The sequence below is a fragment of the Methylibium sp. genome (assembly GCF_031393925.1).
Taxonomy (GTDB): domain Bacteria; phylum Pseudomonadota; class Gammaproteobacteria; order Burkholderiales; family Burkholderiaceae_C; genus Methylibium.
The window spans coordinates 1-50,377 of sequence record NZ_JANMWL010000038.1; the positions used below are offsets into that span (position 1 = coordinate 1).

61 protein-coding genes, 1 tRNA gene and 3 pseudogenes are annotated in these 50,377 nt (G+C 65.1%); 19 read left to right on the forward strand and 46 right to left on the reverse strand.

All coding sequences use genetic code 11. The annotated features are described in order from the left end of the window. From RMO12_RS02500 to RMO12_RS02560, 13 genes are all read left to right on the forward strand, one after another. The coding region (locus RMO12_RS02500; protein WP_309638090.1) for a Rieske 2Fe-2S domain-containing protein at positions 1-1,194 on the forward strand (1,194 nt) is incomplete at its 5' end. A 38-nt stretch (positions 1,195-1,232) separates the two neighbouring features. Then, positions 1,233-1,694, forward strand: a complete 462-nt coding sequence (locus RMO12_RS02505) for an aromatic-ring-hydroxylating dioxygenase subunit beta (protein ID WP_309638091.1) — start codon at positions 1,233-1,235, stop codon at positions 1,692-1,694. Between the two features lie 19 nt (positions 1,695-1,713). Then, positions 1,714-2,745, forward strand: a complete 1,032-nt coding sequence (locus tag RMO12_RS02510; RefSeq protein ID WP_309638092.1) for a 2Fe-2S iron-sulfur cluster-binding protein — start codon at positions 1,714-1,716, stop codon at positions 2,743-2,745. 11 nt (positions 2,746-2,756) lie between these two features. Beyond that, complete coding sequence (locus tag RMO12_RS02515; RefSeq protein WP_309624401.1) at positions 2,757-3,485, forward strand: cyclic nucleotide-binding domain-containing protein; 729 nt, start codon at positions 2,757-2,759, stop codon at positions 3,483-3,485. 31 nt (positions 3,486-3,516) lie between these two features. Continuing rightward, on the forward strand, positions 3,517-4,677 hold the full coding sequence (locus RMO12_RS02520) for an ABC transporter substrate-binding protein (protein ID WP_309638093.1): 1,161 nt from the start codon (positions 3,517-3,519) through the stop codon (positions 4,675-4,677). A 64-nt stretch (positions 4,678-4,741) separates the two neighbouring features. Next, entirely contained in the window at positions 4,742-6,079 is a 1,338-nt protein-coding gene (locus RMO12_RS02525; RefSeq protein WP_309624403.1) for an ABC transporter permease subunit, read from the forward strand. After that, entirely contained in the window at positions 6,079-6,942 is an 864-nt protein-coding gene (locus tag RMO12_RS02530; RefSeq protein ID WP_309624404.1) for an ABC transporter ATP-binding protein, read from the forward strand. Before RMO12_RS02525 ends, RMO12_RS02530 begins: the two co-directional genes overlap by 1 nt. A 2-nt stretch (positions 6,943-6,944) precedes the next feature. Beyond that, complete coding sequence (locus RMO12_RS02535) at positions 6,945-7,769, forward strand: ABC transporter permease (RefSeq protein ID WP_309638094.1); 825 nt, start codon at positions 6,945-6,947, stop codon at positions 7,767-7,769. Between the two features lie 16 nt (positions 7,770-7,785). Next, positions 7,786-8,724 (forward strand): ABC transporter ATP-binding protein, encoded by a 939-nt coding sequence (locus RMO12_RS02540; RefSeq protein WP_309638095.1) that lies wholly within the window; start codon positions 7,786-7,788, stop codon positions 8,722-8,724. 66 nt (positions 8,725-8,790) lie between these two features. After that, positions 8,791-9,645: an amidohydrolase family protein gene (locus RMO12_RS02545; protein WP_309638096.1), complete on the forward strand. Its 855-nt coding sequence runs from the start codon at positions 8,791-8,793 to the stop codon at positions 9,643-9,645. Between the two features lie 16 nt (positions 9,646-9,661). After that, positions 9,662-10,105 carry a GNAT family N-acetyltransferase gene (locus tag RMO12_RS02550; protein WP_309638097.1) on the forward strand — a complete coding sequence of 148 codons (444 nt, stop codon included), beginning with the start codon at positions 9,662-9,664 and terminating at the stop codon, positions 10,103-10,105. Between the two features lie 99 nt (positions 10,106-10,204). After that, entirely contained in the window at positions 10,205-11,521 is a 1,317-nt protein-coding gene (soxC, locus tag RMO12_RS02555) for a sulfite dehydrogenase (protein WP_309638098.1), read from the forward strand. After that, positions 11,508-12,125, forward strand: coding sequence for a cytochrome c (locus tag RMO12_RS02560; RefSeq protein WP_309624896.1), 618 nt, complete (start codon positions 11,508-11,510; stop codon positions 12,123-12,125). Before soxC ends, RMO12_RS02560 begins: the two co-directional genes overlap by 14 nt. A gap of 93 nt (positions 12,126-12,218) precedes the next feature. Here RMO12_RS02560 and RMO12_RS02565 read toward each other — a convergent pair whose 3' ends face one another. Next, a complete protein-coding gene (locus RMO12_RS02565) occupies positions 12,219-12,779 on the reverse strand; it encodes a YaeQ family protein (RefSeq protein WP_309624897.1) in 561 nt (186 codons plus the stop codon). Positions 12,780-12,791: 12 nt separating this feature from the next. Between RMO12_RS02565 and RMO12_RS02570 the strand changes: the two genes are divergently transcribed. Continuing rightward, on the forward strand, positions 12,792-13,088 hold the full coding sequence (locus tag RMO12_RS02570; RefSeq protein WP_309624898.1) for a hypothetical protein: 297 nt from the start codon (positions 12,792-12,794) through the stop codon (positions 13,086-13,088). Then, positions 13,089-13,280 carry a hypothetical protein gene (locus RMO12_RS02575; protein ID WP_309624899.1) on the forward strand — a complete coding sequence of 64 codons (192 nt, stop codon included), beginning with the start codon at positions 13,089-13,091 and terminating at the stop codon, positions 13,278-13,280. A gap of 129 nt (positions 13,281-13,409) precedes the next feature. Here RMO12_RS02575 and RMO12_RS02580 read toward each other — a convergent pair whose 3' ends face one another. Further along, positions 13,410-15,248: an ABC transporter ATP-binding protein/permease gene (locus RMO12_RS02580; protein WP_309624900.1), complete on the reverse strand. Its 1,839-nt coding sequence runs from the start codon at positions 15,246-15,248 to the stop codon at positions 13,410-13,412. 16 nt (positions 15,249-15,264) lie between these two features. Here RMO12_RS02580 and RMO12_RS02585 point away from each other — a divergent pair. After that, a pseudogene (locus RMO12_RS02585) lies at positions 15,265-15,688 on the forward strand (acyl-CoA thioesterase). A 23-nt stretch (positions 15,689-15,711) separates the two neighbouring features. Here the strand turns inward: RMO12_RS02585 and RMO12_RS02590 are convergent. The 5 genes from RMO12_RS02590 to RMO12_RS02610 all read right to left on the reverse strand — a co-directional run bounded on the left by RMO12_RS02590 (position 15,712) and on the right by RMO12_RS02610 (position 21,861). After that, positions 15,712-16,389: a protein-methionine-sulfoxide reductase heme-binding subunit MsrQ gene (locus RMO12_RS02590; RefSeq protein WP_309638099.1), complete on the reverse strand. Its 678-nt coding sequence runs from the start codon at positions 16,387-16,389 to the stop codon at positions 15,712-15,714. Between the two features lie 10 nt (positions 16,390-16,399). Then, positions 16,400-17,398: a protein-methionine-sulfoxide reductase catalytic subunit MsrP gene (msrP, locus tag RMO12_RS02595; protein WP_309624903.1), complete on the reverse strand. Its 999-nt coding sequence runs from the start codon at positions 17,396-17,398 to the stop codon at positions 16,400-16,402. Between the two features lie 94 nt (positions 17,399-17,492). After that, on the reverse strand, positions 17,493-18,926 hold the full coding sequence (ccsB, locus tag RMO12_RS02600) for a c-type cytochrome biogenesis protein CcsB (protein WP_309638100.1): 1,434 nt from the start codon (positions 18,924-18,926) through the stop codon (positions 17,493-17,495). Continuing rightward, complete coding sequence (locus tag RMO12_RS02605) at positions 18,923-21,058, reverse strand: cytochrome c biogenesis protein ResB (RefSeq protein ID WP_309638101.1); 2,136 nt, start codon at positions 21,056-21,058, stop codon at positions 18,923-18,925. Before RMO12_RS02605 ends, ccsB begins: the two co-directional genes overlap by 4 nt. A gap of 173 nt (positions 21,059-21,231) precedes the next feature. Further along, the gene (locus RMO12_RS02610; RefSeq protein ID WP_309638102.1) at positions 21,232-21,861 is read right to left on the reverse strand and encodes a c-type cytochrome; all 630 of its coding nucleotides are present in this window, start codon (positions 21,859-21,861) and stop codon (positions 21,232-21,234) included. 87 nt (positions 21,862-21,948) lie between these two features. Between RMO12_RS02610 and yihA the strand changes: the two genes are divergently transcribed. Both yihA and RMO12_RS02620 read left to right on the forward strand, forming a co-directional pair. Beyond that, positions 21,949-22,671, forward strand: coding sequence for a ribosome biogenesis GTP-binding protein YihA/YsxC (yihA, locus tag RMO12_RS02615; RefSeq protein ID WP_309638103.1), 723 nt, complete (start codon positions 21,949-21,951; stop codon positions 22,669-22,671). A 70-nt stretch (positions 22,672-22,741) separates the two neighbouring features. Beyond that, positions 22,742-23,629, forward strand: coding sequence for an alpha/beta hydrolase (locus tag RMO12_RS02620; RefSeq protein ID WP_309638104.1), 888 nt, complete (start codon positions 22,742-22,744; stop codon positions 23,627-23,629). Between the two features lie 36 nt (positions 23,630-23,665). On the opposite strand, the pseudogene RMO12_RS02625 reads toward RMO12_RS02620, so the two are convergent. The 6 genes and pseudogenes from RMO12_RS02625 to scpA form a co-directional block, all read right to left on the reverse strand. Further along, positions 23,666-24,502 (reverse strand): annotated as a pseudogene (locus RMO12_RS02625) (capsule assembly Wzi family protein); the annotation flags it as partial. Between the two features lie 69 nt (positions 24,503-24,571). Beyond that, the gene (locus RMO12_RS02630; RefSeq protein WP_309638105.1) at positions 24,572-25,054 is read right to left on the reverse strand and encodes a VOC family protein; all 483 of its coding nucleotides are present in this window, start codon (positions 25,052-25,054) and stop codon (positions 24,572-24,574) included. A gap of 11 nt (positions 25,055-25,065) precedes the next feature. Continuing rightward, complete coding sequence (locus RMO12_RS02635; protein ID WP_309638106.1) at positions 25,066-27,096, reverse strand: acetyl/propionyl/methylcrotonyl-CoA carboxylase subunit alpha; 2,031 nt, start codon at positions 27,094-27,096, stop codon at positions 25,066-25,068. A 20-nt stretch (positions 27,097-27,116) separates the two neighbouring features. Beyond that, on the reverse strand, positions 27,117-28,649 hold the full coding sequence (locus tag RMO12_RS02640; RefSeq protein ID WP_309638107.1) for an acyl-CoA carboxylase subunit beta: 1,533 nt from the start codon (positions 28,647-28,649) through the stop codon (positions 27,117-27,119). 6 nt (positions 28,650-28,655) lie between these two features. Continuing rightward, entirely contained in the window at positions 28,656-29,666 is a 1,011-nt protein-coding gene (gene meaB / locus RMO12_RS02645; RefSeq protein ID WP_309638108.1) for a methylmalonyl Co-A mutase-associated GTPase MeaB, read from the reverse strand. A gap of 6 nt (positions 29,667-29,672) precedes the next feature. Continuing rightward, on the reverse strand, positions 29,673-31,826 hold the full coding sequence (gene scpA / locus RMO12_RS02650; protein WP_309638109.1) for a methylmalonyl-CoA mutase: 2,154 nt from the start codon (positions 31,824-31,826) through the stop codon (positions 29,673-29,675). 104 nt (positions 31,827-31,930) lie between these two features. On the opposite strand from scpA, the gene RMO12_RS02655 reads away from it, so the two are divergent. Continuing rightward, entirely contained in the window at positions 31,931-32,626 is a 696-nt protein-coding gene (locus tag RMO12_RS02655) for a GntR family transcriptional regulator (protein WP_405029603.1), read from the forward strand. Between the two features lie 57 nt (positions 32,627-32,683). Here the strand turns inward: RMO12_RS02655 and RMO12_RS02660 are convergent. The 33 genes and pseudogenes from RMO12_RS02660 to tuf all read right to left on the reverse strand — a co-directional run. Next, positions 32,684-32,760: transfer RNA gene (locus tag RMO12_RS02660), tRNA-Met, on the reverse strand. A gap of 44 nt (positions 32,761-32,804) precedes the next feature. Beyond that, the gene (dsbD, locus tag RMO12_RS02665) at positions 32,805-34,799 is read right to left on the reverse strand and encodes a protein-disulfide reductase DsbD (RefSeq protein WP_309638119.1); all 1,995 of its coding nucleotides are present in this window, start codon (positions 34,797-34,799) and stop codon (positions 32,805-32,807) included. 6 nt (positions 34,800-34,805) lie between these two features. Next, entirely contained in the window at positions 34,806-35,204 is a 399-nt protein-coding gene (gene rplQ / locus RMO12_RS02670) for a 50S ribosomal protein L17 (RefSeq protein ID WP_309625361.1), read from the reverse strand. Positions 35,205-35,316: 112 nt separating this feature from the next. Further along, positions 35,317-36,318, reverse strand: a complete 1,002-nt coding sequence (locus tag RMO12_RS02675) for a DNA-directed RNA polymerase subunit alpha (protein ID WP_309625360.1) — start codon at positions 36,316-36,318, stop codon at positions 35,317-35,319. 154 nt (positions 36,319-36,472) lie between these two features. Beyond that, the gene (gene rpsD, locus RMO12_RS02680) at positions 36,473-37,096 is read right to left on the reverse strand and encodes a 30S ribosomal protein S4 (protein ID WP_309625359.1); all 624 of its coding nucleotides are present in this window, start codon (positions 37,094-37,096) and stop codon (positions 36,473-36,475) included. A gap of 208 nt (positions 37,097-37,304) precedes the next feature. Next, entirely contained in the window at positions 37,305-37,709 is a 405-nt protein-coding gene (rpsK, locus tag RMO12_RS02685) for a 30S ribosomal protein S11 (protein WP_309625358.1), read from the reverse strand. A 51-nt stretch (positions 37,710-37,760) separates the two neighbouring features. Next, positions 37,761-38,126, reverse strand: a complete 366-nt coding sequence (rpsM, locus tag RMO12_RS02690) for a 30S ribosomal protein S13 (RefSeq protein ID WP_309625357.1) — start codon at positions 38,124-38,126, stop codon at positions 37,761-37,763. Positions 38,127-38,157: 31 nt separating this feature from the next. Next, complete coding sequence (gene rpmJ, locus RMO12_RS02695; RefSeq protein WP_309625356.1) at positions 38,158-38,271, reverse strand: 50S ribosomal protein L36; 114 nt, start codon at positions 38,269-38,271, stop codon at positions 38,158-38,160. A 52-nt stretch (positions 38,272-38,323) separates the two neighbouring features. Then, positions 38,324-38,542, reverse strand: coding sequence for a translation initiation factor IF-1 (infA, locus tag RMO12_RS02700; protein WP_011830996.1), 219 nt, complete (start codon positions 38,540-38,542; stop codon positions 38,324-38,326). Between the two features lie 22 nt (positions 38,543-38,564). After that, entirely contained in the window at positions 38,565-39,875 is a 1,311-nt protein-coding gene (gene secY, locus RMO12_RS02705) for a preprotein translocase subunit SecY (protein ID WP_309638110.1), read from the reverse strand. A gap of 37 nt (positions 39,876-39,912) precedes the next feature. Continuing rightward, positions 39,913-40,344 carry a 50S ribosomal protein L15 gene (rplO, locus tag RMO12_RS02710; RefSeq protein WP_309638111.1) on the reverse strand — a complete coding sequence of 144 codons (432 nt, stop codon included), beginning with the start codon at positions 40,342-40,344 and terminating at the stop codon, positions 39,913-39,915. Between the two features lie 21 nt (positions 40,345-40,365). Continuing rightward, a complete protein-coding gene (rpmD, locus tag RMO12_RS02715) occupies positions 40,366-40,548 on the reverse strand; it encodes a 50S ribosomal protein L30 (protein ID WP_309625353.1) in 183 nt (60 codons plus the stop codon). Positions 40,549-40,568: 20 nt separating this feature from the next. Next, entirely contained in the window at positions 40,569-41,087 is a 519-nt protein-coding gene (gene rpsE / locus RMO12_RS02720; protein WP_309625352.1) for a 30S ribosomal protein S5, read from the reverse strand. 33 nt (positions 41,088-41,120) lie between these two features. After that, on the reverse strand, positions 41,121-41,486 hold the full coding sequence (gene rplR, locus RMO12_RS02725) for a 50S ribosomal protein L18 (RefSeq protein WP_309625351.1): 366 nt from the start codon (positions 41,484-41,486) through the stop codon (positions 41,121-41,123). Between the two features lie 11 nt (positions 41,487-41,497). Further along, a complete protein-coding gene (rplF, locus tag RMO12_RS02730; protein ID WP_309625350.1) occupies positions 41,498-42,031 on the reverse strand; it encodes a 50S ribosomal protein L6 in 534 nt (177 codons plus the stop codon). Between the two features lie 16 nt (positions 42,032-42,047). Further along, positions 42,048-42,443, reverse strand: a complete 396-nt coding sequence (gene rpsH, locus RMO12_RS02735; RefSeq protein WP_309625349.1) for a 30S ribosomal protein S8 — start codon at positions 42,441-42,443, stop codon at positions 42,048-42,050. A gap of 30 nt (positions 42,444-42,473) precedes the next feature. After that, positions 42,474-42,779: a 30S ribosomal protein S14 gene (gene rpsN, locus RMO12_RS02740; protein WP_309625348.1), complete on the reverse strand. Its 306-nt coding sequence runs from the start codon at positions 42,777-42,779 to the stop codon at positions 42,474-42,476. An 8-nt stretch (positions 42,780-42,787) separates the two neighbouring features. Then, positions 42,788-43,363: a 50S ribosomal protein L5 gene (rplE, locus tag RMO12_RS02745; RefSeq protein ID WP_309625347.1), complete on the reverse strand. Its 576-nt coding sequence runs from the start codon at positions 43,361-43,363 to the stop codon at positions 42,788-42,790. A 14-nt stretch (positions 43,364-43,377) separates the two neighbouring features. After that, positions 43,378-43,695, reverse strand: coding sequence for a 50S ribosomal protein L24 (rplX, locus tag RMO12_RS02750; protein WP_309638112.1), 318 nt, complete (start codon positions 43,693-43,695; stop codon positions 43,378-43,380). 19 nt (positions 43,696-43,714) lie between these two features. Continuing rightward, entirely contained in the window at positions 43,715-44,083 is a 369-nt protein-coding gene (gene rplN / locus RMO12_RS02755; RefSeq protein ID WP_309625345.1) for a 50S ribosomal protein L14, read from the reverse strand. Between the two features lie 223 nt (positions 44,084-44,306). Next, positions 44,307-44,816: a peroxiredoxin gene (locus RMO12_RS02760; RefSeq protein ID WP_309625344.1), complete on the reverse strand. Its 510-nt coding sequence runs from the start codon at positions 44,814-44,816 to the stop codon at positions 44,307-44,309. Between the two features lie 107 nt (positions 44,817-44,923). Continuing rightward, positions 44,924-45,214, reverse strand: a complete 291-nt coding sequence (gene rpsQ, locus RMO12_RS02765; RefSeq protein ID WP_309625343.1) for a 30S ribosomal protein S17 — start codon at positions 45,212-45,214, stop codon at positions 44,924-44,926. Then, positions 45,211-45,411 carry a 50S ribosomal protein L29 gene (gene rpmC, locus RMO12_RS02770; RefSeq protein WP_309625342.1) on the reverse strand — a complete coding sequence of 67 codons (201 nt, stop codon included), beginning with the start codon at positions 45,409-45,411 and terminating at the stop codon, positions 45,211-45,213. Before rpmC ends, rpsQ begins: the two co-directional genes overlap by 4 nt. Before the next feature lie 20 nt (positions 45,412-45,431). Beyond that, complete coding sequence (rplP, locus tag RMO12_RS02775) at positions 45,432-45,848, reverse strand: 50S ribosomal protein L16 (RefSeq protein ID WP_309625341.1); 417 nt, start codon at positions 45,846-45,848, stop codon at positions 45,432-45,434. A 2-nt stretch (positions 45,849-45,850) separates the two neighbouring features. Beyond that, the gene (gene rpsC, locus RMO12_RS02780; RefSeq protein WP_309638113.1) at positions 45,851-46,750 is read right to left on the reverse strand and encodes a 30S ribosomal protein S3; all 900 of its coding nucleotides are present in this window, start codon (positions 46,748-46,750) and stop codon (positions 45,851-45,853) included. 13 nt (positions 46,751-46,763) lie between these two features. Continuing rightward, the gene (rplV, locus tag RMO12_RS02785) at positions 46,764-47,093 is read right to left on the reverse strand and encodes a 50S ribosomal protein L22 (RefSeq protein ID WP_309638114.1); all 330 of its coding nucleotides are present in this window, start codon (positions 47,091-47,093) and stop codon (positions 46,764-46,766) included. A 13-nt stretch (positions 47,094-47,106) separates the two neighbouring features. Then, positions 47,107-47,382, reverse strand: coding sequence for a 30S ribosomal protein S19 (gene rpsS, locus RMO12_RS02790; protein ID WP_309638115.1), 276 nt, complete (start codon positions 47,380-47,382; stop codon positions 47,107-47,109). A gap of 12 nt (positions 47,383-47,394) precedes the next feature. Beyond that, complete coding sequence (rplB, locus tag RMO12_RS02795) at positions 47,395-48,219, reverse strand: 50S ribosomal protein L2 (RefSeq protein WP_309626011.1); 825 nt, start codon at positions 48,217-48,219, stop codon at positions 47,395-47,397. Next, on the reverse strand, positions 48,219-48,542 hold the full coding sequence (rplW, locus tag RMO12_RS02800; protein WP_309626010.1) for a 50S ribosomal protein L23: 324 nt from the start codon (positions 48,540-48,542) through the stop codon (positions 48,219-48,221). Before rplW ends, rplB begins: the two co-directional genes overlap by 1 nt. After that, the gene (rplD, locus tag RMO12_RS02805) at positions 48,539-49,159 is read right to left on the reverse strand and encodes a 50S ribosomal protein L4 (RefSeq protein ID WP_309626009.1); all 621 of its coding nucleotides are present in this window, start codon (positions 49,157-49,159) and stop codon (positions 48,539-48,541) included. Before rplD ends, rplW begins: the two co-directional genes overlap by 4 nt. Beyond that, the gene (gene rplC, locus RMO12_RS02810) at positions 49,159-49,830 is read right to left on the reverse strand and encodes a 50S ribosomal protein L3 (RefSeq protein ID WP_309638116.1); all 672 of its coding nucleotides are present in this window, start codon (positions 49,828-49,830) and stop codon (positions 49,159-49,161) included. Before rplC ends, rplD begins: the two co-directional genes overlap by 1 nt. Before the next feature lie 80 nt (positions 49,831-49,910). After that, positions 49,911-50,225, reverse strand: coding sequence for a 30S ribosomal protein S10 (gene rpsJ, locus RMO12_RS02815; RefSeq protein WP_309638117.1), 315 nt, complete (start codon positions 50,223-50,225; stop codon positions 49,911-49,913). Between the two features lie 9 nt (positions 50,226-50,234). Further along, positions 50,235-50,377: pseudogene (tuf, locus tag RMO12_RS02820) on the reverse strand (elongation factor Tu); the annotation flags it as partial.

Here is a 50,377-nt window from a genome sequence, read left to right on the forward strand (position 1 = left end):
CGCCCCGAGTTTCCTGAAACGCACTTCGTCAGCACCGACATCTACACCGACGAGCAGATCTTCCGCGACGAGCAGGCCAACAACTTCAACAAGTGCTGGATCATCGCCTGCCACGAGTCGGAGCTGCAAAACGCCTACGACTACCGGACCTTCAACCACCCCGCCGGGGCACCGCTGATCGTGATCCGCGGCGAGGACAAGACGGTCCGCAGCTTCTACAACATCTGCCCACACCGCGGCAACACGCTGCTGTACGAACCGGTGGGCAATGCCAAGCGCATCACTTGCATCTTCCATGCATGGTCGTTCAACGCCAAGGGCGACTGCATCGACATCTCGCGCGCCAAGCAGGGCTACCAGGAGCGCTTCGGCTGCGAGGACGCGGGGCTGCGTGAAGTCAAGACCTCGATCGGCTACGGCGGCTTCGTGTGGGTCAACGTCGACGACGAGAGCGGCTCGCTGGCGGACTACATCGGTGACGCGATGGGCATGCTCGACGAAAACCTCAGCATGCCGCTCGAGGTCTTCCACTATCACAAGGCCATCGTCGACACCAATTACAAGCTGTGGCACGACACGAACAGCGAGTTCTATCACGACTACATGCACTACTTCAACCGGATCACCGGGATGATCCAGCCCGGCTACTTCGAGCGCAAGTACACCGGCTATCCGAACGGCCACGCCTCGGTCGGCTCGATGTCGATCAAGTACGACGCCTACGAAGGCGGCAAGCAGCGCGGTGTCGGCTGGCCCGGCCTGACTCCCGGCGGCTGGATCCTGATCGACGTGTTCCCCGGCATGACCTACAACCTGCGCACCTCGGTGTTGCGCATGGACACCGCCATCCCGATCGGCCCCAACAAGCTGCTGATCGAGTTCCGCGGCCTGGGCCTCAAGAGCGACACGCCCGAGCAGCGCGCCGAGCGCATCCGCGACCACAACCAGATCTGGGGACCGTTCGGACGCAACCTGCACGAAGACCTGCTCGGCGTGCATGGCCAGGGCCGCGCCATGCGCGAGCGCACCGACAGCAAATGGGTGCTGCACGGCCGCGAAGAAAACATGACGATCCATGACGAAGGCGGCATGCGCCACTTCTACGCCGAATGGAGCCGGCGCATGGGCCGCATGGCACACGACCCGCACACGCCCGTCACCGCGCCGCCCGTGAACGCGCCGGTCACGGCCTGAGCCGCCCTGTCGTCAACCCGCTGCCTGCGAGGACTTCCGTGGATTCAAGAAACGCCATCTCCGAACTGATCTGCCGCTCGTGCATGGCACTCGACGCGAAGGATTTCAACGCCTATCTCGCGCTGTGCGATGCGAACTATCACTACGCCATCACCGCCTACAGCCCCGAGATCCGCAAGGACATGACCTGGCTGGAGCACGACAAGGCGGGCATGCAGTTGCTGTTCGGCAACCTGCCCAAGCACAACAGCGACCAGTCGCCGCTCAGCCGCCACGTCACCGTCTACACGATCACGCCGGTCGATGACGCGAAAGAGGCGCGTGTGGTGAGCGCGCTGCAGGTGTTTCGGACCTCGCTGGACGGTGGCGCGACCGAGCTGTTCGCGGTCGGCACGCTGCACGACACGGTGAGCCTCGCCGATGGCGAGCCCAAGCTGCTCGACCGCAACGTCAAGCTCCAGACGCGCATGCTGGGGTTCGGCTATCACATCCCGCTCTGACCAGACGCATCCGATTGCCATGAAGATCCAGGTCAATGCCAGGAATCGCGCGCATCAATTCGATGCGGCGCCTTCGGACAGGATTCTCTACGCCGGCCTGAGTGCGGCGGTCGCGCTGCCTTACGAATGCGGCAGCGGCACCTGCGGCACCTGCAAGGCGCGCCTGCTCAGCGGCGAGATCGACGACGCCTGGCCCGAAGCGCCGGGTCGCAAGTTCCTCAAGGGACCCGATGAGTTCCTGATGTGCCAGTGCAGCGCGCGCGGCGATGTGACGGTGGAGGTCGCCGCCTTCGTACAGGAGTTCGACGCCGGCGCCCTCGTTCCCAAGGCCCTCGAGGGCACGATCCGCTCGTCCACCTTGCTGACCCATGACGTGGTCGAGCTGCAGATCGACATCGACGCGCCGATGGCGTTCGATGCCGGCCAGTTCGTGCTCGTGCGGGCCCCGGGCATTGCCGGTCACCGCGGCTGGTCGATGGTCAACTACGACCACAACGCGAAGTCGCTGCGCTTCATCGTCAAGAAGAAGCCCGGCGGCGCGCTCTCGGACTGGCTGTTCGACGCACCCCGCACCGGCACGCAGGTCGATGTCTTCGGCCCGCTCGGCAGCGCCACCTTCTACCCTTCGCTGGCCCAGAACATCCTGTGCATCGCCGGGGGCAGCGGCATCGCGGGGATGATGTCGATCCTCTCGCGCGCGGCGCAAGAGCACTACTTCGCCGAGCACTCGGGCGATGTTTTCTTCGGTGTCAGGACGATGAAGGACGCGTTCTTCCTGGATGAGTTCGCGAGCCTGCGCCGCACCTGCGGCGAGCGGCTGAAGGTGACGATCGCGCTCTCTGAAGACAGCGTCCCCGCCCCCGAGGACCACCCGCTGCTCGCGTTCGACACCGGCTTCGTCCACGAGGTGGCCGGGCGTCACATGCAAGGACGCCTCGAGGGCGTGCGCGCCTACCTGGCCGGCCCGCCGCCCGCGGTGGATGCGAGCGTGCGCATGCTGCTGATGGCGCGCATGTCCACGGCCAACATCCGCTACGACAAATTCAGCTAGGACGCCGCCGCATGAAACGCATCCGCATCTGCAGCGCCAGCGAGATTCCGTCCAACGGCATGAAGAGCTATGACTCGGCGCTCGGCGTCAAGGTGTTGATCGCCAACGCGGGCGAGGCCTTCTATGCCTACCAGGGCCTGTGCCCGCACCAGGACGTGTGCCTGGACGAAGGCTTCTTCGACGGCGCCACGCTCACCTGCCACCAGCACCTGTGGCAGTGGGACATCACCACCGGCGCGGCGGTCGGCCTGGCCGAGGCGCCGCTGGAGCGGTATGAACTGCAGCACGAAGGCGGCGAGATCTTCGTGCTGCAGTCCAGCGCACTGAAGGTCTCCGAGTTGTTCAAGGGCGTGTCGGACGCTGCGATCGCGCGGCTCGACGCGTTGGCGCGCCGCGAAGAGCACGCGGGCCAGACCACGCTGTACGAGCTGGGCGATCCGGCCGACGACCTCTACATCCTGGAGTCGGGCCGCGTCGAGTTCGTGATCGGTCGCGAGGACCGCACCAGCATGGCCGGCTTCATGTTGCGCAAGGGTGAGGTGTTCGGTTGGGCGGCCTTGCTCGAAGACCACCCGCGGCGCATCGCCAGGGCGGCGTGCATGGAGAAGTCCTCGCTGCTGCGGCTCAATGGAGAAGAAGTTCTGAAGGTGCTGGCCGACGACCCGATGTCGGGCTTCCTGGTGATGAGGCAGCTTTCGACGCTGATCACCAAGCACCTGAGGTCGTCGGGTGGCAAGTGACAAGTTGGTAATCAAGCAACAGGAGACAAGCATGACGTTCCGGATCAATCAACGCTTCCTTACGGTCGCGGCACATCTCGCCATTCAAGTCGCTGCGGTGTTCGGCCTCGCGATGGTTTCTTCCACGGCCGCACTGGCCGGCGACAAGGACTATGGCAAGCCGGGCGAGCCGATCAACCTGGTGATCGGCTACCAGCCTTACTACACCGAGTCATGGTCGGGCATCGTCATGCGCGGCAAGAAGATGTACGAGAAGTATTTGCCCAAGGGCTCGACGGTGGAGTTCTCGGTCGGTTTGCAGGGCGCCGTGATCGTCAACGCCATGCTGGCCGGCAAGCAGGATATCGGTTACGTCGGCGACATGCCGGGCATCGTGTCCACCACCAAGCAGGACGTGGCCGACATCCGCATCGTCGCGGCGGTCGGGGTGGGCACCGACATGTGCAACATCGTTCTTGCACGCACGGACGCTCCGGCCTTCCCGAATTCGAAGGAAGCCTTGAAGTGGCTGGGCGGCAAGCGGCTTTCCATTCCGTTGGGCAGCTGTGCGGACCGGTTTGCCCAGGCGGCATTGAAGAAGGAAGGCGTGACGCCCGCGGCCGTCCTCAACCAGAACATCGAGGTCATCACCAGCGGCTTTCGCGCCGGCAAGGTCGACGCCGCAGTCTTGTGGGAGCCCACCGCGTCACGACTGGTGCAGGAGGGCTTGGCCAAGCGGGTGGCTTCGGGCGAATCGGTTGGGGAATTCGACGCCGCCTTCCTCACCATGCGTGCGGACCTGATCAAGCAGCGCCCGGACATCGTCAAGGCCTGGCTGAACGCCGAGCTGGATGCGCAGCTGTTCCTGGCCGACGGCAAGAACGCGATGGAAGTCGCGGGCATGGCGGGCCAGCAGTCCACCGGTTTTACCGACAAGATGCTCTGGGCCTCGATGTACGGCAAGTACGACCCCGCGGTCGGCGGCGCGCCGGTGCGGCTCACGATGCCCTACACGATCACGCCCGAGGTCTCCGCGCTGATCAACAACTCGGCGGCGTTCCTGTTCTCGATCAAGAGCATCAACGTCGAGAAGCTCAGGCCCGAGGCGGTCATGCCCGAGTTCACCCAGGCGATCCTGAAGGAGCGCGGCTTGACCTCGCCGGTCGGCAAGGTGAGCGCCCAGGACGAGAAGGAGTTCAAGGCGAAGCCTTGATTCGTCCGCTGCACCGCACAGGTTTGCCGCGAATCGCAGACTCATCGACTATCCCGGGGGAGCAATGGACCAGATCACGGCTGCGCTGAGGCGAACGATGCCGTTCCAGACGGTGTCGGAAGAATTGCTCGAGGCCATTGCCAAGCTGGCAAAGTGGAAGTCCTACGCACGCGGCGATGTCATCTATGACCTCGGCGACGTGGCCGACGACATCCACGTCGTCTCCTCGGGCAGCGTGAGCCACGCGCTGACGACCGACGACGGCGGCCCGCCGCACGACAAGACCATGCACAGTGGCGACGTGTTCGGTTGGGCGGCGGTGCTGGAGGGGCCGCGCAGGCGCATGGCGCGCACGGTGTGCCTGGAGCGCACCGAGACGATCCAGATCAACGGCGACGAGCTGATGAGCCTGATCGAAGCTTCGCCCGTCTCCGGCGACGTGGTGATGAGCCGCTTCGCCACGATGATCACGCGCGAGTTCGCCGCGCCGGAGTCGGTGGCCGCTCGGGTGCGGCATCCGCAGGCACCCGACAAGCCGGCCGCACGGCACGACGGCGGTGTGGCCACCGGCTGGGCCTTGTTGTCGTTTCGACTCGGCCAGTGGCTCAAGAGTCCCAAGCCCTACCTGATGCTGAGCGGCTTCGCAATCCTGCTGGGCTTATGGTTCCTGACGGTCCAGGTGTGGAAGCTTCCCCGGTTTGCCGATTTGCCGGGACTCACGGTGGTCGTGCGTGAGCTGTTCAACCCCGACCCGGTCTACGGCTTGTCGGTCTACACGCCGGAGTACTACCAACACATCTGGGTCAGCGTGCGTCGTGTGGCGATCGCGTTCTTTCTTGCCACCGCGCTCGGCGTGCCTCTGGGGCTGTTTCTCGGTTGGTCAAAGATCTTTCGCCAGTACGTCTTCCCGGTCTTCGAGACCCTGCGGCCCATTCCTATCCTCGCCTGGGTGCCGCTGGCGATCCTGATGTTCAGTGGCTCGGAAACGCCGGTGATCTTCCTGACCTTTCTGGCGTCGTTCTTCGCCACCGCACTCAACACCATGCTCGGCGTCGAATCCATCGACGAGTCGTACAGCCGGGCCGCCTATTGCCTGGGCGCCAACAAGTGGCAGGTGTTTCGCGAGGTGGTGGTGCCCGGCGCCATGCCGTTCATCTTCACCGGCCTGCAAATCTCCGTGGGCGTGGCGTGGTTCTCACTGGTGGCCGGCGAGATGGTGTCGGGTGAGTTCGGCCTGGGCTACGTGATCAACACCTCGTACACGATGGTGCGCTATCCGACGATCGTGATCGGAATGGTCACCCTCGGCGCGGTGGGTTACGTCACCAGCGCGATGGTGCGGATGGTCGGTGACCACATGATGCAGTGGCGCGTGCGTGAGCTCGCCCTGGGAGGCCGTTGATGAATGCCGTGCTCGAAGCGAACCGCGGTTCGCACAAGGTCTCCACCCAAGGTGCCATTCGCATCGACGACGTCGTGAAGATCTACGACCCGGACGGGGCGGCGGTGATGGCGGTCGACCATTGCTCGCTCGACATTCCGGCCGGCGAGATCTGCATGATCGTCGGGCCTTCGGGCTGCGGCAAGACGACCTTGCTCAATGCGATCGCCGGCTTTCACAGCATCACCTCGGGCAGTATCTTTCTCGATGGCAAGCTGCTGTGCGGCCCCGGAAAACCGATCGCCGAGCCGGGCTCGGACCGCATCGTCGTGTTCCAGAACGGCGCCTTGTTCCCGTGGAAATCCAATCTCGACAACGTCGCATTCGGTCCCCTGATGCAGGGAAAACTGGGCAAGAAGGAGATCTACGAAAAGGCCCGCAGCATGATGGCCGACGCGGGCCTGAGCGGCGCCGAAAGCAACTTTCCGGGCGAGGTTTCGTCGGGCCTGCGCCGGCGCGTGGAGATCGTGCGCGCGCTGATGAACGACCCCAAGGTATTGCTGTTCGACGAGCCCTACCGTGCGCTCGATTCGCTCACCAAGTCGGTCATGCACGAGGCCCTGCTCGAGATTTACTACAAGAACAAGGTCACGATCTTCTTCATCACCCACGACCTCGAGGAAGCGATCTTCCTCGGCCACCGGCTGGTGATCATGACCTCGCGCCCCTGCAAGCCCAAGAAAATTCTCGACGTCGACATTCCCCACCCGCGCGACTACAGCGTGCTGACCAGCCCGCGCTTTCGCGAGCTGATGGAGGAAACCAGCGTCGTGGTGCATGAAGAGGCGAAGAAATCCTTTGCCGCCGGCGAGAAAGAAGGCTGAGCATGTCCAAGTCCATCACTCGCCTTCGCAACAATCTGTTCAGCGTCGCCGGTCGGCGCGCCGTGGTGGCGCTGATCGTCTTCGTCCTGTTGTGGGAACTCGGCTCTCGCTCGGCGCAGTGGCTGGGCTATTCGCTGCCCTGGGTCGGTAAAGTGCCGGCCCCCAGCGCCGTGCTGCGCGTCTGGGCCGGCCTGCTCGACGATCCGGGCTACTGGCAAAGCTGGTACCTGAGCCTGATGCGCGTGCTGGCCGGCTTCGCGGCGGCCATGGTGATCGGCATTCCCCTTGGGTTGCTCATGGCCGTCAGCAAGACCTTCAACGGCCTGTCGTTCCCGACCTTCGAGTTACTGCGGCCGATCCCGCCGCTGGCCTGGGTGCCGATCTCGATCATCTTCTGGCCGACGCAGGAGCTGTCGATTGCCTTCGTGACTTTCCTGGGGGCGTTTTTCACCGTGGTGATCAACGTCGTCGGCGGCGCCAAGGCGATCGACAGTCGCTTCTTCCAGGCGGCGCAGGCGATGGGCGCATCACAGTGGGACATCTTCCGGCGCGTGGTGCTGCCGGCCACCTTGCCCTCGATCGTGGTCGGCTCGTCGGTCGGCATGGGCATCACCTGGAACGTGGTCGTCGCGGCCGAAATGATTTCCGGCGGCGGTGGCAGCGGCTCGGGCGGCGGCCTGGGCTTCTTCATCTGGAACTCGTATGTCGGCGGCTCCTACGAGCAGATCGTCGTCGGCATGATCAGCATCGGCATCGCCGGCTACGCCTGCAGCGAGGTGCTGCGCGCCGTCGGCGGACTTGCGACGCCGTGGCTGCAGAAGCGCTAAGGACCCAGGGCACATCATGAGCAACCGCGACGCCATCCAAGCAGCCACCCCCACGGCAACCCACGCGGCCTCGACACCCGCGCGCAAGACGCCGCTCACCGCCGGTGAGATCACCGTCAACAACATCAGCAAGTCCTATGGCAGCGGGCTGTTCACCAAGACCGTGGTGCAGGATTGCTCCTTCAAGATCGAGCGCAACAAGCTCACCGTGATGATCGGCCCGTCGGGCTGCGGCAAGAGCACCTTGATCCGCCTGTTGGCCGGCTTCGAGAAGCCGACCACCGGCACCATCCAGATCGACGGCAAGCCCATCACTGGTCCGGGCCAGGACCGGCTCGTGGTGTTCCAGGAATCGGCGCTGTTTCCGTGGATGACCACTTACGACAACATCATGTACGGGCCGCGCGCGCGCGGCGAAGACACGCAAGCGGCGCGCGACCAGGCCGAGTTCCTGCTCGAGAAGGTGGGCCTGCGGGCGTTTCGCAAGAAGTACCCGCCGCAACTCTCGGGCGGCATGCAACGACGCGCCGAACTCGCACGCGCCATGATCAACAACCCCGACGTCATGATCCTCGACGAGCCCTTCCGCGGCCTGGACGCGATGTCCAAGGAACTGATGTGGGAGTACTACGCCGCGCTGTTCGAGGAGTCGAGGCGCACCAACTTCTTCGACACCACCGACAACGACGAGGCCCTCTTCCTGGCCGACCGTCTGATCATCATGACCAACATACCGACCAAGGTGCGCGCGACCTTGGAGGTCAATCTCCCGCGGCCGCGGCGGCTCGCGAACATCTTCGACAACGAGCATGCCAACGAAGTGAAGATGCAGGCGCTTTCGCTGCTGCATGAAGAAGCCATGAAGTCGTTCTCCGGTGGCAGCCGGGCGGCCGCCGACTTCGTCGAGGCCTACTCCAAGCGCTCAGGCAATGCGGCGCAGGCCGCCAAGCCCTGAGGCGCGGCGCTCGGCTTGGCCGACGGCCCCCCATTCCTCTCAATCCCCATCTCAAGGAGAACCGACGTGGCAAAGCAAGTGATCGACATGCGCAGTCGCCCTGCGTTTTTGCATGACTTCTACGGCAAGACGCCCGGCACCAAGGAGTACGAGGTCGTGAAGTGGCTCAACGGCCGCGTCGGCTCGAAGGAGCCGGAGCATTTCACGCGCTCCAAGGACATCGCGTCCTTCGTCCAGGAAATCAAGGCGTCGGGCATCAGCGCCTCGGTCGTCGTGGGCCGCGACACGCCGTCCATCAAGCATTCCAACGACGAGATCAACACGCTCGTGAAGGGCCACGCGGAGCTGGTGGGCATGGGCTCGGTCGACCCGCACCGCTTGGGCATCAAGGCAGCAGTGCAGGAGGTCGAGCGCGCCGTCAAGAAACTCGGCATGAAGGGCATCAACGTCGAGCCCGGTTTCGGCAGCCCGCCGCGCAATTGCGACGACCCGATGCTGTTTCCCATCTACGAGGCCTGCGAAGGGCTCGGCGTGCCGGTGTCCATCATGTCGGGCCCGACCGCGCCCAGCCTGGAGATGGTCAACCCGGCGGCGGTGGGCCATGTCGCGCGGGCCTTCCCCAACCTGTCGATCATCTGCTACCACGGCTTCTATCCGTATGTGAACGAGATCATCGGCGTGGCCCTGCGCTACGAGAACGTCGTCATCGTGCCGGACATGTACATCTTCGTACCGGGCGGGAGCCTGTACGTGGAGGCCGCCAACGGTTGCATGAAGAACCAGATCCTGTTCGGCAGTTCGTATCCGTTTCGCCCGATGAAGCAGTCGATCGACGACTACCGCGCGCTCGGCTTCAAGGACGACGTGATCGACAGCGTCATGTTCGGCAATGCCGAGCGGGTGCTCAAGCTCGCCGCGTAATTCAACGGCAAGCCCAGTGGAGCCGCTGCGGATCAGCCCGGCCACGCCGGCCCACTTCGACGACCTCTGGCAGCTCTACGAGCTGCTGAAGGTCGAGGGCGACCCCGTCGTCTCGGCGCAAGACGCCGAGCAGCGTTTCGCCGCCCTGCTGACCCGACCCGATCACACCATCTACATGGCCGAGTCGGGTGGCGAGGTCGTCGGCACGTATGCCCTGGTCTTCATTCCCGGCCTCCCCCACGGCGCGCGCGATTCGGCCATCGTCGAGGACGTGGTGGTGGCGCCCGAGCAGCGCGGCCACGGCATCGGCAAATCGATGATGCGCGACGCCCTGTCGCGTTGTCGAGAGCGCGATTGCTACAAGCTGGTGCTGTCGAGCCACCTGCAGCGCGACAAGGCGCACCGTTTCTACGAAGGACTCGGCTTCAGCAAGCACGGGTTCAGTTTTTTGATGGCCTGACATCGGCCCCCACGCACCTTCGGTGCCGCCCCCCGAGGGGGCGCTCAGCCCTCTTGGGGCGGCCCGGCGAAGGCTGAACCAACGTCAAGGAGCAGCACGATGAGCAAACTTAAAGATGCGTCGGTGGTGGTGCGGACGGCGGCAACCGAACTCCAGGTCGGCCACTCGATCACGCACGACCCCGGGCGACGAGCGCTGCTCGGGCGCTCCGCGGCGGTGGCGGCCCTCGGCATGGCCGGCCTCGAGGGGGGCCGCGCAAATGCGGCGGCGCTGGCGGTGCCCGACTCGATGCGGGCCATGGGCCGGGCCCTGCCCGAGAACGAGTACGGTCTGCCCTCCAAGTACGAGGCGCACGTGAAGCGGCGCCGCTCCGACGTGCTGGTCAACAAGCAGAATTTTTCCGACTGGAGCATGACGCCGCTGCACCAGCAGCTGGGCACCGTCACTCCCAACGGCCTGATCTACGAGCGCCATCACAACGGCGTGCCCGACATCAACCCCGACCAGCATCGCTTCGCCATCCACGGCATGGTGCGCCAGCCGCTGGTGTTCACGATGGCCGACCTGATGAAGTACCCGTCGGTGTCGCGCTTCCAGTTCATGGAGTGCTCCGGCAATGGCCTGACCGACTGGCTGAAGGCATCATCGAAGACGGTGCAGCAGACGCACGGCCTGCTGTCCTGTGCGCAGTGGACGGGCATACCGGTCGCGACCTTGCTGCAGGAGGCCGGCGTCTTGCCGAGCGCGAAATGGGTGCTGGTGGAGGGCGCCGACGGGGCGGCTCATGCGCGCAGCATCCCGATGCAGAAGATGCTCGACGACGCGCTGATCGTCTACGCGGCCAACGGCGAAATGCTGCGCCCCGAGAACGGCTATCCGCTGCGACTCTTCATTCCCGGCTGGGAAGGCAACGTCAGCATCAAGTGGGTGCGACGCATGAAGGTGGGCGACCAGCCCTGGCACCTGCGCAGCGAGACCGCTCGCTACACCGACCCCATGCCCGACGGCAAATGGCGGCAGTTCAGTTTCGAGATGGAAGCCAAGTCGGTCGTCACCTCGCCCTCGGGCGGCATGACGGTGCGCCCCGGGCCGATGGAGATCGTCGGCTTTGCCTGGTCGGGCAAGGGCACGATCAAAGCCGTCGACGTCACCGTGGACGGCGGACGAACCTGGCGCGAGGCGGTGCTCGAAGAGCCGGTGCTCGACAAATGCCTCACCCGCTTTCGCATGCGCTGGGACTGGGACGGCTCGCCGGCCACGATCGCCAGCCGCACCGTCGATTCGACCGGCTACGTGCAGCCCACCGTGGAAGAGATCAAACGAGTGCGCGCGATCACCGGCTTCGTTCAACACCACAACGGCGTTTTTCCGTGGTCCATCGCCGCATCCGGGGAGGTGAAAAATGCAATCGCCTAAAGCCGCTTTCGTGCGGGCCGCAACCGCCGCAGCCGCCGTGGCCCTGGCTGCATGCACGCTGCCCACGGCGCCCACCGAGCAGGCCCGGCCCGGGCCGGGCCTGGGCAAGCCGATCGCCGAGACCGACCTCGCGGCCTGGAACGTCGACGTGCGCGGGCCCGACGGCCTGGGGCTGCCTGCGGGCAGCGGCAGCGTCGCGGCGGGCAAGACCGTCTTCGACGCCCAATGCGCGTCGTGCCACGGCGCCGCGGCAGCCGGCGGGCCGGTATTCGGACCCATGGTCGGCGGCATCGGCTCGTTCAAGACCGACAAACGCGTGCTCACGCCCGGCAGCATGTACCCGTACGCGCCGATCCTGTTCGACTACGTGCGCCGGGCCATGCCGATGAACGCGCCGCAGTCGATGTCCAACGACGATGTCTACGCGGTGAGCGGCTACATCTTGCACTTGAATGGTTTGGTGCCCGTCGATGCCGTCATGACCGCGGCCACGCTCGCCGCCGTGCAGATGCCCAACCGCAACGGCTTCATCGTCGATGACCGCCCGGACACGAAGGCGGTGCGTTGCATGAGCGGCTGCGTGCCGATTGCGGGCGGGCGTTAGTTGACGCGAGCAAGTTCCTCATCGCCAGGCGGTGAGCCTCAACCCGTGACGCAAGGTCACGGGTCGGCCACTCACCGGATGCGTTGTTGCAACTCAGCGCAACACCGCCGCCTTCAACTCCACCAACTCGATCTCCACCGGCTCCCCGCCGTCACCCATCCACACCGTGCCATCCTGCACTGTGCATTGCAACTTCATCGTCCGCTGCGCCAGCGCCGCCAGCGCTGCCGTGGCCTCGGCCGGCACCAGCCGCACACGCAGGTTGGCAAATTTCTGCAGCCCAGCGCCGTTCTGGCTCCACCACAGCCCGCCGTTGCGCCCGTACAGATAGAGCACCACTTCGCGCGATCGATTGCTGGCCTTGCGCAGCCATTTCTCTTCGGGCTGGCCCACGTCGACCCAGAGTTCGATGTCGCCCACCAGGCTGCGGCGCCACAGGTCGGGCTCGTCCATCTGCTCCATCGCGTTGGCAAACGACAATGGCGCCTCGTTGTCGCCTGCGGCATGCAGGGCAAAGGCGAGCAGCCGCACCATCATGCGTTCGTCGTTCTCGGACGGATGGCGGGCCAGGGTCAGGGCATGGGTGCCGTAATGGGCGCGGTCCATGTCGGCGATCTGGAGCTCGGCCTTGAAGATCGTCGATTTGATAGCCATGAAAGAGCAAACGTGAAGAAGACCGATTTAGAAAAGAGCAAGGCCCGCAAGATCGAGGGCCGCCTCGCGCAGTCTGGCATACCGCAACGCTTCGGCAGCGCGGTGCCGCCGCCCGACCGCCGCGAGCAGCGCCGCGTGGATCAGGCGGCCGGGCTGGTGTCGTTTGCGACCAAGCTGCCGGGCGAGCTGATTGCTGCGCTCAACGACGCGGCTCGAGCGCAAGGCGTCGCGCCCGGCGAGCTGGCGGCGCGGCTGCTGGCCGCGGGCCTGCCCGGTTACCATGCCGATTCACACTCTCAGGAGGGCTGATTGGCCACCCCGAACTACTCATACGAAAAGCGCCAGCGCGAGCTGGCCAAGAAGCGCAAGAAAGAAGACAAGCTGCGCAGCAAAACGGCCGTGAAACCGGGCGATGCGGGCAGCGACGGTGGCCAGGAGACGGGCACACCGGCTGACGGCGGGAGCACGTATCCCCCCGTCACACCCACCACGACCCGCTGAGCGCCGCTTCGGCGTCACGCCCGTGACGTCATTGCGGCGCCACCGCGACGTGGCAGCGACAGCGCTGCGCCGCGGCGGGGCCTTGCAGGCCTCGCGGCGGCGCCGGGTAAACCGCCCGCAGGGGCGCCGTTACTCTTCACTGCTGCGTTGCAGCGCCCACATCTGCGCGTAGCGGCCGGCCTGCGCCAGCAGCGCAGTGTGCGTGCCGCGCTCGACGATGCGCCCCGCCTCCAACACCAGTATTTCGTCGGCATCGACCACGGTCGAGAGCCGGTGGGCAATGACCAGCGCGGTCTTGTTGCGCGCCGCGGTCTGCAGCTCGGCCTGGATGGCGCGCTCATTGGCCGAGTCGAGCGCCGAGGTCGCTTCATCGAAGATCACGATCGGCGGGTTCTTGAGCAAGGTGCGCGCGATCGCCACGCGCTGCTTCTCGCCTCCCGATAACTTCAAGCCGCGCTCGCCGACCATGGTGTCGTAACCCTTGGGCGTGGAGGCGATGAAGTCGTGAATGCGCGCCGCCTTGGCCGCCGCGACAACCTCTTCTTGCGACGCCCCGGGCCGCCCGTAGCCGATGTTGTAGGCGACCGTGTCGTTGAACAACACGGTGTCCTGCGGCACGATGCCAATGGTGCGGCGCAGGCTCGTCTGCGTGAGCGCGCGCAGGTCGTGGCCGGCGATGGTGATGCGCCCGCCAGACACGTCATAGAAGCGAAACATGAGCCGCGCCAGCGTGCTCTTGCCGGCCCCCGAGGGGCCCACCACCGCAACGGTGTGGCCGGCCGGGATCTCGAACGTGAGGCCCTGCAGGATCGGGCGGTCGGGTTCGTAGGCAAAGCTCACGTTCTCAAACCGCACGGTCGGCAAAAACGCGGCCGATGCGTCGGTCTGCAAGACCACCGCGCCGGGCGCGTCCTGCACCTCGCGCTCGCGCTCGAGCAGGCCGAACATCTTGTCCAAGTCGGTCAGCGCCTGCTTCAACTCGCGGTAGATCACGCCCAGAAAGTTGAGCGGAATGTAGAGCTGGATCATGAAGGCGTTGACCATGACCAGATCACCCAGGGTCATGCGACCCGACACCACACCTTCGGTGGCACGCCACAGCATGGCGATCAGCGCCACCGCAATCAGCAACTGCTGGCCGGTGTTGAGCAGCGACAAGGTGTTCTGCGACTTCAGCCGCGCGCGCCGCAGCTTGGCCAGGCTCTCGTCGTAGCGCTTGGCCTCGAAGCCTTCGTTGTTGAAGTACTTGACGGTCTCGTAGTTCAGCAGCGAGTCGATCGCGCGGCTGTGCGAGGACGAGTCGAGCTCGTTCATTTGCTTGCGAAACTTGGTGCGCCATTCGGTCACGGTGACGGTAAACACGATGTAGACCGCCAGCGCCGCGACGGTGATGAGCGCGAACATGGCGTCGAACTTGACTGCGAGCAGGGTCAGCACCAGGCCCACCTCCACCAGCGTGGGCACGATGCTGTAGAGCGAATACGAGATCAGCGACTGCACGCCGCGGGTGCCGCGTTCGATGTCGCGCGTCATGCCACCGGTCTGGCGCTCCAGGTGAAAGCGCAGGCTCAGCGCATGCAGGTGCTCGAACACCTGCAAGGAGATGCTGCGCGCCACGCCCTCGGTGGCCTTGGCGAAGACCAGCTCGCGCGCTTCGGTGAACAGCGACGTGGACAGGCGCAGCGCGCCGTAAGCCACCAGCAGCCCGATCGGCACCACCAGCACGGCGCGCGGGTCGGCCGCGGGAATGGCCAGCGCGTCGACCAGTTCCTTGAGCAGCAGCGGCACGCTCACATTGGCGACCTTGGCGGCAATCAGGCACACCAGCGCGAACGCAACCCGACCCTTGTAGGCCCACAGATAGGGCATCAGTTTGCCTAGCGTGGCCCAGTCGGTGCGTGGGCCGGCGGCGGCCAAGGGGCCGGCGGCCAGGGCGGGTGCGGGGGCAAGGGTCTCGGCGCGGCGCATGAATCACAATCTCCTGATGCAAAACCTTAACCGACCGCAATTCGGCCTGCTCGACGCGCCCAATCATCCGGAGAGCCAGCTGGTGCTGAGGGTGATGCCGATGCCGGCCGACGCCAACGTCAACGGCGATATTTTCGGTGGCTGGATCATGGCCCAGGTCGACGTGGCCGGCGCCGTGCTGGCGTCGCGCGTGGCCAAGGGGCGCCTGGCGACCGTGGCGGTCAACCAGTTCATTTTCAAGCAGCCCGTGTCGGTCGGTGACCTGCTGAGCTTTTATGCCCGCGTCGAGCGCATCGGGCGCACCTCGATCACCGTCAACGTCGAGGTTTACGCCGAGCGACCCGGCCGCGCCACTGGTGGTCAAGGTGACGGAGGCAAGCCTCACCTACGTGGCAATCGACCTGCGGGGCAAGCCGCGCGAGCTGTCACGCGGCGAGTAAACATCGAGCGAACCCCAAGCCCCTCAGGAGGGAGAAGGAACAAGTCGGCTCTCGGCCTGTCGTCTGAGCCGCCGCAGCAGCCGCCAGCCGAGCAGCACCGCCAGCACCCCGGCATAGACCGCCACCTCGGCGAAGTTGTTCTTGGCCGCACGCATCCAGAAGAAATGCAGGATCGCCAGCAAGGCCGTCGCATAGACGAGCCGGTGCAGCATCTGCCAGCGCGCCGCGCCGAGCGCCTTGATGGCGCGATTGAACGAGGTGGCGGCCAGCGGCACCATCAACAGCAGCGCGGTGAAGCCGACCAGCGCGAACGGACGCTTGGGAATGTCGAGCGCGATCGCCGCCGGATCGAAGCCCATGTCGAGCCAGGAGTAGCTGAGGAAGTGCAGCACGCCGTAGAAGAAGGTGAACAGCCCCACCATGCGACGAAAGCGCGCCAGTCCGGGCTGCGCGAGCCACTGGCGCAGCGGCGTGATCGCCAAGGTGAGGCACAGGAAGCGCAGGGTCCAGTCGCCGGTGGCGCGGATCAGCGCCTCGGCCGGGTTGGCACCGAGCGTGTTGGCGATGGCGCCGTAGAGCAGCCAGGCAAAAGGCAGCAGGCTCGCTGCGAACAGCACCGACTTGGCAGCAGGGTGCAGCAGCGGTGATGCCGGGCGGCGCGGGGCGCGCGCGGCAGCGGTCGCGGGGAGAACGGCGCTCACCTGGGCGCGCTCAAAAATTCTTGGCCAAGTCCAGCCCGGCGTAGAGCTGCCCGACCTGCGCCTCGTAGCCGTTGAACATCAAGGTCGGCCGCTTCTTCTTGAACAGGCCGTCCTCGCCGATGCGCCGCTCGGTCGCCTGGCTCCAGCGCGGGTGGTTCACGCTCGGGTTGACGTTGGAATAGAAGCCGTACTCGCGGGCCGCCGATTTTTGCCAGGCGGTGCGCGGCTGGTTTTCGACGAAGCGGATCTTCACCAAGGACTTGGCGCTCTTGAAGCCGTACTTCCAGGGCAGCACCATGCGCACCGGCGCACCGTTCTGGTTGGGCAGCACCTCGCCGTACATGCCGAAGGCCAGCAGCGCGAGCGGATTCATCGCCTCGTCCATGCGCAGCCCTTCCACATAGGGCCAGTCGAGCACGCTCGACTTCACGTAGGGCATCTGCTTGGGGTCGGCCAAGGTCACGAACTCGACGAACTTCGCATTGCCGGTCGGCTCCACTCGTCTGATCAGCTCGGCGAGCGAGTAGCCCACCCACGGGATCACCATCGACCAACCCTCGACGCAGCGCAGGCGGTAGATGCGCTCCTCCATCGGGGCGAGCTTGAGCAGGTCGTCGATGGCAAAGGTCTGCGGTTTCTTCACCTCGCCCTCGATCGCCACCGTCCACGGCCGCGTCTTCAAGGTGCCGGCGTTCTTGGCCGGGTCGGACTTGTCGGTGCCGAACTCGTAGAAGTTGTTGTAGCTGGTGGCGTCGGCATAGTTCGTCGTCTGCTCGATCGTCATGGCGCCGGCCACCGTGCTGCGCGCGCCGGGCAGCGCCGCGAGCTTGCCGGGCCGCGCCGTCTGCGCCTGCGCTTGCCGCGCTGCCCACCCCGCCATCAGCGCACCGGCACTGCCGGCGGCCATCAAGCGCAACAGCTGGCGCCGTTGCTCGTAGACCGCGCGCGGCGTGATCTCGCTGGGTGTGTCGTGGATGAAACCGTTGCGCAGGTGCTTGGGAATGAGCATGTCGGGTCCGCCTGGAAGGCCAGTTCGAGGGACGCCACCATGGCGAGTTCCCTCTTCGCTGCTTGCAGGTGGGTCGCCCGCCGAGCCGTCGAACTTACAGCGTGCCGTAGGAGTGCAGGCCCGAGAGGAACATGTTCACGCCGAGGAAGGCGAAGCTGGTGACCGCCAGGCCGGCCAGCGCCCACCACGCGGCGATCGTGCCGCGCAGGCCCTTCATCAGCCGCATGTGCAGCCAGGCGGCGTAGTTGAGCCAGACGATCAGCGCCCAGGTCTCCTTCGGGTCCCAGCTCCAGTAGCCGCCCCAGGCTTCGGCCGCCCAGAAGGCGCCCAGGATGGTGGCGATGGTGAAGAACGCAAAGCCGACGGCGATGGACTTGTACATCAGGTCGTCGAGCAGCTCGAGCGCCGGCAGCCGCGCGGCGATGCGACGGCGCATCGCCAGGATGCCGCCGACGATGAGCGCGGTGATGCCGAAGTACACCGCCCAGTAGCTGCTGATCGCCTCGATCGGGTTCTTGCGAAACACCAGCGGCTCCAGGCACAGCACCGCGCCCAACAGCGCGAGTGGCGCCAGCTTGCGCCAACTCGTCTCGCCCGCCGTCTGCTTGATGAGGTAGGCGAACGCCACCATTGCCGCGAGCGCAAAGGTGCCGTAGCCGATGAAGTTGGCCGGCACGTGCAGCTTCATCCACCAGCTCTGCAGCGCGGGCACCAAGGGCTGGATCTCCTGCGCCTCGCGCACCACCGTGTACCAGAGCAAGAAGCCCACCGCGGCGCTCACCACCAGCAGGACGAAGGCGCCGACCGAGCGCACGCTGGCACCGTCGAGCGCGTGGCCGCCCATCGCCTGGGCAGGCCGCCGGTGGCCCGAAGCGCCTTGCTGGGCGAGCACGTAGTGCTGCTCGTAGTAGAGGTAGAACAAGGTCGTCACCCAGCAGAACAGCACGAACACTTCGTAGAGGTTGCTGACCGGGATGTGGCCGACGTCGGGCGCGATCTGGTGGCTCTCGAACCAGCGCACCAAGGTGCCGATGAGCGCCATCGCGACCGCCACCCACGCAAGGCGCGAGCCGATGCGCTGCGCGGCGTTGCCGTCGCCCTCGGCGGGCGACGGCGCAAAGAAGCCGATCCAGTAGAACGCCGTGCTCATGAAGAACAGCACGCCCATCCACAGGATCGCGCTCTGGCTGGAGAGAAAGTACTTGAGCAGGAACACGTTCTCGGCCTGCGCCAGGTCGGCACCGAAGCCGTCTTGCACGCGGCCGTAGAGGCCGATCGCCACCAGCGCCAGCGCGCCCACGACCAGCATCAGCACGCGCAGCGAACCCCAGAACCAGCCCAGCGCGATCAACACCGGCGCCGCGCCGGCCAAGATGCCGCGCTCGTAGCCGTCCATCGAAGCGCCGTAGCGGCTGAAGGCGTAGCCGGTCAGCGCCACCACCAGCAGCGCGAACAGCCAGTCGAACAGCGAGCGCTCGGCCAGCAGATGGCTGCGCCCGAGCGAGACGGTTTGCGAGGCGGTGTTCATGCGGATTCCTTGGTGAAGATCGCCTGCTTGAGGCGCTCGAACTCGGCGTCGGCGTCGAGGGTGCGGCGCGTGGTCGACAGGGCGGTGGTGACGCGCGTGCCCGCATGCTGCGGTTGGAGCCAGATCCACAGCCGGCGTTCCCGGATGTAGAGCATGGCGAACACGCCCACGATTAGCAAGCCCGCCCCCAAATAGACGGCCGTCTTGCCGGGCGCGCGCGCCACCTGGAACACGCTGGCCTGCACCTGCTTGTAGTCGGCCAGCTCGAGCAGCGCCGGTGCCGGGTAGAGGTAGCTGTCGGACAGCGAGAGCACCGACTGGGTCATGAAGGCCTGGGTCTTGTCGTCGGGCTCGAGCCGCGGCTTGCCGTCTTGCGCGCGCGCCAGGTTGAGCAACTCGAACAGGCTGCCGTTGATGATGCGCAGCAGCACGTCGGCGATGCGCCCTCGTTCGGCCTCGGGCACGTTGGCCTCGACGAAGTCGCCCACGCTTTGCAAGCCGCCGGTTGCCGGGGTGCCCGAGGTCGGCGGCTCGGCGCCGGCAAACAGCGCCAGGCCGCGGCGCGCCGTGCCGAGCAGTTGCTCGGCCAGCTGCGGCTTGTCGGCGGGCGCGGCGCGTGCCACGTAGCTGCGCACCGCCTGCTCGCGCAGCGCCGGGTCGGCCAGCGCCTGGCGCAGCGTCAGCCAGGTCGCCGTGCTGTCGTCGCCATCGGCCGGAATGCGCAGGTAGCGGAAGTTCTCGGCCGGCGTGTCGCGCACACCGGCGAGGAACACGCGCTGCCCGTCGAGCTCCACCGGCAGCATGTAGTTGTTGAACTCGCGCGCCTGGCCGCTGGCGTCGCGCAGCTTGTAGCTCACCGACGGGCCGACGTTGCGCAGCTCCTTGACGGTTGTGGACTTGGCGCCCGAGCCCAGGTGCTGCTGCAGCGAGCCGACGAGGTCGACCTTGCGCGGGTCGGTGCTGGTCGCGCCCGCCCCGGCGGCGCCGAGGTTTTCGACATTGATGACGCGCAGGCCGGTCACTTCGAGCATGAGCTTGCTGCCCGCCGACGCGCCGGGCAGCGCCACGGCGCTCGACGCCCCGACCTGGCCCTCTATGTCAAACGGCTTGCCACCGGCCAGCGGCGAGGCGCGCAAGGTGACGCTCGAGCCGCCGTCGTCGAAGCTGCTCTGGTAGATGGTCACGCCGCGGTGGACGGCGGGCTCGTTGACCTTCACGGTGGCCGGGATCGCCTGGCCGGTCTCGTGGTCGTGGATGATGATTTCGCTGGCGAACAGCTTGGGCATGCCGCTGGCATAGAAGTCGACGATGAACTTCTTCAGCTCCACGTCGAAGGGCAGCTCCTGCAGCACCACGCCGTCCTGCATGTTGATGACCGCCGTGCCCGACCGCGAGCCTTCGGCGACCAGCAGGTTGGCGCGATAGGTCGGCGTCGACACGCTCAGGCGGTGCCTTGGGCCGACATCGCTGAACAGGCCCGTGCCGGGATAGACCGACTTGCCCTGCAGGGCCATCTCGGCGCGCACGACCAGGTCGCCGTCGGACAGGCCGCCCAGGCAGATGAGCACGATGGCCGAGTGCGCGCTGATGTAGCCGACCTTGTTGGCGCCGCCCTTGCGCGCCGCGATCATGGTGCCGCGGTGCAGGTCGCCGTCGCGCCGAACCTCGGCCTTGACCTTCCACCCACCGCTGGCCAGCAGCGCCGTGAGCCGCGAGCGCGTCGCCTCCAGGCCCTCGGCCACCTCACCCTGCGCCTTGTGGTGAAAGGCGCCGAGCGACTGCTCGCGCAGGCCCTCCTTGAGGGTGCGCAGGTCGGCAATGATCTTGGGCGTGTTGCGTGCGATGCACAGGCTGGTGGAGAGCACCAGGAACGCCAGGATCAGCAAAAACCACCAGGCGCTGTAGACCGTGTAGAGGCCGACCGTGTCGAACACCTGCGCCCAGAACGGACCGAACTGGTTGACGTAGTTGTTGTAGGCCTCGTGCTGCTTGACCACCGTGCCGAGCACCGAAGCGACGCAGATGATCGTCAGCAGCGAGATCGAAAAGCGCATCGACGAGACCACCTCGACGATGTCGCGCACGCCGCGCGAGCCGCTGCGAACTTCAAGACCGGCCGTGGTGACGGACATGGGGAGGCAAGGACCAGGAAATCAAGGGCGCCGACACGACGTCGGAGCCGGCCGAATTGTCCCGCATGCGGCCCGGGCGCCGAGGCGGCCGGCCGAATGACCGGCAGGAGCGCTGGAGCGCCGCAACCGCAACCGCAACCGCAACCGCAACGTGGCAGCGCTGGTGCGCGGCGTCAGCGCAGGCCGGCGACGTAGTCGGCCAGCGCGTCGATCTCGCGGTCGCTCAGGCGCGACGCAATGACAAGCATCGGCGTGCTGTTCGTTCGCACCTCGCGGCGGAAGGCGTTGAGCTGCGCCTTGGTGTACTCGGCATGCTGGCCGCCCAGGCGCGGGAAATGCGACGGGATGCCGGCGCCGTTGGGGCTGTGGCAGCCGGCGCAGGCCGGCACTTGCTTGTCGGCGATGCCGCCACGGTAGATGCGCTCGCCCAGGGCCACCAGTTCCTTGTTCCTGGCAAAGCCCGGCTTGGCCTGCTTGCCGGCGTAGAAGCCGGCCACGTTGCGCATGTCGTCGTCGCTGAGCGCCGAGGCGAAGCCCTTCATGATGACGTTGTCGCGCGCGCCCGACTTGAACTCGGCGAGTTGCTTGGCCAGGTATTCGGGGTGCTGGCCCTGCAGGATCGGGTTGGCCGGGCTGCCGCGCGAGCCGTCGGCGCTGTGGCAGGCGGCGCACACCGCGGTGGAGACGGCCTCGCCCTTCTTCAGGTCGGGCGGCGCCTTGGGCTTGGTCTCGGTGGCCAGGGCCGGGGCAACCGATACGGCGGCGAACAAGGCGGCGAACAAGAGCGACAGGGCTGACTTCATGGGCAAGCGTTCGATCTGAAGAGCGCACCGACGGTGCAACAAAACGCGCGCGGGACCCCGGCGCAGCCCGCGATTTTACAATGCCGCATGCACGCGCCCACCTCGGCGGCCCCGGACCCCGCCAAGTTGGCGCTGGCCTGGACCCACACCGCCCGCTTCCTCACCACCGCCGCCCAGCTGGTCCACCTTCCCGTCAACGAGCTGCCCGAGATCGCCTTCGTCGGCCGCAGCAACGCCGGCAAGTCGACCGCGATCAACCGGCTCACGCAGCAAAAGCGCCTGGCCTTTGCCTCCAAGACGCCGGGCCGCACGCAGCACATCAACCTGTTTGCGCTCGGCCCGAAGGACGCGCCCGATGCGCTCTTCGCCGACCTGCCCGGCTACGGCTATGCCGCAGTCGCGCGCGGCGCCAAGCTGCGCTGGCAGAAGGTGATGGCCGACTACCTGGAACTCCGGCGCAGCCTCTCGGGGGTGGTGCTGATGGTCGACTCGCGGCTCGGCTTCACCGAACTCGACCAGCAACTGCTCGCCTTCGTGGCACCGCGCGTGGGCACCGGCGAGATCAAGCTGCTGGTGCTGCTGACCAAGGCCGACAAGCTCAACCGCCGCGATGCCGACGCCGCCCTGGCCGCGGCGCAGACGCTGCTCGGCCAGCTCGCCACCGACGACGCCGACCTCAGCATGACGCTGTTCTCGGCGCTGAGCCGGCGCGGCATCGACGACGCGGCACAGGTGTTGCACGCCTGGGCGCATCCGCCGGCGCCGCCTGCGCAGCACGCCGAAGACACCCAAGACAACGTCACCGGCTGACCCGGCGCTCCGGCCCGAAGGCAAGCCCTCGAGTCGCGGCTCAAAGCGGGCCACCCAAGGAGGTATTTACATGGCTTTCCCGATCGAGACCTTCGACATTGCCCTGCCGCACGGCGTGCGCCTCGCCTGCCGCGCCACGGGCGCGCGCAACGCGCCGGTGCTGGTGTTCCTGCACGGCTTTCCCGAGGCCGCATTTATCTGGGACGAACTGCTGCTGCACTTCGGCCAGCGTTTCCGCTGCGTGGCGCCCAACCTGCGCGGCTACGGCGGCTCGTCGGCGCCCGCCGAGGTCGAGGCCTACCGCGCCAGGCACCTGGTGGCCGACGTGGCCGCGCTCATCGTCCAACTGGGCGCGCCGCTCGAAGCGCTGGTGGGGCACGACTGGGGCGGCGCGGTGGCCTGGAGTCTGGCACTGCAGCAGCCACAGCTTCTCGAGCGGCTGGTAGTCATTAATGCGCCGCATCCCGGCCCCTTTTTGCGCGACCTGCAAGACGACGCGGCGCAGCAGGCCGCCAGCGCCTACATGAACTTCTTCTGCCGCGCCGATGCGCAAAGCCTGCTGGCCGAAAACGACTACGCGCGCCTGTGGCCCTTCTTCACCAACATGGGCGGCGCCGCCTGGCTGGACGAGCAGGCCAAGGCACGCTATCGCACCGAGTGGGCGCGTGGCCTCACCAGTCCGCTCAACTACTACCGCGCCTCGCCGCTGCGCCCACCGACCGCCGCCGACCCGGCCGCAAACAAGATTTACTTCGAGCCCGAGCAGATCACCGTGCGCGTGCCCACCACGGTGATCTGGGGCGAGCGCGACACCGCGCTACTGCCCAAGCTGCTCGACGGGCTCGGGCAATGGGTACCCCAGCTCGACGTGGTGCGCATGCCCGACGCCAGCCACTGGATCGTCCACGAGCAACCCGCGCGCGTGGCGCGGGCCATCGAGGCGGCGCTCGGCGGCTGAGCCGGCGCGACGCGCCCGGCCCGCGCGCGACCGCGCTCAGTCGAGCAGCGCGCCGGCCGCGCCCAGCGGCACGAGCACGCTGGCCTGCAGCCCGACACTCGACCGCGGCCCCGGCGCGTAGCGCTGCACCGACAGGCCCACGCTCCAGTCGAGCCCGGCGCGGGTGGTGGCGAGTTCCAGGCGCAGGCCGCGCAAGGTGCCACGCTCGCCGAACAGAGCATTCAGCGGCTCCGTCCCTTGTTCATTGACGCGACCGTCGAACACCGCCATGCGAACGCGCTTGCAGTCGTCGGCACAGGCCGGCACCCAGGCCAGGCCGAGCGTGAACAGCCGCCCGCCACCGCCAATGCCCGCCCCGATCGGCAGGCCGTCGTGGTAGTAGCCGTCGACATAGCTGCCATGCCGGTAGGCCGGTGCCGGCGCACGTCCGCTGCCCAGGCCGAATTCGCGACTGAGCAGGGTGTCGCTGCCTTCGACGCTCCATTCCAGCCGGCCGTCGCGCCACGGTTGCTTGAGCTGTAACCCGGCCGTGGCGATGCGCCGCGATGGCAGCTTGCTGGCCTCGTCCTCGCCGATCAGCTGTGCATGGCCGACCCAGGCCCAGCCGCCCTCGCTGCGCCCGGCCAGCCGCAGGTCGATGCCGGCCAGCTCGTTGCTGGGGTCGGAGCCGCGCTCGGCGTCTTCGACGTTGGTGCGTGCCAGCACGGCGTCGGCCAGCGCCCGGGTGCCGCGTGGGCGGCCCTCGCCGCCCCACTGGAGGTGGCGGCTCAGGCCCAGCTCCACGCCCGCGAAAGGCCGTGCATAGACACGCATGCCCAGCATCTGCGTGCCCGGCGGCCGGTAATCGCGCAATTGCCCGAGCGAGAACTCGTAGCCCCAGGGGCCGAAGCCTCAATGGAGTCGGCTTGTGAACGAAAAACTTCTATCTGAACAGTATTGCGGCTAGCTGGCGGTGGCAGCGTGCCGCGCGGCGGCGGCGATCACGTCGGCAGGCGCTTGCACGAGTTCGATCAGCACGCCTTCGCCACCACGCGGAAACTCGTCATTGCCTTTGGGGTGAATGAAGCAGATGTCGTGGCCGGCCGCGCCGCGGCGAATGCCGCCCGGCGCGAAGCGCACGCCGCTCGCGCTCATCCACGCGACGGCCGCAGGCAGGTCGTCGACCCACAGGCCCACGTGATTGAGCGGCGTCTGGTGTACGGCCGGCTTCTTGTCGGCGTCGATCGGCTGCATCAGGTCGACCTCGACGGCGCTCACGCCGCTGCCGAGCGCGCAGATGTCCTCGTCGACGTTCTCGGGCTCGGAGCGAAAGCTGCCGGTGACCGTGAGGCCCAGCAGGTCGACCCAGAGCGCGCGCAGACGCTCTTTGTCGGCGCCGCCGATGGCGATCTGCTGCAGCCCGAGAATGCGAAACGGCTTGTCCATCGTCACATCCTTCAGTCAAAGCGCAGGATCGGCTGGTCGACCGCGAGACTCGAACCCTTGGCGGCCAGCACTTCGGCAACGGTTGCATCCTGCGAAGCGAGCAAGATGTTCTCCATCTTCATGGCTTCCACCACGGCCAGCTTCTCACCGGCCAGCACGCGCTGGCCGACCTGCACCACCACGTCGGCCAGCAGGCCGGGCATGGGCGCGAGCAGGAACTTGCTGGTGTCGGGCGGCGCTTTGTAGGGCATGAGCTTGTGCAGCGCCGCGGCACGCGGCGACAGCACCAACGCGTCGATGCGCGAGCCGTTGTGCCCGACGCGCAGCGTCAGGCCTTGACGCTCCACTTGCGCGGTGAACGGCTGACCGTTGCACAGGCCGGTGGTGCGCGTCTGGCCGTAGCTCCAGTTGCTCTTTTGAAATTCGTAGCGTTTGGCGCCGACGGTGACGTTCACCGAACCGTTGGCCTCGGCGCGCACCGGCACGTGGCGATCCTTGTCGACCGCACCGCGCACCACCACCACGTAGTCGTCACCGATGCGCACGCCATGGCCGGGCATTTGCCCACTGATGCCGGCGGCGCGCACGAGGTAACGCCGGTTCACCGCGGCGGCCAGCGCGATGAGGAAGTCGGGGTCGTCATGCGCCACATCCTCGGCCCGAAAGCCGCTCGGGAAATGCTCGGCGATGAAGCCGGTGCTGAAGTCCCCGGCAACGAACTTCGGGTGCGCCAACAACGCCGCCTGGAACGGGATGTTGCTGTTGATGCCGCGAATCACGAAGGCGTTGAGCGCCTCGCGCATCTTCGCGATCGCGTCATGGCGGTCGCGTCCATGCACGATCAGCTTGGCGATCATCGAGTCGTAGTGCATCGGAATTTCGCCGCCTTCATAGACGCCGGTGTCCACGCGCACCCCGCCGTCCGCAGGCCGGGGCACAGCCGCCTCCATCGTCTGCGTTGGCGGCTGGTACTTCACCAGCCTGCCGGTGGAGGGAAGGAAGTTGCGCAAGGGATCCTCGGCGTTGATGCGGCATTCGATCGCCCAGCCTTCACGCTTGATTTCGCTTTGCGTGAAAGGCAGCTGCTCGCCGGCCGCCACGCGGATCATCAGCTCCACCAGGTCCAGGCCGGTGATGCATTCGGTGACCGGGTGCTCCACCTGCAGCCGCGTATTCATCTCGAGGAAGTAAAAGCGCTGATCCTTGCCGACCACGAACTCGACCGTGCCGGCGCTCTGGTAGTCCACCGCCTTGGCAAGTGCCACGGCCTGCGCGCCCATGGCCTGGCGCGTGGCCTCGCTGATGAAGGGGGAAGGCGCCTCCTCGATCACCTTCTGGTGGCGGCGCTGGATCGAGCATTCGCGCTCCCACAGGTAGACGCAGTGGCCGTGCGCATCGCCCAGCACCTGGATTTCGATGTGGCGCGGCTCCTCGACGAACTTTTCGATGAAGACGCGGTCATCGCCGAAGCTGCTCAGCGCCTCGTTGCGGCAGGAGTTGAAGCCTTCGTGCGCCTCCTTGTCGTCGTGCGCAACACGCAGGCCTTTGCCGCCGCCGCCGGCACTGGCCTTGATCATCACCGGGTAGCCGATGTCGCGCGCGATCTCGACCGCGCGCTCGGCCGATTCGATCGCGTCGTTCCAGCCCGGGATGGTGTTGACCCTGGCCGCGTTGGCGAGCTTCTTGGAAGCGATCTTGTCGCCCATCGCGGCGATGGAATGGTGCTTCGGTCCGATGAAGACCAGGCCCTCGTCTTCCACCTGCTTGGCAAATGCTGCGTTCTCGGACAGAAAGCCGTAGCCGGGATGAATGGCCTCGGCGCCGGTCTGCTTGCACGCGGCAATGATCTTGTCGCCCAGCAAGTAGGACTGGCGCGAGGGCGCCGGGCCCAGCAACACGGCCTCGTCGGCCAGCTCGACATGACGCGCGTCGCGGTCGGCTTCGGAATACACCGCCACGGTCTTGATGCCGAGCTTCTTGGCCGTCTTGATGATCCGGCACGCGATCTCGCCACGGTTGGCGATGAGGATCTTCTTGAACATGCGTGACCCCTGCTCCTTGCTCACAGCGGAATGTTCCCGTGCTTGCGCTTGGGGTTCTCTACCAACTTGCCGCGCAGCATCACCAGCGAGCGGCAGATGCGCTTCCTGGTTTCGTGCGGCTGGATCACGTCGTCGATAAAGCCGCGCGCGCTGGCGACGAAAGGGTTGGCAAAGCGCGCCTTGTATTCGGCCTCGCGCGCGGCCAGCTTCGCCGGGTCGGTCTTGTCTTCGCGAAAAATGATCTCGACCGCGCCCTTGGCACCCATCACCGCGATCTCGGCGTTGGGCCAGGCGAAGTTCACGTCGCCGCGCAGGTGCTTGGAACTCATCACGTCGTACGCGCCGCCGTAGGCCTTGCGGGTGATCACCGTCACCTTGGGCACGGTGCATTCGGCGTAGGCGTACAGCAGCTTGGCGCCGTGCTTGATGATGCCGCCGTATTCCTGGCTGGTGCCCGGCATGAAACCCGGCACGTCGACGAAGGTCACCACCGGGATGTTGAAGGCGTCGCAGAAGCGCACGAAGCGCGCCGCCTTGATGGCGCTGCGGATGTCCAGGCAGCCGGCCAGCACCAGCGGCTGGTTGGCGACGATGCCCACCGTCTGGCCTTCCATGCGCACGAAGCCGATGAGGATGTTCTTGGCGTATTCCGGCTGCAGCTCGAAGAAGTCGCCGTCGTCGGCCACCTTCACGATCAGCTCCTTCATGTCGTAGGGCTGGTTCGGGCTGTCGGGCACCAGCGTGTCGAGCGAGAAGTCCAGGCGCTCGGCCGCATCGCCGCTCGGACGCACCGGCGCCTTCTCGTCATTGCTGAGCGGCAGGTAGTTGTAGAAGCGCCTGAGCATCAGGATTGCCTCGACGTCGTTGTCGAACGCCAGGTCGGCCACGCCGCTCTTGGTGGTGTGGGTGATGCCGCCGCCCAGCTCCTCTGCCGTGACCTCCTCGTGCGTCACCGTCTTCACCACCTCGGGGCCGGTGACGAACATGTAGGAGCTGTCTTTGACCATGAAGATGAAATCCGTCATGGCCGGCGAATACACCGCGCCACCGGCGCACGGGCCCATGATCAGGCTGATCTGCGGTATCACGCCCGAGGCCATGACGTTGCGCTGGAAAACCTCGGCGTAACCGCCCAGCGAGGCCACGCCTTCCTGGATGCGCGCACCGCCCGAGTCGTTGATGCCGATGACCGGAGCGCCGACCTTCATGGCCTGGTCCATCACCTTGCAGATCTTCTCGGCGTGCGCCTCGGAGAGCGCGCCGCCGAAGACGGTGAAATCCTGGCTGAACACGAACACGAGGCGGCCGTTGATCATGCCGTAGCCGGTGACGACGCCATCGCCCGGCACTCGCATGCCTTCCATGCCGAAGTCGTGGCAGCGATGCTCGACGAACATGTCCCATTCCTCGAAGGTGCCCTCGTCGAGCAGCAGGTCCAGGCGCTCGCGCGCGGTGAGCTTGCCCTTGCCGTGCTGCGCATCGATGCGCTTTTGGCCGCCGCCCATGCGCGCCTTGGCACGCATGGCTTCGAGCTGTTCGATGATGTCGTGCATCGCGTTTCAATCCTTCGGAAGTTTGTCGTCGGAATCCATCAGGTCGAGCAGCCGGCGCGCCGCAACCGAAGCGGCCATGCGCCCGGCCTGCACGTCGGCGCTGGTGCTCGCCAACACCGCGCGCACGCCTCCATGGGCATTGAAGCGCGCATGCAAACCGGCTTCGATGCGCTCCCACATCCAGGCGCAATTCTGTTGCTGGCGGCGCTTGTCGAACCAGCCGTCGGCGCGCTGCTGTTCGCTAAAGCGCTCCACCGCATCCCAGAACGCCACCAAGCCCTCGCCGGTGAGCGCGCTGAGTTGCAGCACCTCGGCACGCCATGCGCCGCCGCGGTGCCCGTGCAACTGCAGCGCCGACGAAATCTGCGCGCGCGCGCGCGCCGCGGCGGCGTCGTCGAGGTCGGATTTGTTGACGACCACCAGGTCGGCGACCTCCATCACGCCCTTCTTGATGGCCTGCAGGTCATCGCCCGCGTTGGGCAATTGCAGCAGCGCGAACAGGTCGGTCATGCCGGCGACGGCGGTCTCGCTCTGGCCAACGCCGACGGTCTCGACGATCACCACGTCGTAGCCGGCAGCCTCCACCACCAGCATCGACTCACGCGTCTTCTCGGCCACGCCGCCGAGCGTGCCACTGGCGGGGCTGGGGCGGATGTAGGCGCGCGCATGGACCGAAAGCCGCTCCATGCGCGTCTTGTCGCCGAGGATGGAGCCGCCTGAGATGGCGGACGACGGGTCGACCGCGAGCACGGCCACGCGGTGGCCGCGCTCGATGAGAAACAGTCCGAGCGCCTCGATGAAGGTCGACTTGCCGACGCCCGGCACGCCCGAGATGCCGAGCCGCAACGACTGGCCGCTGGCCGACAGAAGCGTGTTCAGCAAGCCGTCGGCCCGCGCACGGTGGTCGTCGCGGCGCGATTCCAGGAGGGTAATGGTCTTGGCGATCGCGCGACGCTGCGCCGGCCCGGCCGGCCCGAGCACAGCCTCGACCAGCAGCTGATCCGCCGGGCTCGACATCGGCGCTCAGGCCGCCGCGAGCGACAGGCGTATCTGCTCTAGCACGTCTTTCGCCGAGGCGGGAATCGGCGTGCCCGGGCCATAGATGCCCTTGACGCCGGCCTCGTAGAGAAAGTCGTAGTCCTGCGGCGGGATCACGCCCCCGACGAAGACGTTGATGTCGCCCGCGCCCTGCTTGCGCAATTCTTCGATGATGGCCGGCACCAGCGTCTTGTGGCCGGCTGCGAGCGTGGAGACGCCCACCGCATGCACGTCGTTCTCGATCGCCTGGCGGGCGCACTCTTCGGGGGTCTGGAACAGCGGGCCGATGTCGACGTCGAAGCCCAGATCGGCGAAGGCGGTGGCCACTACCTTGGCGCCACGGTCATGTCCATCCTGGCCGAGCTTGGCGATCATCACGCGCGGGCGGCGGCCCTCGCTGCGCGCAAAGTCTTCGATCTCGCGCTTGAGCTTGTCCCAGCCCTCGGCCGAGTCGTAGGCGGCCGCATACACACCGGTCACTTTCTGCGTGTCGGCGCGGTGGCGGCCCCAGACCTTTTCCAGTGCGTCGGAGACTTCGCCGACGGTCGCACGCAGGCGCATCGCCTTCACGCCGAGATCGAGCAGGTTGCCCTCGCCGCTCTCGGCGCACTGAGTGAGCGCGTCGAGCGCGACATGCACCGCAGCGGCGTCACGGCTGGCACGGATGTTCTTCAGCCGCTCGATCTGGCTGTCGCGCACCGCGTGGTTGTCGATGTCCCGGAAGTCCAGCCTCGGCTCGTTCTCGAGCTTGTACTTGTTGACGCCGACGATCACGTCCTTGGCCGAGTCGATGCGAGCCTGCTTCTCGGCCGCACTTGCCTCGATCTTGAGCTTGGCCCAACCGGAGTCGACCGCCTTGGTCATGCCGCCCATCGCCTCGACCTCCTCGATCAGCGTCCAGGCCGTGTCGGCCATTTCCTGCGTGAGCCGCTCCATCGCATAGCTGCCGGCCCAGGGGTCGATCACGTCGGTGATGTGCGTCTCTTCCTGAATGATGAGCTGGGTGTTGCGCGCGATGCGGGCCGAAAACTCGGTGGGCAACGCAATCGCCTCGTCAAAACTGTTGGTGTGCAGCGACTGCGTGCCGCCGAACACCGCCGCCATGGCCTCGATGGTGGTGCGCACGATGTTGTTGTAGGGGTCCTGCTCGGTGAGGCTCCAACCGGAGGTCTGGCAATGTGTGCGCAGCATCAGGCTCTTGGGGTTCTTGGGCGCGAACTCCTGCATGATCTTGGACCACAGGCCGCGTGCGGCGCGCATCTTGGCGATCTCGAGATAGAAGTTCATGCCGATCGCCCAGAAGAACGACAGGCGCCCGGCGAATTCGTCGACGTCCAGGCCCTGGGCCAGCGCGGTGCGCACGTACTCCTTGCCGTCGGCCAGCGTGAGCGCCAGTTCGAGCGCCTGGTTGGCACCGGCTTCTTGCATGTGGTAGCCGGAGATGGAGATCGAATTGAACCTCGGCATCCGCCGCGCGGTGTAGGCAATGATGTCGCCGACGATGCGCATCGAAGGCTTGGGCGGGTAGATGTAGGTGTTGCGGACCATGAACTCCTTGAGGATGTCGTTCTGGATGGTCCCCGAGAGCCGGTCCTCGGCCACGCCCTGCTCTTCGGCCGCGACGATGTAGCCGGCCAGCACCGGCAGCACGGCGCCGTTCATCGTCATCGACACGCTCACCTTGTCGAGCGGTATGCCGTCGAACAGGAGCTTCATGTCCTCCACCGAATCAATCGCGACTCCGGCCTTGCCGACGTCGCCCGTGACGCGCGGATGGTCGCTGTCGTAGCCGCGGTGCGTCGCCAGGTCAAAGGCGACGCTCACGCCCTGCGCGCCGCCGTCGAGCGCCTGGCGGTAGAAGGCGTTGGATTCCTCGGCGGTGGAGAAGCCCGCGTACTGGCGAATGGTCCAGGGCCGCACCGCGTACATCGTCGGCTGCGGACCGCGCACGAAGGGCGCGAAACCGGGCAGGGTGTCGGCCTCCAGACCCTGCAGGTCAGCCGCGGTGTAGAGCGGCTTGACGACGATGCCCTCTGGCGTCGTCCAGTGCAGCGCTTCGACCTGGCCGCCCGGCGACTGCTTGGCGGCTGCGCGCTGCCAAGCGACCAGGGCGTCGGAGGAAGCGAGAGATTCGGACATGGTCTTGCAGCGCCGCAGGCTGGACAGTAACGAAGCATCGCATCATAATTCAAAATTGAATTACAGCCAGCCGCCTGTCCAACTACTTTTGGGCGGCGCCCCTCATGATTGCACTGACCCTCGATCCTGCCAAGCCTTCGCGCCCTGACGGTGGGGCGCCGATGCCCGAGCGCGCGCTTTATGAGCAGGTCGCCGAGGTCTTGCGCAGCAAGATTTTTTCGCACCGACTCGGACCCGGCAGCTGGATCGACGAGAAGGCGCTAGCCACCGAATACGGCATCAGCCGCACACCGCTGCGCGAAGCCCTCAAGGTGCTGGCGGCGGAGGGTCTTGTGACGATGAAGCTGCGCCGCGGCGCCTACGTCACCGAAGTTTCGGAGCGCGATCTCGCTGAGGTGTTCCACCTGCTGGCGCTGCTGGAAAGCGACGCAGCGGGCGTCGTCGCGGCCCGAGCGACGCCCGAGCAACTGGCCGAGCTCGAGGCGCTGCACGCCCAACTCGAAAGCCACCTCGGTGACCGCGATCTGTTCTTTGCCGCCAATGAGCGCTTTCATCTGCGCCTGTTGGAGTTGGCCGACAACCGCTGGCGTCTGCAGATGGTGAGCGACCTGCGCAAAGTCATGAAACTTAACCGCCACCATTCGCTGTTTAAGCAGGGTCGGCTGGAGGCTTCGTTGAACGAGCACAGACGCATCATGGCGGCGCTGCGGGCGCGCAACGCAGAGCGTGCGCAGCGGCTCATGCTTGACCACATCGCGAACGGCAAGGAAGCCGCAGCAAGCGCCTCGACAACGTCCTGAAATGCGAAACGCCCACTGAAGAGCGGGCGTTTGTCTTGGGCCGAAGCCCTGATTTTTTGGTTGCGGGGACAGGATTTGAACCTGCGACCTTTGGGTTATGAGCCCAACGAGCTACCAGACTGCTCCACCCCGCGACTGAAGCGTGAATGGTAACACGCCGCTCACTCTTTCAGTGAGCTCAGAGCCCTGCGGAAGTGAGGCTCTTTGCAAATCTTTCGGGGTTCTGGAAACCGATCACGCGCACGCCCTCCAACTCGCGACCGGTGGAATCGAAAAACACGATCCCCGGCGGGCCAAACAGCTTGAAGCGTTTAAGCAGTGCGCGATCAGCGTCGCTGTTTCGGGTGACATCGGCTTGCAGCAGCAGGGTCTTATCGAGGCGCGCGCGAACGGCAGCATCGGCGAACGTGAACCGTTCCATTTCCTTGCAACTTACGCACCAGTCAGCGTAGAAATCGAGCAGCACCGGTCGATCGGCCATGCGCAACACCGCGTCGAGCTCTTCCACCGAAGAGACGCGCCGGAAAACGCTTGCGGGGTTGCCGTTCGGGCCCGGCATCGCGCGGCCATCGGATAGGCTTTGTACCGTCGACGTCGTCGCGGATAGCGCGGCCGTCCGCGCGAAGGGCTGCAAGGGCTGCAGGGGGTCGTGCGCCCCGGCGGCCGCGCCGACGATCTGCGCCCCGCCGGCCACGGCGAGAACAATGCCTGCGGCCTGTCCGAGGCGAGCAAAGGCTCCGACCGCATCGCCGAGCCGATCAAACGCTCGCAGGAACACGGCCACCGCAACCAGCAGCGCGCCCCAGCCGGCCACTGCCAACGCTGCGGGCAGCACCGGGCTGAGCGTCCACCATGCAACGGCCAACAACAACAGGCCGAAGAAGCGCTTGACGGTCTCCATCCACAGCCCGGCGCGTGGCAGCAAAGAGCCGGCCGACGCGCCGACGAGCAAGAGCGGCACGCTCATCCCTGCGGCCAGCGAGAACAACGCCGTGGCGCCGAGCGCCACGTTGCGTGTCTGGCTGATGTAGAGCAGGGCACCCGCCAGCGGCGCGGCGACGCAGGGGCTGACGATGAGCGCCGACAGGCCCCCCATGGCCAGCACGCTCAGTGTGTGCCCCCCGCTGAGGCGGCTCGACGACGTGGCAAGGCGATCGCGCAAGCTTGCCGGCAGCTGCAGCTCGTAGGCGCCGAACATCGACAGCGACAGCAGCGACAGCAGCACGGCGAAACCGCCCAGCACCCATGGGTTCTGCAGCGTCGCTGCCAGCCCTTCGCCGGCCAGCCCAGCCGCAACGCCCAGCGCGGTATAGACAGTGGCCATGCCTAGCGAATAGGCCAGCGCCAGCCGCAGGCCATGCCCACGCGTAGCGGTAGCGCCGCCCCCATGGCCGACGATGATCGATGACAGGATCGGCAGCATCGGCAACACGCACGGCGTGAACGAGAGCAGCAGCCCGGCGACGAAGAAAACACCGACGACGACCCAGAAGCGACCGCTGCGCAACGCGCCGTCGACGCTCGCATCCCCGCTGTTGACGGCCGCAGCGGCGCTGGGCGAAGGCGTGGAGGCAAGCGGCAGCGCCGCGTTTGCCGACGCTTCCGGCCGGGTCTCGTCGACCAGCACGCGCACGCTACCGTCGCCGCCAAAGCCCGCCAGCTGAACCGCGGCAGCGCTGACCATCGGCGGGTAGCACAGTCCCTGGTCGGCGCAGCCCTGGCTGGTGACGAGCAGCCGGAACGTTGTCGGCGCCGCGGTCACGGGCAGGCGAACGACAACGCGAGCACGATAGGTCTCCACGTCCTTCTGGAAGGTTTCGTCGAACTTAACCTTGCCCGCGGGCAACTGGGCTTGACCCAACGCGACGCCGTCACCACTCGCTGCGAACTTGAACTGTTCTCGATAGAGGTAGTAGCCGTCGGCGACGGTGAAGCCGACTTCCACGGTGCGCTCGTCGAGCGCGCGCGCATCAAAGCGAAAAGCCTGTTCCGGCGGCAGGAAATCTTCGGCCGCACCGGTCCACGCCGTCACGCACAACAGGAGCAGCAGCAACGCTCGCAACGACAGTCGGAACAAGATCATGGCCCTAGGGCGACGATGGGTGAACGTGAGGTGATGGTAGCCAGATTGCGGAAAGGCCAGCTTGCGCTGGCCTTTGTCGTCGTGGGTCACCAAGCCTTACTCGGCCTGTTCAGCTGAACCCTCGCCTGCTGCGGACTCGGGCCGATCGACCAGCTCGACAAAAGCCATCGGCGCATTGTCACCGACGCGATAACCCATCTTGAGGATGCGCGTGTAGCCGCCCGGGCGTGCCTTGTAGCGCGGGCCCAACTCGGCAAACAGCTTCATGACGACGTCGCGGTCACGCGTGCGGTCGAAGGCGAGTCGACGATTGGCCAACGTCGACTCCTTGGCCAACGTGATGAGCGGCTCGACCACGCGTCGAAGCTCCTTGGCCTTGGGTACGGTGGTTTTGATCGCTTCGTGCGTGAGCAGCGAGTTGGCCATGTTGCGCAGCATGGCGAGCCGGTGCGCGGATGTGCGGTTAAGTTTGCGAAGTCCTTGACGGTGACGCATGGTGCTTGTCCTTTCGTTCTAGAAACCGCCAGCCGGATCAGGTACTGGTGGGTGCACCGGGTTGCCCGAACGGCAACCCCATCGATGACGGCGCGCTCGCCGTCTGTTTGTTTTAACGCTTGTCCAGGCCCAGCGGCGGCCAGTTTTCCAGTCGGCCGCCGAGCGTCAAGCCGCGCGAGGCGAGCACTTCCTTGATCTCGTTGAGCGACTTGCGGCCCAGGTTCGGAGTCTTCAGCAGTTCGGTCTCGGTGCGCTGGATGAGGTCGCCGATGTAGTAGATGTTTTCGGCTTTCAGGCAATTGGCCGAGCGCACGGTCAGCTCGAGCTCGTCGACCGGGCGCAGCAGGATGGGGTCGAACTGCGTGCTGCGCTGAGCGGCCGGCTGGTCGATGAAAGCAAGGTCGCTGCCCTCGAGCTGGGCGAACACGGCGAGCTGCTCGACCAGGATCTTGGCCGAGGCGCGGATCGCTTCCTCGGGCGTGATCGCGCCGTTGGTTTCGATCTCCATGACCAGCTTGTCGAGGTCGGTGCGCTGCTCGACGCGGGCACTTTCGACCGTGTAGCTCACCCGGCGCACCGGCGAGAACGAGGCGTCGAGAACGATGCGCCCGATCGACTTGGTCGGCTCGTCGCCAAAGCGGCGCATCGTGCCCGGCACGTAGCCGCGGCCCTTCTCGACCTTGATCTGCATGTCGAGCTTGCCGCCCTGCGACAGGTGCGTGATGACGTGCTCGGGATTGATGATCTCGACGTCGTGCGGCGTCTGGATGTCACCAGCCTTGACCGGGCCCTCGCCCTCCTTGCGCAGCACCAGCGTGACCTCGTCACGGTTGTGCAGGCGAAACACCACGCCCTTCAGGTTGAGCATGACGTGTACGACGTCTTCCTGTACGCCGTCGATCGCCGAATACTCGTGCAGCACACCGGCGATGGTCACTTCGGTCGGCGCGTAGCCGACCATCGACGACAGCAGCACGCGGCGCAGCGCGTTGCCCAGGGTGTGGCCGTAGCCGCGCTCGAAAGGCTCGAGCGTGACCTTGGCGCGGTGCGCGCCCTTGGCGGCACTGAGCGGCTCGACGTTGATGGCTTTGGGTTTGAGCAGATTGGTTTGCATCAGGTCTTCCTGTCATTACCCTCGGCTCGTTACACCGATAAGGCTGATGGCGCACCGGGAGCGCCGCCTTGCGGCGACGTTGAACCCGGACCGGGAAAGGAGCTGCGCGGTGCTGGGCACGACCTCTCGGCCCGCCCCGCACCGCGCTGGAAACTCAGCGTGAGTACAACTCGACGATCAGCGCTTCCTTGATGTCGGCGCCGAACTCGTCGCGATCGGGCGTCTTCTTGAAAACGCCTTCGAGTTTGGTGGCGTCGACCTGGACCCAGGCAGGCATGCCGATCGACTCGGCCAGCTTGAGGGAGTCGGTTACGCGCAATTGCTTCTTGGCCTTGTCGCGCACCGACACCACGTCGCCGGCCTTGACCAGATAGGACGAAATATTGACGACCTGGGCATTGACCGTGATGCCCTTGTGCGACACCAGTTGGCGAGCTTCGGCGCGCGTCGATCCGAACCCCATGCGGTAAACCACATTGTCCAGGCGCGATTCGAGGATCAGCAGCAGATTCGCTCCAGTGTTGCCTTTGCGGCGCTCGGCCTCGGCAAAGTAGCGGCGGAACTGGCGCTCAAGCACGCCATACATGCGCTTGACCTTCTGCTTCTCGCGCAGCTGCAGTCCGAAGTCGGAAGTGCGCGAACCCGAGGTGCGACCGTGTTGGCCAGGTTTGGTCTCGAATTTCGACTTGTCCCCAATGGCGCGGCGAGCACTCTTGAGGAACAGGTCGGTGCCTTCACGGCGAGACAATTTGGCCTTGGGGCCGAGGTAACGTGCCACGTTGCTTCCTTCAGTTTCTGACGTGACGGGCGACCGCGGGGGTCGCCTCACGCGAGTCTGGCGAGTGTTCTTGGAGGACGCTCAGACGGTGGGCTTGATCACGAAGCCTTGCGGCTTCAGCGAAAACTGCCGGTTGGCACTGTGTGCCGACCGGCAACCGAAAAACCGCGTATTTCAGCGCGGCGGTCCCGGAGGACTTGAACCGAATTCAGATCCGACGGCGCTTTTGCGGGCGACAACCGTTGTGCGGCACTGGCGTCACGTCGGCGATGGAGACGATGCGAATTCCCAGCGCGGCCAAGGCACGCACCGACGATTCGCGGCCCGGACCAGGCCCCTTGATTTCGACCTCGAGGTTCTTTATCCCCTGATCTTGGGCGGCTCGACCGGCGACCTCGGCTGCGACCTGAGCCGCAAACGGAGTCGACTTGCGCGAGCCCTTGAAACCCTGACCACCGCTCGAAGCCCAGGCCAGCGCGTTGCCCTGGCGGTCGGTGATCGTGATGATGGTGTTGTTGAACGACGCGTGAACGTGCGCGACACCGTCTGCCACGTTCTTGCGTACCTTCTTGCGCACGCGCTGGGCGGCGGAATTGGTAGGTGCTTTGGCCATGCTTGACTCTCTTAAAACTGCGGGCGATTCGTCGGGCGAGTGCGGCGCGGCTTACTTTTTAAGCGCGGCCGCCGACTTGCGCGGACCCTTGCGGGTGCGAGCGTTCGTACGGGTGCGTTGACCGCGCATCGGCAGACCACGGCGGTGGCGAATTCCACGGTAGCAGCCCAGGTCCATCAAGCGCTTGATGTTGATCGTGGTTTCACGGCGCAGATCACCCTCGATCGTGATGCGGCCCACCTCTTCGCGAATCTTCTCGAGATCCGTGTCGGTGAGATCCTTGATCTTCTTGGTGCGCGCGATGCCGCAGTTGTCGCAGATCTTCTGCGCCGTCGTGCGGCCAATACCGAAAATCGCCGTCAAGCCAATTTCGGCGTGCTTCTGCGGCGGAATATTGATGCCAGCAATTCGTGCCATGTTCGTCCTCTGTCTTTCTTGCGCCGTGCGATCAGCCTTGGCGCTGCTTGTGGCGTGGGTCGGTGCATATCACGCGCACCACACCCTTGCGGCGGATGACCTTGCAATGGCGGCACATCTTCTTGACCGATGCGGCTACTTTCATGATCTTCTCCTTGGCCTCTTGCGCTCTAGCGGATTGCAGCTTTTCTCAGGTCTCACTTCGCCCGAAATACGATGCGAGCGCGACTCAAATCGTAGGGCGTGAGCTCCACGGTCACCTTGTCGCCGGGAAGGATGCGGATGTAATGCATGCGCATTTTTCCGGAGATGTGCCCCAGCACGACGTGCCCGTTCTCGAGCTTCACGCGGAAGGTCGCATTGGGCAGGTTCTCGAGAATCTCGCCCTGCATCTGGATGACGTCATCCTTGGACATGTGTGTGTCGACAGTTCCTTGTTCAGCCGGCCTTGAAATTGGCCTTCTTGAGCAGCGACTCATACTGCTGAGACATTACGTAACTTTGCACCTGGGCCCAAAAGTCCATCGTCACCACGACAATGATCAACAACGAGGTGCCCCCGAAATAGAACGGCACGTTGTACTTCAGTACCAGGAACTCAGGCAGCAAGCAGACTGCCGTGATATAGACCGCGCCGCCAAGCGTGAGCCGGCCAAGAATCCGATCGATGTGCCTGGCGGTCTGGTCGCCCGGACGGATGCCCGGAATGAAGGCCCCGCTCTTCTTGAGGTTGTCGGCAGTCTCGCGACTGTTGAACACCAGCGCGGTGTAGAAGAAACAGAAAAACACGATGGCCGCCGCATACAGCATCACGTAGATCGGCTGTCCGGGCGACAGCAGACCTGCCAGATCCTTCAGCCAGCGCAACCCGTCGCCGGTGGCAAACCAACCCACGACCGTGGCCGGCAGCAAGATAATCGACGACGCGAAAATCGGCGGGATCACGCCCGACATGTTGATCTTGAGCGGCAGGTGAGACGACTGGCCACCATAGACGCGGTTACCCACCTGTCGCTTGGCGTAGTTCACCAGTATCTTGCGCTGGCCACGCTCGACGAATACGACCACGTAGGTCACACCGATCACGATCGCGATGATGAACAACGCGGCGACGATGCTCATCGCCCCGGTTCGCACTAATTCAAAAAGACCTGCAATGGCGCTCGGTAGACCCGCCGCGATACCAGCAAAGATGATGATGGAAATGCCGTTGCCAAGGCCGCGTTCGGTGATCTGCTCGCCGAGCCACATGAGGAACATCGTGCCGGCCACCAGGCTGACGACCGAGGTCATGCGAAACCCGAACCCGGGGCTGATCACAAGACCTTGCGAACCTTCCAACGCCAGCGCAATACCGAGCGATTGGAAAATCGCCAAGCCCAGCGTTCCGTAGCGGGTGTACTGGGTGATCTTGCGACGTCCGCTCTCGCCTTCTTTCTTCAACGCCTCGAGGCTCGGCACCACGTAGGTCATCAGCTGCATGATGATCGACGCCGAGATGTAGGGCATGATGCCCAGCGCGAAGACGGTGAAGCGCGACAACGCCCCACCCGAGAACATGTTGAAAAGGCTCAGGATTCCGCCCTGCTGCCCCTTGAAGAGCTGCTGCAACTGAGCAGGATCGATTCCAGGCACGGGTATGTGCGCACCGATGCGGTAGACGACAAGCGCCAGCAGCAAGAAAACAAGCCGGCGACGCAGGTCGCCGAACTTGCCGCTCTTGGCCAGTTGATTCGCGTTCGTTGCCACTGCGCTGAAATTCCGTTGTGCTCGCTTGGCCCGGGCCTCAGGCCACCAAGCCGCCAGCGGCTTCGATCACCGCCTTGGCGCCGGCCGTCGCGCCGACACCTTTGAGCATCACCTTGCGGGTCAACTCGCCCGACTTGATGACCTTAACGACCTTGGCGCGCGCGCCGATCAGGCCCGCCTGCTTGAGCGTCGGCACGTCGATTTCGTCCACTGCCAAAAGTTGAAGATCGGCCAAGCTCACTTCGGCGTTGTACTTGAGAGTGAGTGACTTGAAACCACGCTTGGGAAGGCGGCGCTGCAGCGGCATCTGGCCGCCTTCGAAACCGACCTTGTGATAACCGCCAGCACGCGACTTTTGACCCTTGTGCCCACGACCCGCGGTCTTGCCCATGCCCGAGCCGATGCCACGGCCGACACGACGCTTGGCATGCTTGGCGCCGGAGGCCGGCTTGATTGTATTGAGTAGCATCGTCTTCTCCGCACCGGCGCCTTACAGCACCCGCACCAGGTAGCTCACCGCGTTGATCATTCCGCGCACGGCCGGCGTGTCTTCGAGCACGCGCTCACTGCCGATCTTGCGCAGACCCAGACCGCGCACCGTCGCTCGATGCGACTCCTTGGTACCGATCGGGCTGCACACTAGCTTGACCTTCAAGGTCTTCTTGTCCGTCATGTCGTTCTCCGGGGCGCGGCTCACTTGAAGATCTCTTCAACCGAGAGACCGCGCTTGGAAGCCACCTCGGAGGGAGTCGTCGAGCGACGCAATGCGTCGAACGTGGCCCGTACCATGTTGTAAGGGTTGCTCGTGCCGAGACTCTTGGCCACGATGTCGGTCACTCCCATCACTTCGAACACCGCGCGCATAGGGCCACCGGCGATGATGCCGGTGCCCGGCACTGCCGGAGACAACAGCACCTTGGCGGCGCCATGCTCGCCCGTCACGTTGTGGTAGACGGTGCCGTTCTTCAGGCTGACCTTGACCATGTCGCGACGCGCGGCATCCATCGCCTTGGTCACGGCCACGGGGACTTCCTTGGCCTTGCCCTTGCCCATGCCGACGCGCCCGTCGCCATCGCCAACGACTGTCAGCGCCGCGAAACTCATGGTGCGCCCGCCCTTGACCACCTTGGTCACGCGGTTCACCTGAATCATCTTTTCCTTCAGACCATCGTCGCGGCCTTCGTCGGCGATGCGCGGTTGAAACTTAGCCATGTCGTATTCCTCTTCGCTGTACGGTGCGGCGGCTCAGAACTGCAAACCGGCTTCGCGTGCCGCGTCGGCCAGAGCCTTCACGCGACCGTGATAGGCAAAGCCGGCGCGGTCGAATGCAACCTTGTCGACGCCGGCCGCCTTGGCCCGCTCTGCAATACGCTTGCCGATGATCGCGGCCGCGGCGGCGTTGCCGCCCTTGCCCGCGCCACCGAGTTGCGAGCGCACTTCCTTCTCGGCGGTCGAGGCACTCGCAAGCACCTTCGCACCATCGTCGGAAATCACGCTGGCATAGATGTGCAGGTTGGAGCGGAACACCGTCAGGCGCGCCGTCTTCTGCAACGCAATGCGCACCCGGGTCTGCTTGGAGCGACGCAGGCGCTGATCTTTTCGGTTCAACATCGTGCGGCTCCTTACTTCTTCTTGGTCTCTTTGAGTGAGACCTTTTCGTTGGCGTAGCGGATGCCCTTGCCCTTGTAGGGCTCGGGTGGACGGATCGCGCGCACTTCAGCTGCAATCTGCCCCACCGCCTGACGATCGGATCCCTTGATCAAAATTTCGGTCTGAGTGGGGCACTCGACCTTGATCCCGACCGGCATGTCCTTGACGACCGGATGCGAAAAACCGACCTGCAAGTTCAGTTTGGCGCCCTGGGCCTGGGCACGGAATCCCACGCCAACCAAAGTGAGCTTCTTTTCGAAACCCTTGCTCACACCGCTGACCATGTTGGCCACCAGCGCGCGCATCGTGCCGGACATCGCATTTGCTGCGGTCGACTCGTCGACCGGCGCGAAGCTGACCTTGCCGTCGTCGTTCTTGACCGTGACAAGCCGGTTCACCGGACGCACCAGCGTCCCCAGCGAACCCTTGACACTGATGTGCTCGGTCGTCACGGCCACATCCACACCCTTGGGGACGAGGATGGCCATTTTTCCTACGCGGGACATTCTTGGCTCCTTCCCGTCAAGCGACGTAGCACAGAACTTCGCCGCCGATACCGGCAGCGCGGGCCTTGCGGTCCGTCATCACGCCCTTGGGCGTGGTGACGATCGCGACACCCAGGCCATTCATGACCTGCGGAATCTGGTGACGGCCCTTGTAGACGCGTAAGCCAGGACGACTGACCCGCTCGATCCGCTCGATCACCGGACGTCCGGCGTGGTACTTCAGGCCGATTTCAAGTTGTGGCTTCTCGCCATCTCCCTTGACGGCGAATGCGTCGATGTAGCCCTCGTCCTTGAGGACCTGGGCGATCGCGACCTTCAATTTCGACGACGGCATCGTCACAGCCGGCTTCTCCACCATCTGCGCGTTGCGGATGCGGGTCAGCATGTCGGCGATGGGATCACTCATGCTCATGGGTTTGCTCCTGTACGTTCGCCAGCCGGCTTACCAGCTGGCCTTGACGAGACCGGGGATATCCCCCTTGAACGCCAGTTCACGGATTTTGTTACGGCCCAGGCCGAAGGTGCGGAAAGTGCCGCGCGGGCGGCCGGTCAAACCGCAGCGATTGCGTAGGCGCGTCGGATAGGCATTGCGTGGCAGCTTCTGAAGTGCGAGGCGAGCGGCATAGCGCTCCCCCTCCGGGCGCTTGAAGTCATCGATGATGGACTTGAGTTCAGCGTACTTCTTCGCGAATTTCGCAACCAGTTCTTCCCGCTTCAGCTCACGCTGTTTGATCGAAGTCTTTGCCACGGGTCACCTCAGTTCTTGAACGGGAACTTGAATGCGGCGAGAAGCGCCTTGCATTCGTCGTCGGTCTTCGCGGTCGTGGTGAAACTGATGTTCAAGCCCCGCAGCGCATCGATCTTGTCGTACTCGATCTCTGGAAAGATGATCTGTTCCTTGACGCCGACGTTGTAGTTACCACGCCCGTCGAACGCGCGCCCCGAAATACCGCGAAAGTCACGCATGCGTGGCAAAGAAATTGTCACGAAGCGGTCGAGGAACTCGTACATGCGCACACCGCGAAGCGTGACCATGCAGCCGATCGGCACACCGTCGCGAATCTTGAAGCCGGCGATCGCCTTTTTGGACTTCGTGACCACCGGCTTCTGACCGGCGATCTTGGTCAGGTCGCCGACGGCGTGGTCCATGACCTTCTTGTCCGAGACGGCCTCGCTCACACCCATGTTGAGCGTGATCTTGGACAGGCGCGGCACCTGCATCACCGACTTGTAGCCGAACTTCTGCACCAGGTCCGGGATGACCTTCTCGCGAAAGAACTGCTGAAGGCGCGCCGGGTGAGGCGCCGTTTTTTGAGTCTGCTTCTGAGCCATTGCTTACCTCGGCCTCAAGCCTTGAGCTGTTCGCCGCTGGACTTGAAGATGCGCACTTTTTTGCCGTCGTCCAGAAGCTTGATGCCGACGCGGTCGGCCTTGCCGGTCGCGGCGTTGTAGATCGCGACGTTCGACTGGTGGATCGGCATGGTCTTATCGACGATGCCGCCGGTCGCACCCTTGAGCGGATTCGGCTTGAGGTGTTTCTTCACGATGTTGACGCCTTCGACCAACAGATGGTCAGCGTCGACGCGGGATGCAACGGAGCCCCGCTTGCCTTTGTCGCGACCGGTCAGCACGACGACCTGGTCACCCTTGCGAATCTTGTTCATAGGTTTACCTTGCTGCCGCTCAAAGAACCTCGGGAGCCAGTGACACGATCTTCATGAAGCGCTCGGTGCGCAACTCGCGCGTCACCGGCCCGAAGATGCGAGTGCCGATCGGCTCGAGCTTGGCGTTGAGGAGCACGGCGGCATTGCCGTCGAACTTGACCAACGAGCCGTCTTGGCGGCGGACGCCCTTGGCCGTGCGCACGACGACGGCGCTGTAGATCTCGCCCTTTTTGACCCGACCGCGCGGCGCAGCCTCCTTGATGGAGACCTTGATGACGTCACCGATGCCGGCGTAACGGCGCCTGGAGCCGCCAAGCACCTTGATGCACATGACGCTCTTGGCGCCGGTGTTGTCCGCGACGTCGAGCCGCGATTGCATTTGGATCATTGTGTTGTCCCCAACTTGTACCGCGCGCTGCCCAGGAGGGCCTCTTGCGGTCAGTCTTGGTCCCGTCATCAGGCGCCAAAGCGTTTCCGCAAAGGCGCCCTCTGCTTGGGGCGATGTCTGGTCGGATCAAGAGAGGCTGGTTTTGTCGGTGCAAACCGGCAACCCCTGCGCCCAAAACCGACCTCAGCGAAGCCGCAGATTATCTGCGGTGTAAATTCTGCTGTCAAGCCAACTTGGCTTGTCCCAGCAAAGTCTGGGCGTCGCTCACTTCAAACTTGCCTGGCCCTTCGACGTTGAGCGTTTTCACCACACCATCGTCGACCAGCATCGAGTAGCGCTGCGACCGCAAGCCCATACCCCGCGAAATGAGATCCAACGTCAGCCCCGTGGCCTGCGTAAAGGCTGCGCTGCCGTCGGCCATCATGCGTACCTTGCCGGCGGTTTTCTGATCTCGGCCCCAGGCGCCCATCACGAAGGCGTCATTGACCGAGATGCACCAGATTTCGTCGACACCCGCCGCCTTGAAGTCTGCAGCGTACTTCACGAAGCCCGGCACGTGCTGCGCCGAACAGGTCGGCGTGAAGGCGCCTGGCAGCGCAAATACCGCAATCTTTCTGCCCTGGGTCAGCTTGTCGATTTCGAAACTGTTGGGGCCGAGCGAACAACCGTCGCCTTCGACCTCGACGAACTCCTGCAACATGCCCGAGGGCAGCTTGTCGCCAATTTTGAGCATCTCGTGTCTCCTTTCGGTCCATCAACGAGAAACGACCGAGCGCCAGCATGCCAACGCTTCGGTCGCACGGATCGCGTGGCGGTAAAATTCCGCGACAACGATCAGATTCAGACGATGCGCGCCTTTTCAATCAAGCGCGTCGCGACCCAGGCTTTCGTCTTCGAAATCGGGCGGCCCTCGGCGATCTCGACCATGTCGCCCATCTTGTATTCGCCCTTTTCGTCATGGGCGTGGTACTTGCGGGAACGGGCCACGATCTTGCCGTAGAGCTCGTGCTTGATGCGACGCTCCACCAGCACCGTGATGGTCTTGGTGCGCTTGTCGCTGACCACGCGACCCACCAGGGTGCGCGTGTTCGTGAGGGCCGGGGACGAGGTGTTTTGCTGAGTCGGCGTCATTGCGCGGCTCCCTTCTTCTTCTCGGCCAGGATGGTCTTGGCGCGAGCGATGTCGCGGCGGGTGGCGCGCAGACTGGCGGTATTGCCCAACTGCTGCGTACCCTTTTGCATGCGAAGGCCGAAGTGCGCCTTGAGCAGGTCCTTGACCTCTTGCTCGAGCGCGACCACGTCCTTGGCGCGAAGATCAGATGCTTTCATGTGTTGACTCCTGCGCGCCTCTAAGCGCCGATCTGGCGAGCGACGAAAGTGCAACGCAGTGGCAGCTTCGCAGCGGCCAGTGTGAACGCCTCGCGAGCGAGCTGCTCGGGCACGCCATTGATCTCGTAGAGCACCTTGCCGGGCTGGATCTCGGCAACGTAGTACTCCGGGTTGCCCTTGCCGTTGCCCATGCGGACTTCGGCCGGTTTTTGCGAGATCGGTTTGTCGGGAAAGATGCGGATCCAGATGCGACCACCGCGCTTGACGTGACGCGAAATCGCACGGCGCGCGGCTTCGATCTGGCGCGCCGTGAGGCGACCGCGTTCGGTGGCCTTGAGACCGAAATCGCCGAACGACACATTGGCGCCACGCGTGGCGATGCCGGTGTTGCGGCCCTTTTGTTCCTTGCGGAACTTACGGCGAGCGGGTTGCAGCATGTTTATTCTCCTTTCGCGTCGGTTGGCGTCGGCGCCGGGGCCTTGCGCACTCGCTTGACCGCCGGCTTCGAGGCGTCCGCGCCGGCTTCGGCCGGCTTGTCGGTGGCTGCGCCCGGCGCCGCGCTCACGGCGTCGGTTCGCGGTCCGCGCGGTCCTGGGCGTGCACCATCGCGTGAGGGCGGGCGACGGTCACCCGCCGGGCGGTCGCCACGCGGGCCGCGGCGACGGCGATCATCGTCGCGCTCTTCGGTCTTGATGACAGGCGCGTCACCATTGGCCAGACGGTCGCCGCGATAGACCCAACATTTGACGCCGATGATTCCGTAGGTTGTCTTGGCTTCGGAGAAGCCGTAGTCGATGTCGGCGCGCAGGGTGTGCAGCGGCACACGGCCTTCGCGGTACCACTCGGTGCGGGCGATCTCGATGCCGTTGAGACGACCGGCGCTCATGATCTTGATGCCCTGCGCGCCCAGGCGCATGGCGTTTTGCATCGCGCGCTTCATGGCGCGACGGAACATGATGCGCTTTTCGAGCTGCTGGGTGATCGAGTCGGCAATCAACTGGGCATCGATTTCTGGCTTGCGCACCTCTTCGATGTTGACGGCGACCGGCACCTTGAGGCGCCGCGTGAGCTCGGCCTTCAAGTTCTCGATGTCTTCGCCCTTCTTGCCGATCACCACGCCCGGACGCGCCGAGTAGATCGTGATGCGGGCGTTCTTGGCAGGGCGTTCGATGAGGATGCGGGAGACCGCAGCGCTCTTCAGGCGCTTCTTGAGGAACTCGCGCACCTCGAGGTCTTCGGCGAGCATGCCGGCGAAGTTGCGGTTCGACGCATACCAGCGAGACGACCAGTTGCGAGTGACCGGCAGGCGGAAACCGATCGGATGAATCTTCTGTCCCATGAGCTTCCTGCCTTTAGTTGCCGACGGTCACGAAAATGTGGCAGGTCGGTTTGCTGATGCGGTTGCCGCGACCCTTGGCGCGCGCAGAGAACCGCTTCAGGGTCGCACCCTGCTCGACATGAATCGTCTTGATCATCAATTCGTCGATGTCAGCACCGTCGTTGTGCTCGGCATTGGCGATTGCGGACTCCAGCGCCTTCTTGATGATGAGGGCGGCCTTCTTCTGCGTGAAATTCAGGATGTCCAGCGCCTGGTCGACCTTCTTGCCGCGAACCAGGTCCGCCACCAGGCGGCCCTTGTCGACCGACAGGCGGACGCCACGAACGATTGCTCGGGTTTCCATTGCGGTGAGTCCTTTACTTCTTCGCCTTCTTGTCCGCCGGATGACCCTTGAACATGCGGGTCAGGGCGAACTCGCCGAGTTTGTGGCCGACCATCTGGTCGGTCACGTACACCGGCACGTGTTGCTTGCCGTTATGCACGGCGATCGTCAGACCGATGAAGTCCGGCAGGATCGTCGAGCGACGCGACCAAGTCTTGATCGGCTTCTTGTCCTTGATCGCAACGGCCTTCTCGACCTTGGCAACCAGGTGATGGTCCACGAAGGGACCTTTCTTCAACGAGCGAGACATCTGCGGCGCCCCTTACTTCTTGCGACGCGAGACGATGAACGTCTGCGTGCGCTTGTTGCTGCGAGTGCGGTAGCCCTTGGTCATCGTGTTCCAAGGCGACACCGGCACCTGGCCCTCGCCGGTGCGGCCTTCGCCGCCGCCGTGCGGGTGGTCGACCGGGTTCATGGCGACGCCGCGGACAGTCGGGCGAATGCCCTTCCAGCGGATCGCACCGGCCTTGCCGTACTGACGCAGGTTGTGCTCTTCGTTGCTCACCTCGCCGATGGTCGCGCGGCACTCGATGTGAATCTTGCGGACCTCCCCAGAGCGCATGCGCACTTGCGCATAGGTGCCTTCACGTGCCAACAGCGTGACCGACGTGCCCGCTGAACGCGCGATCTGCGCACCCTTGCCGGCAAGCAATTCCACGCAATGCATGGTCGAGCCCACCGGGATGTTGCGAATCGGCAGCGTATTGCCGGCCTTGATCGGCGCCTCCGAGCCAGACAGCACGGTCGCGCCCACTTCAAGCCCACGCGGCGCAATGATGTAGCGGCGCTCGCCATCGGAGTAGCAGATCAGCGCGATATGAGCGGTGCGGTTCGGGTCGTACTCGATGCGCTCGACCTTGGCGGCGATGCCGTCCTTGTTGCGCTTGAAGTCGACCACCCGGTAGTGGTGCTTGTGGCCACCGCCCCTGTGGCGGATGGTGATGTGGCCGTTGTTGTTGCGCCCGGAGTTTTGCTTTTGCGGCTCCAGCAGCGACGCCTCGGGCTTGCCCTTGTGCAAGTGCGAATGCACCACCTTCACCACGGCGCGGCGGCCGGGCGAGGTCGGTTTGACTTTGACGACAGCCATTACGCGGCCTCCCCGGAGAAGTTGAGCTCTTGGCCCGGCTTCAAACAGACATAGGCTTTGCGAATGTTGTCGCGACGACCGACGCTGCGACCGAAACGCTTCGTCTTGCCCTTGACGTTCACGACCGAAACCTTGTCGACCTCGACCTTGAACAGCAGCTCGACGGCGGCCTTGATCTCGGGCTTGGTGGCGTCCTGCAGCACCTTGAAAAGCACTTGGTTGTTCTTCTCAGCAACCGCGGTGGCCTTCTCGGACACGATGGGCGCGACAAGCACCTGCATCAGCCGGTCTTCGGTGGGCTTTTTCTTGGCGGCGACCCTCATGCCAGCATCTCCTTGAGCTTGTCGATCGCGCCCTTCGTGACCAGCACCTTCTTGTAGAAGACCAGCGACAGCGGATCCGCGTAGCGCGGCTCCACCACCAACACGTTGGCGAGGTTGCGCGAGGCGAGGAACAGGTTCTCGTCCACGACGTCCGAAATCACGAGAACCGACTCCAAGCCCATGGCCTTGAACTTGGCGGCCAGCGCCTTGGTCTTGGGGGAGTCGACCGTGATCGAGTCGACCACGGCGAGACGCCCATCACGAGCAAGCTGCGAAAAGATGGCGGCCATGCCGGCGCGGTACATCTTCTTGTTGACCTTGTGGCTGAAGTTTTCGTCTGGGCTGTTCGGGAAGATCCGACCGCCTCCGCGCCACAAGGGCGACGAAGTCATGCCGGCACGCGCGCGGCCCGTGCCCTTTTGGCGCCACGGCTTCTTGGTCGAATGCTTGACGGCCTGGCGGTCTTTCTGGGCGCGGGTGCCCTGACGGGCATTGGCTTGATAAGCCACCACAACCTGGTGCACGAGCGCTTCGTTGTAGTCGCGGCCGAAAACCGTGTCAGGTGCATCCACCGTCGAAGAGGCTTGGCCCTGGTCGTTGAGGAGCTGGAGTTGCATCAGTTCGTCCCCTTCTTGGCCTTGGCCTTGACGGCAGGACAGACGGTCACGAAACCGTTCTTCGCGCCCGGCACTGCGCCGCGGACCAGCAGCAATTGACGCACCTCGTCAACGCGCACGATGTCGAGGTTTTGCGTAGTGCAGGTCGCATCACCGCGATGACCGGACATTTTCTTGCCCGGAAACACGCGCCCCGGATCCTGCGCCATCGAGATCGAGCCGGGTACGTTGTGCGAACGGCTGTTGCCGTGCGACGCGCGCTGCGACTTGAAGTTGTGGCGCTTGATCGTGCCCGTGAAGCCCTTGCCAATAGAGGTGCCCTGCACGTCGACCATCTGGCCTGCCGCGAACATCGTCACCGCCAGCGTGCTGCCGGGCTTGAACTGCCCGGCGACGTCGGCACTGACGCGGAACTCGCTCAGGATTTCACCGGCTTCAACACCCGCCTTGGCGAGGTGTCCGGCTTGCGGCTTGTTCACGCGCGATGCTTTGCGTGTGCCGAAGGCCACCTGGATGGCGCTGTAACCGTCGGTGGCTTCGGTCTTGACCTGGGTGACGCGGTTGTTCGACACGTCGAGCACCGTCACGGGAACGGCATCGCCGTCGTCCGTGAAGATGCGCATCATGCCCACCTTGCGCCCCAGCAAACCGAGCTGGTTGCTCAGACTCATATTGGCTCCAATGCCCCACATCGATTGGCGGGGCTGATGAGTAAAAAAGAGCAGGGCGGCATAGCCGCCCGCTCTCCTTCTTATTGTAGCTTGATTTCGACGTCCACACCGGCTGGCAAGTCGAGCTTCATCAGCGCGTCGACAGTCTTGTCGGTCGGGTCGATGATGTCCATCAGGCGCTGGTGGGTGCGGATCTCGAACTGGTCGCGCGAGGTTTTGTTGACGTGCGGCGAGCGCAGGATGTCGAAGCGCTGCATGCGCGTCGGCAGGGGCACAGGGCCCTTGACGATGGCGCCGGTGCGCTTTGCGGTATCGACGATCTCGATCGCCGACTGGTCGATCAACTTGTAGTCGAAGGCCTTCAGGCGGATGCGGATTTTCTGTTTGGTGGCCATGATCGTTCCTTATTCCAAGATCTTGGCCACGACGCCGGCGCCGACGGTGCGCCCACCCTCTCGGATGGCAAACCGCAGGCCTTCTTCCATCGCGATCGGGTTGATCAGCTTCACAGTGATGCTGACGTTGTCGCCCGGCATCACCATCTCCT

Excerpts from the sequence above, each read along its gene's own strand:
- RMO12_RS02510 (WP_309638092.1), top strand. The coding sequence starts at position 1,714 with ATGAAGATCCAGGTCAATGCCAGGAATCGCGCGCATCAATTCGATGCG.
- RMO12_RS02515 (WP_309624401.1), top strand. The coding sequence starts at position 2,757 with ATGAAACGCATCCGCATCTGCAGCGCCAGCGAGATTCCGTCCAACGGC.
- RMO12_RS02520 (WP_309638093.1), top strand. The coding sequence starts at position 3,517 with ATGACGTTCCGGATCAATCAACGCTTCCTTACGGTCGCGGCACATCTC.
- RMO12_RS02525 (WP_309624403.1), top strand. The coding sequence starts at position 4,742 with ATGGACCAGATCACGGCTGCGCTGAGGCGAACGATGCCGTTCCAGACG.
- RMO12_RS02530 (WP_309624404.1), top strand. The coding sequence starts at position 6,079 with ATGAATGCCGTGCTCGAAGCGAACCGCGGTTCGCACAAGGTCTCCACC.
- RMO12_RS02535 (WP_309638094.1), top strand. The coding sequence starts at position 6,945 with ATGTCCAAGTCCATCACTCGCCTTCGCAACAATCTGTTCAGCGTCGCC.
- RMO12_RS02540 (WP_309638095.1), top strand. The coding sequence starts at position 7,786 with ATGAGCAACCGCGACGCCATCCAAGCAGCCACCCCCACGGCAACCCAC.
- soxC (WP_309638098.1), top strand. The coding sequence starts at position 10,205 with ATGAGCAAACTTAAAGATGCGTCGGTGGTGGTGCGGACGGCGGCAACC.
- RMO12_RS02560 (WP_309624896.1), top strand. The coding sequence starts at position 11,508 with ATGCAATCGCCTAAAGCCGCTTTCGTGCGGGCCGCAACCGCCGCAGCC.
- RMO12_RS02565 (WP_309624897.1), bottom strand. The coding sequence starts at position 12,779 with ATGGCTATCAAATCGACGATCTTCAAGGCCGAGCTCCAGATCGCCGAC.
- RMO12_RS02580 (WP_309624900.1), bottom strand. The coding sequence starts at position 15,248 with ATGCGCCGCGCCGAGACCCTTGCCCCCGCACCCGCCCTGGCCGCCGGC.
- msrP (WP_309624903.1), bottom strand. The coding sequence starts at position 17,398 with ATGCTCATTCCCAAGCACCTGCGCAACGGTTTCATCCACGACACACCC.
- ccsB (WP_309638100.1), bottom strand. The coding sequence starts at position 18,926 with ATGAACACCGCCTCGCAAACCGTCTCGCTCGGGCGCAGCCATCTGCTG.
- RMO12_RS02605 (WP_309638101.1), bottom strand. The coding sequence starts at position 21,058 with ATGTCCGTCACCACGGCCGGTCTTGAAGTTCGCAGCGGCTCGCGCGGC.
- RMO12_RS02610 (WP_309638102.1), bottom strand. The coding sequence starts at position 21,861 with ATGAAGTCAGCCCTGTCGCTCTTGTTCGCCGCCTTGTTCGCCGCCGTA.
- yihA (WP_309638103.1), top strand. The coding sequence starts at position 21,949 with ATGCACGCGCCCACCTCGGCGGCCCCGGACCCCGCCAAGTTGGCGCTG.
- RMO12_RS02620 (WP_309638104.1), top strand. The coding sequence starts at position 22,742 with ATGGCTTTCCCGATCGAGACCTTCGACATTGCCCTGCCGCACGGCGTG.
- RMO12_RS02630 (WP_309638105.1), bottom strand. The coding sequence starts at position 25,054 with ATGGACAAGCCGTTTCGCATTCTCGGGCTGCAGCAGATCGCCATCGGC.
- RMO12_RS02635 (WP_309638106.1), bottom strand. The coding sequence starts at position 27,096 with ATGTTCAAGAAGATCCTCATCGCCAACCGTGGCGAGATCGCGTGCCGG.
- RMO12_RS02640 (WP_309638107.1), bottom strand. The coding sequence starts at position 28,649 with ATGCACGACATCATCGAACAGCTCGAAGCCATGCGTGCCAAGGCGCGC.
- meaB (WP_309638108.1), bottom strand. The coding sequence starts at position 29,666 with ATGTCGAGCCCGGCGGATCAGCTGCTGGTCGAGGCTGTGCTCGGGCCG.
- scpA (WP_309638109.1), bottom strand. The coding sequence starts at position 31,826 with ATGTCCGAATCTCTCGCTTCCTCCGACGCCCTGGTCGCTTGGCAGCGC.
- RMO12_RS02655 (WP_405029603.1), top strand. The coding sequence starts at position 31,931 with ATGATTGCACTGACCCTCGATCCTGCCAAGCCTTCGCGCCCTGACGGT.
- rplQ (WP_309625361.1), bottom strand. The coding sequence starts at position 35,204 with ATGCGTCACCGTCAAGGACTTCGCAAACTTAACCGCACATCCGCGCAC.
- RMO12_RS02675 (WP_309625360.1), bottom strand. The coding sequence starts at position 36,318 with ATGCAAACCAATCTGCTCAAACCCAAAGCCATCAACGTCGAGCCGCTC.
- rpsK (WP_309625358.1), bottom strand. The coding sequence starts at position 37,709 with ATGGCCAAAGCACCTACCAATTCCGCCGCCCAGCGCGTGCGCAAGAAG.
- rpsM (WP_309625357.1), bottom strand. The coding sequence starts at position 38,126 with ATGGCACGAATTGCTGGCATCAATATTCCGCCGCAGAAGCACGCCGAA.
- rpmJ (WP_309625356.1), bottom strand. The coding sequence starts at position 38,271 with ATGAAAGTAGCCGCATCGGTCAAGAAGATGTGCCGCCATTGCAAGGTC.
- infA (WP_011830996.1), bottom strand. The coding sequence starts at position 38,542 with ATGTCCAAGGATGACGTCATCCAGATGCAGGGCGAGATTCTCGAGAAC.
- rplO (WP_309638111.1), bottom strand. The coding sequence starts at position 40,344 with ATGCTACTCAATACAATCAAGCCGGCCTCCGGCGCCAAGCATGCCAAG.
- rpmD (WP_309625353.1), bottom strand. The coding sequence starts at position 40,548 with ATGACGGACAAGAAGACCTTGAAGGTCAAGCTAGTGTGCAGCCCGATC.
- rpsE (WP_309625352.1), bottom strand. The coding sequence starts at position 41,087 with ATGGCTAAGTTTCAACCGCGCATCGCCGACGAAGGCCGCGACGATGGT.
- rplR (WP_309625351.1), bottom strand. The coding sequence starts at position 41,486 with ATGTTGAACCGAAAAGATCAGCGCCTGCGTCGCTCCAAGCAGACCCGG.
- rplF (WP_309625350.1), bottom strand. The coding sequence starts at position 42,031 with ATGTCCCGCGTAGGAAAAATGGCCATCCTCGTCCCCAAGGGTGTGGAT.
- rpsH (WP_309625349.1), bottom strand. The coding sequence starts at position 42,443 with ATGAGCATGAGTGATCCCATCGCCGACATGCTGACCCGCATCCGCAAC.
- rplE (WP_309625347.1), bottom strand. The coding sequence starts at position 43,363 with ATGGCTCAGAAGCAGACTCAAAAAACGGCGCCTCACCCGGCGCGCCTT.
- rplX (WP_309638112.1), bottom strand. The coding sequence starts at position 43,695 with ATGAACAAGATTCGCAAGGGTGACCAGGTCGTCGTGCTGACCGGTCGC.
- rplN (WP_309625345.1), bottom strand. The coding sequence starts at position 44,083 with ATGATCCAAATGCAATCGCGGCTCGACGTCGCGGACAACACCGGCGCC.
- RMO12_RS02760 (WP_309625344.1), bottom strand. The coding sequence starts at position 44,816 with ATGCTCAAAATTGGCGACAAGCTGCCCTCGGGCATGTTGCAGGAGTTC.
- rpsQ (WP_309625343.1), bottom strand. The coding sequence starts at position 45,214 with ATGACGCCGACTCAGCAAAACACCTCGTCCCCGGCCCTCACGAACACG.
- rpmC (WP_309625342.1), bottom strand. The coding sequence starts at position 45,411 with ATGAAAGCATCTGATCTTCGCGCCAAGGACGTGGTCGCGCTCGAGCAA.
- rplP (WP_309625341.1), bottom strand. The coding sequence starts at position 45,848 with ATGCTGCAACCCGCTCGCCGTAAGTTCCGCAAGGAACAAAAGGGCCGC.
- rpsC (WP_309638113.1), bottom strand. The coding sequence starts at position 46,750 with ATGGGACAGAAGATTCATCCGATCGGTTTCCGCCTGCCGGTCACTCGC.
- rplV (WP_309638114.1), bottom strand. The coding sequence starts at position 47,093 with ATGGAAACCCGAGCAATCGTTCGTGGCGTCCGCCTGTCGGTCGACAAG.
- rpsS (WP_309638115.1), bottom strand. The coding sequence starts at position 47,382 with ATGTCTCGCTCGTTGAAGAAAGGTCCCTTCGTGGACCATCACCTGGTT.
- rplB (WP_309626011.1), bottom strand. The coding sequence starts at position 48,219 with ATGGCTGTCGTCAAAGTCAAACCGACCTCGCCCGGCCGCCGCGCCGTG.
- rplW (WP_309626010.1), bottom strand. The coding sequence starts at position 48,542 with ATGAGGGTCGCCGCCAAGAAAAAGCCCACCGAAGACCGGCTGATGCAG.
- rplD (WP_309626009.1), bottom strand. The coding sequence starts at position 49,159 with ATGCAACTCCAGCTCCTCAACGACCAGGGCCAAGCCTCTTCGACGGTG.
- rplC (WP_309638116.1), bottom strand. The coding sequence starts at position 49,830 with ATGAGTCTGAGCAACCAGCTCGGTTTGCTGGGGCGCAAGGTGGGCATG.
- rpsJ (WP_309638117.1), bottom strand. The coding sequence starts at position 50,225 with ATGGCCACCAAACAGAAAATCCGCATCCGCCTGAAGGCCTTCGACTAC.